The sequence below is a fragment of the Enterococcus sp. M190262 genome (genome assembly GCF_005843965.1).
GTDB classification, from domain to species: domain Bacteria; phylum Bacillota; class Bacilli; order Lactobacillales; family Enterococcaceae; genus Enterococcus_D; species Enterococcus_D gallinarum.
Genome location: NZ_CP040462.1, coordinates 115,343 through 173,013 on the forward strand (window position 1 = coordinate 115,343; position 57,671 = coordinate 173,013).

58 protein-coding genes and 2 pseudogenes (1 of these 60 cut by a window edge) are annotated in these 57,671 nt (G+C 35.4%); 9 read left to right on the forward strand and 51 right to left on the reverse strand.

Features of this window, described 5'->3' with window-relative positions; genetic code table 11:
- Positions 1 to 178 precede the first annotated feature (178 nt).
- Genes FE005_RS16295 through FE005_RS16310 form a run of 4 tightly spaced genes read left to right on the forward strand, consistent with a single transcriptional unit; the run spans position 179 to position 3,499 of the window.
- Positions 179 to 925, forward strand: a complete 747-nt coding sequence (locus FE005_RS16295; protein WP_103301382.1) for an ABC transporter ATP-binding protein — start codon at positions 179 to 181, stop codon at positions 923 to 925.
- Positions 922 to 1,731 (forward strand): ABC transporter permease, encoded by an 810-nt coding sequence (locus tag FE005_RS16300; RefSeq protein ID WP_254697013.1) that lies wholly within the window; start codon positions 922 to 924, stop codon positions 1,729 to 1,731. The genes FE005_RS16295 and FE005_RS16300 overlap by 4 nt, the downstream gene beginning before the upstream one ends.
- Entirely contained in the window at positions 1,728 to 2,753 is a 1,026-nt protein-coding gene (locus FE005_RS16305) for an ABC transporter substrate-binding protein (RefSeq protein WP_103301381.1), read from the forward strand. Before FE005_RS16300 ends, FE005_RS16305 begins: the two co-directional genes overlap by 4 nt.
- The gene (locus tag FE005_RS16310) at positions 2,753 to 3,499 is read left to right on the forward strand and encodes an ABC transporter permease (protein ID WP_103301380.1); all 747 of its coding nucleotides are present in this window, start codon (positions 2,753 to 2,755) and stop codon (positions 3,497 to 3,499) included. The genes FE005_RS16305 and FE005_RS16310 overlap by 1 nt, the downstream gene beginning before the upstream one ends.
- Before the next feature lie 697 nt (positions 3,500 to 4,196).
- On the opposite strand, the gene FE005_RS16315 is transcribed toward FE005_RS16310, so the two are convergent.
- The 8 genes from FE005_RS16315 to FE005_RS16355 form a co-directional block, all read right to left on the reverse strand.
- Complete coding sequence (locus tag FE005_RS16315) at positions 4,197 to 5,672, reverse strand: Rib/alpha-like domain-containing protein (protein WP_138372294.1); 1,476 nt, start codon at positions 5,670 to 5,672, stop codon at positions 4,197 to 4,199.
- 1,107 nt (positions 5,673 to 6,779) lie between these two features.
- Complete coding sequence (locus FE005_RS16325) at positions 6,780 to 7,091, reverse strand: hypothetical protein (RefSeq protein WP_103301378.1); 312 nt, start codon at positions 7,089 to 7,091, stop codon at positions 6,780 to 6,782.
- A 15-nt stretch (positions 7,092 to 7,106) separates the two neighbouring features.
- Positions 7,107 to 7,310, reverse strand: coding sequence for a ComC/BlpC family peptide pheromone/bacteriocin (locus FE005_RS16330; protein ID WP_242386957.1), 204 nt, complete (start codon positions 7,308 to 7,310; stop codon positions 7,107 to 7,109).
- A 215-nt stretch (positions 7,311 to 7,525) separates the two neighbouring features.
- Entirely contained in the window at positions 7,526 to 7,795 is a 270-nt protein-coding gene (locus FE005_RS17130) for a hypothetical protein (RefSeq protein WP_228081233.1), read from the reverse strand.
- A 518-nt stretch (positions 7,796 to 8,313) separates the two neighbouring features.
- Entirely contained in the window at positions 8,314 to 8,607 is a 294-nt protein-coding gene (locus FE005_RS16340) for a hypothetical protein (RefSeq protein ID WP_103301377.1), read from the reverse strand.
- A 392-nt stretch (positions 8,608 to 8,999) separates the two neighbouring features.
- Positions 9,000 to 9,458 carry a hypothetical protein gene (locus tag FE005_RS16345; protein ID WP_138372295.1) on the reverse strand — a complete coding sequence of 153 codons (459 nt, stop codon included), beginning with the start codon at positions 9,456 to 9,458 and terminating at the stop codon, positions 9,000 to 9,002.
- A 2-nt stretch (positions 9,459 to 9,460) separates the two neighbouring features.
- Positions 9,461 to 10,021: a peptidase gene (locus FE005_RS16350; protein ID WP_138372296.1), complete on the reverse strand. Its 561-nt coding sequence runs from the start codon at positions 10,019 to 10,021 to the stop codon at positions 9,461 to 9,463.
- A 645-nt stretch (positions 10,022 to 10,666) separates the two neighbouring features.
- A complete protein-coding gene (locus FE005_RS16355; protein ID WP_138372297.1) occupies positions 10,667 to 11,467 on the reverse strand; it encodes a helix-turn-helix domain-containing protein in 801 nt (266 codons plus the stop codon).
- Positions 11,468 to 11,668: 201 nt separating this feature from the next.
- Between FE005_RS16355 and FE005_RS16360 the strand changes: the two are divergent.
- From FE005_RS16360 to tnpA, 3 genes and pseudogenes are all read left to right on the forward strand, one after another.
- A pseudogene (locus FE005_RS16360) lies at positions 11,669 to 11,854 on the forward strand (transposase family protein); the annotation flags it as partial.
- A 34-nt stretch (positions 11,855 to 11,888) separates the two neighbouring features.
- Complete coding sequence (locus FE005_RS16365) at positions 11,889 to 12,056, forward strand: transposase (RefSeq protein ID WP_340139797.1); 168 nt, start codon at positions 11,889 to 11,891, stop codon at positions 12,054 to 12,056.
- 189 nt (positions 12,057 to 12,245) lie between these two features.
- Positions 12,246 to 12,643: pseudogene (gene tnpA / locus FE005_RS16370) on the forward strand (IS200/IS605 family transposase).
- Between the two features lie 190 nt (positions 12,644 to 12,833).
- Here tnpA and FE005_RS16375 read toward each other — a convergent pair.
- The 3 genes from FE005_RS16375 to FE005_RS16385 all read right to left on the reverse strand — a co-directional run bounded on the left by FE005_RS16375 (position 12,834) and on the right by FE005_RS16385 (position 14,449).
- Positions 12,834 to 13,241 carry a helix-turn-helix domain-containing protein gene (locus FE005_RS16375; RefSeq protein ID WP_175413590.1) on the reverse strand — a complete coding sequence of 136 codons (408 nt, stop codon included), beginning with the start codon at positions 13,239 to 13,241 and terminating at the stop codon, positions 12,834 to 12,836.
- Between the two features lie 295 nt (positions 13,242 to 13,536).
- Positions 13,537 to 13,782 carry a hypothetical protein gene (locus FE005_RS16380; protein WP_138372299.1) on the reverse strand — a complete coding sequence of 82 codons (246 nt, stop codon included), beginning with the start codon at positions 13,780 to 13,782 and terminating at the stop codon, positions 13,537 to 13,539.
- 445 nt (positions 13,783 to 14,227) lie between these two features.
- Positions 14,228 to 14,449, reverse strand: coding sequence for a hypothetical protein (locus FE005_RS16385; protein WP_242386977.1), 222 nt, complete (start codon positions 14,447 to 14,449; stop codon positions 14,228 to 14,230).
- Between the two features lie 255 nt (positions 14,450 to 14,704).
- Between FE005_RS16385 and FE005_RS16390 the strand changes: the two genes are divergently transcribed.
- Positions 14,705 to 15,052, forward strand: coding sequence for a hypothetical protein (locus FE005_RS16390; RefSeq protein WP_138372300.1), 348 nt, complete (start codon positions 14,705 to 14,707; stop codon positions 15,050 to 15,052).
- 408 nt (positions 15,053 to 15,460) lie between these two features.
- On the opposite strand, the gene FE005_RS16395 is transcribed toward FE005_RS16390, so the two are convergent.
- From FE005_RS16395 to FE005_RS16515, 25 genes are all read right to left on the reverse strand, one after another.
- Positions 15,461 to 15,865 (reverse strand): Spx/MgsR family RNA polymerase-binding regulatory protein, encoded by a 405-nt coding sequence (locus FE005_RS16395; protein ID WP_135172271.1) that lies wholly within the window; start codon positions 15,863 to 15,865, stop codon positions 15,461 to 15,463.
- 629 nt (positions 15,866 to 16,494) lie between these two features.
- Complete coding sequence (locus tag FE005_RS16400; RefSeq protein WP_138372301.1) at positions 16,495 to 17,703, reverse strand: MFS transporter; 1,209 nt, start codon at positions 17,701 to 17,703, stop codon at positions 16,495 to 16,497.
- Positions 17,704 to 17,804: 101 nt separating this feature from the next.
- Complete coding sequence (locus FE005_RS16405) at positions 17,805 to 20,690, reverse strand: AMP-binding protein (RefSeq protein ID WP_138372302.1); 2,886 nt, start codon at positions 20,688 to 20,690, stop codon at positions 17,805 to 17,807.
- 38 nt (positions 20,691 to 20,728) lie between these two features.
- Entirely contained in the window at positions 20,729 to 21,061 is a 333-nt protein-coding gene (locus FE005_RS16410) for an inorganic diphosphatase (RefSeq protein ID WP_138372303.1), read from the reverse strand.
- A gap of 22 nt (positions 21,062 to 21,083) precedes the next feature.
- On the reverse strand, positions 21,084 to 22,259 hold the full coding sequence (locus FE005_RS16415; RefSeq protein WP_138372304.1) for a radical SAM protein: 1,176 nt from the start codon (positions 22,257 to 22,259) through the stop codon (positions 21,084 to 21,086).
- A 52-nt stretch (positions 22,260 to 22,311) separates the two neighbouring features.
- Positions 22,312 to 23,862, reverse strand: coding sequence for a radical SAM protein (locus FE005_RS16420; RefSeq protein ID WP_175413591.1), 1,551 nt, complete (start codon positions 23,860 to 23,862; stop codon positions 22,312 to 22,314).
- Between the two features lie 395 nt (positions 23,863 to 24,257).
- Positions 24,258 to 24,377 (reverse strand): hypothetical protein, encoded by a 120-nt coding sequence (locus FE005_RS17220; protein ID WP_368074416.1) that lies wholly within the window; start codon positions 24,375 to 24,377, stop codon positions 24,258 to 24,260.
- A 478-nt stretch (positions 24,378 to 24,855) separates the two neighbouring features.
- Complete coding sequence (locus tag FE005_RS16430; protein WP_175413592.1) at positions 24,856 to 25,059, reverse strand: hypothetical protein; 204 nt, start codon at positions 25,057 to 25,059, stop codon at positions 24,856 to 24,858.
- Between the two features lie 88 nt (positions 25,060 to 25,147).
- The gene (locus FE005_RS16435) at positions 25,148 to 25,471 is read right to left on the reverse strand and encodes a hypothetical protein (protein ID WP_138372307.1); all 324 of its coding nucleotides are present in this window, start codon (positions 25,469 to 25,471) and stop codon (positions 25,148 to 25,150) included.
- 232 nt (positions 25,472 to 25,703) lie between these two features.
- The gene (locus FE005_RS16440; protein WP_138372308.1) at positions 25,704 to 26,033 is read right to left on the reverse strand and encodes a hypothetical protein; all 330 of its coding nucleotides are present in this window, start codon (positions 26,031 to 26,033) and stop codon (positions 25,704 to 25,706) included.
- Positions 26,030 to 26,335 carry a hypothetical protein gene (locus tag FE005_RS16445; protein ID WP_138372309.1) on the reverse strand — a complete coding sequence of 102 codons (306 nt, stop codon included), beginning with the start codon at positions 26,333 to 26,335 and terminating at the stop codon, positions 26,030 to 26,032. The genes FE005_RS16440 and FE005_RS16445 overlap by 4 nt, the downstream gene beginning before the upstream one ends.
- A gap of 40 nt (positions 26,336 to 26,375) precedes the next feature.
- Positions 26,376 to 26,576, reverse strand: coding sequence for a hypothetical protein (locus tag FE005_RS16450; protein WP_103301157.1), 201 nt, complete (start codon positions 26,574 to 26,576; stop codon positions 26,376 to 26,378).
- Positions 26,577 to 26,848: 272 nt separating this feature from the next.
- Entirely contained in the window at positions 26,849 to 27,604 is a 756-nt protein-coding gene (locus tag FE005_RS16455) for a site-specific DNA-methyltransferase (protein WP_138372310.1), read from the reverse strand.
- Between the two features lie 114 nt (positions 27,605 to 27,718).
- Positions 27,719 to 29,071 carry a DNA cytosine methyltransferase gene (locus tag FE005_RS16460; protein ID WP_138372311.1) on the reverse strand — a complete coding sequence of 451 codons (1,353 nt, stop codon included), beginning with the start codon at positions 29,069 to 29,071 and terminating at the stop codon, positions 27,719 to 27,721.
- Positions 29,072 to 29,196: 125 nt separating this feature from the next.
- The gene (locus FE005_RS16465) at positions 29,197 to 29,649 is read right to left on the reverse strand and encodes a transcriptional regulator (RefSeq protein ID WP_138372312.1); all 453 of its coding nucleotides are present in this window, start codon (positions 29,647 to 29,649) and stop codon (positions 29,197 to 29,199) included.
- A gap of 94 nt (positions 29,650 to 29,743) precedes the next feature.
- Positions 29,744 to 30,526, reverse strand: a complete 783-nt coding sequence (locus tag FE005_RS16470) for a Fic family protein (protein ID WP_138372313.1) — start codon at positions 30,524 to 30,526, stop codon at positions 29,744 to 29,746.
- 182 nt (positions 30,527 to 30,708) lie between these two features.
- Entirely contained in the window at positions 30,709 to 32,211 is a 1,503-nt protein-coding gene (locus FE005_RS16475) for a relaxase/mobilization nuclease domain-containing protein (protein ID WP_138372314.1), read from the reverse strand.
- A gap of 1 nt (position 32,212) precedes the next feature.
- On the reverse strand, positions 32,213 to 32,716 hold the full coding sequence (mobC, locus tag FE005_RS16480) for a plasmid mobilization relaxosome protein MobC (RefSeq protein ID WP_242386986.1): 504 nt from the start codon (positions 32,714 to 32,716) through the stop codon (positions 32,213 to 32,215).
- A gap of 124 nt (positions 32,717 to 32,840) precedes the next feature.
- The gene (locus FE005_RS16485) at positions 32,841 to 33,122 is read right to left on the reverse strand and encodes a hypothetical protein (RefSeq protein ID WP_138372315.1); all 282 of its coding nucleotides are present in this window, start codon (positions 33,120 to 33,122) and stop codon (positions 32,841 to 32,843) included.
- Positions 33,106 to 34,779, reverse strand: coding sequence for a hypothetical protein (locus tag FE005_RS16490; RefSeq protein ID WP_138372316.1), 1,674 nt, complete (start codon positions 34,777 to 34,779; stop codon positions 33,106 to 33,108). The genes FE005_RS16485 and FE005_RS16490 overlap by 17 nt, the downstream gene beginning before the upstream one ends.
- Before the next feature lie 16 nt (positions 34,780 to 34,795).
- Positions 34,796 to 39,361 (reverse strand): LPD1 domain-containing protein, encoded by a 4,566-nt coding sequence (locus FE005_RS16940; RefSeq protein WP_175413593.1) that lies wholly within the window; start codon positions 39,359 to 39,361, stop codon positions 34,796 to 34,798.
- Positions 39,362 to 39,377: 16 nt separating this feature from the next.
- On the reverse strand, positions 39,378 to 39,605 hold the full coding sequence (locus FE005_RS16500) for a hypothetical protein (protein WP_103301166.1): 228 nt from the start codon (positions 39,603 to 39,605) through the stop codon (positions 39,378 to 39,380).
- 58 nt (positions 39,606 to 39,663) lie between these two features.
- Positions 39,664 to 39,993: a hypothetical protein gene (locus tag FE005_RS16505; protein ID WP_138372317.1), complete on the reverse strand. Its 330-nt coding sequence runs from the start codon at positions 39,991 to 39,993 to the stop codon at positions 39,664 to 39,666.
- A gap of 210 nt (positions 39,994 to 40,203) precedes the next feature.
- The gene (locus tag FE005_RS16510; RefSeq protein WP_230322395.1) at positions 40,204 to 40,347 is read right to left on the reverse strand and encodes a putative holin-like toxin; all 144 of its coding nucleotides are present in this window, start codon (positions 40,345 to 40,347) and stop codon (positions 40,204 to 40,206) included.
- Positions 40,348 to 40,460: 113 nt separating this feature from the next.
- Positions 40,461 to 41,666, reverse strand: a complete 1,206-nt coding sequence (locus tag FE005_RS16515; protein WP_138372319.1) for a toprim domain-containing protein — start codon at positions 41,664 to 41,666, stop codon at positions 40,461 to 40,463.
- A 58-nt stretch (positions 41,667 to 41,724) separates the two neighbouring features.
- Here FE005_RS16515 and FE005_RS16520 point away from each other — a divergent pair, with 58 nt between their 5' ends.
- On the forward strand, positions 41,725 to 42,654 hold the full coding sequence (locus FE005_RS16520; protein ID WP_138372320.1) for a hypothetical protein: 930 nt from the start codon (positions 41,725 to 41,727) through the stop codon (positions 42,652 to 42,654).
- Here FE005_RS16520 and FE005_RS16525 read toward each other — a convergent pair.
- The 15 genes from FE005_RS16525 to FE005_RS16595 form a co-directional block, all read right to left on the reverse strand.
- Positions 42,608 to 42,922, reverse strand: a complete 315-nt coding sequence (locus FE005_RS16525; RefSeq protein ID WP_138372321.1) for a hypothetical protein — start codon at positions 42,920 to 42,922, stop codon at positions 42,608 to 42,610. The two genes, FE005_RS16520 and FE005_RS16525, sit on opposite strands and share 47 nt — an antisense overlap.
- A 43-nt stretch (positions 42,923 to 42,965) precedes the next feature.
- The gene (locus FE005_RS16530; protein ID WP_138372322.1) at positions 42,966 to 43,280 is read right to left on the reverse strand and encodes a hypothetical protein; all 315 of its coding nucleotides are present in this window, start codon (positions 43,278 to 43,280) and stop codon (positions 42,966 to 42,968) included.
- Between the two features lie 64 nt (positions 43,281 to 43,344).
- Positions 43,345 to 44,622, reverse strand: a complete 1,278-nt coding sequence (locus FE005_RS16535; protein ID WP_138372323.1) for a hypothetical protein — start codon at positions 44,620 to 44,622, stop codon at positions 43,345 to 43,347.
- A complete protein-coding gene (locus FE005_RS16540; protein WP_103301172.1) occupies positions 44,609 to 44,890 on the reverse strand; it encodes a hypothetical protein in 282 nt (93 codons plus the stop codon). The genes FE005_RS16535 and FE005_RS16540 overlap by 14 nt, the downstream gene beginning before the upstream one ends.
- A complete protein-coding gene (locus tag FE005_RS16545; RefSeq protein ID WP_138372324.1) occupies positions 44,877 to 45,569 on the reverse strand; it encodes a hypothetical protein in 693 nt (230 codons plus the stop codon). The genes FE005_RS16540 and FE005_RS16545 overlap by 14 nt, the downstream gene beginning before the upstream one ends.
- Positions 45,570 to 45,582: 13 nt before the next feature.
- Entirely contained in the window at positions 45,583 to 47,538 is a 1,956-nt protein-coding gene (locus FE005_RS16550; protein ID WP_138372325.1) for a CHAP domain-containing protein, read from the reverse strand.
- A complete protein-coding gene (locus FE005_RS16555) occupies positions 47,535 to 49,769 on the reverse strand; it encodes a VirB4-like conjugal transfer ATPase, CD1110 family (protein WP_242386952.1) in 2,235 nt (744 codons plus the stop codon). Before FE005_RS16555 ends, FE005_RS16550 begins: the two co-directional genes overlap by 4 nt.
- Before the next feature lie 46 nt (positions 49,770 to 49,815).
- Positions 49,816 to 50,193, reverse strand: a complete 378-nt coding sequence (locus tag FE005_RS16560; protein ID WP_138372327.1) for a PrgI family protein — start codon at positions 50,191 to 50,193, stop codon at positions 49,816 to 49,818.
- A 13-nt stretch (positions 50,194 to 50,206) separates the two neighbouring features.
- Positions 50,207 to 51,034, reverse strand: a complete 828-nt coding sequence (locus FE005_RS16565; protein WP_138372328.1) for a hypothetical protein — start codon at positions 51,032 to 51,034, stop codon at positions 50,207 to 50,209.
- Between the two features lie 24 nt (positions 51,035 to 51,058).
- Positions 51,059 to 51,349: a hypothetical protein gene (locus FE005_RS16570; RefSeq protein ID WP_138372329.1), complete on the reverse strand. Its 291-nt coding sequence runs from the start codon at positions 51,347 to 51,349 to the stop codon at positions 51,059 to 51,061.
- A 32-nt stretch (positions 51,350 to 51,381) separates the two neighbouring features.
- Positions 51,382 to 53,154 carry a VirD4-like conjugal transfer protein, CD1115 family gene (locus FE005_RS16575; RefSeq protein WP_138372330.1) on the reverse strand — a complete coding sequence of 591 codons (1,773 nt, stop codon included), beginning with the start codon at positions 53,152 to 53,154 and terminating at the stop codon, positions 51,382 to 51,384.
- Positions 53,151 to 53,879 (reverse strand): hypothetical protein, encoded by a 729-nt coding sequence (locus FE005_RS16580; protein ID WP_138372331.1) that lies wholly within the window; start codon positions 53,877 to 53,879, stop codon positions 53,151 to 53,153. The genes FE005_RS16575 and FE005_RS16580 overlap by 4 nt, the downstream gene beginning before the upstream one ends.
- Positions 53,880 to 53,895: 16 nt before the next feature.
- Positions 53,896 to 54,231: a YdbC family protein gene (locus FE005_RS16585; protein ID WP_103301181.1), complete on the reverse strand. Its 336-nt coding sequence runs from the start codon at positions 54,229 to 54,231 to the stop codon at positions 53,896 to 53,898.
- 3 nt (positions 54,232 to 54,234) lie between these two features.
- Positions 54,235 to 54,747, reverse strand: a complete 513-nt coding sequence (locus tag FE005_RS16590; RefSeq protein WP_138372332.1) for a hypothetical protein — start codon at positions 54,745 to 54,747, stop codon at positions 54,235 to 54,237.
- A gap of 58 nt (positions 54,748 to 54,805) precedes the next feature.
- Positions 54,806 to 57,671, reverse strand: partial view of a collagen binding domain-containing protein gene (locus FE005_RS16595; RefSeq protein WP_175413594.1) — the 3' portion only. 1,859 nt of this gene lie beyond the right edge of the window; the window shows 2,866 of its 4,725 coding nt (coding positions 1,860-4,725); its start codon lies off the right edge, out of view — the gene reads right to left on this strand; its stop codon occupies positions 54,806 to 54,808.

The following is a 57,671-nucleotide window of genomic DNA, read 5'->3' on the forward strand; positions in this document are numbered from 1 at the left end:
GAAAAACACTATTTCAAATACAATATAAACTTCAACAAGAAATAGTAAAGTTTACCGCTCTACTAAAAATGGTTATAGGAAAATGATTAATACCAAATAAAAATAACAATGATTTATAGAGTTAACTAATAAAAAACAGAAAATTATCATTTAACTCTATTAATAATAAGGAGAAAAAATGCAAAATCTATTAATAAACGTTAAAAACCTAGAAAAAACATTTATCACAAATGCTAATGAAAGGATAACAGCTTTAAAAAACATAAATTTAACAGTAAGTGAAGGGGAATTTATTTCCTTAATAGGGCCAAGTGGCTGTGGGAAATCAACACTTCTTCGTATTATTAGTGGATTAGAGACATATGATTCTGGAGAATTAACATTTACTTTGGAAAACAAAAATAATGGTTTCGTTTTTCAAGATTCTGTTTTATTTCCATGGAAAACAGTTTATCAAAACGTTATTTTCCCTTTGGAAATAAAAAAACAAAAAAATGCTAGCAGCTTAGCTCAGGTTGATGATTTAATCAAAATGGTTGGTTTAGAAAAGTTTCGTAATGCTTTACCAAAAGAACTTTCTGGGGGAATGAAACAAAGAGCTTCTATTGCGCGCGCTCTCTCATATGATCCAACAGTGCTAATGATGGATGAGCCTTTTGGTGCTTTAGATGCTATGACACGTGATACATTAAACCTCGAACTATCACGAATTTGGAGTGAATCTGGAAAAACTATACTATTTGTTACACATGATATAGATGAGGCAGTTTTTCTATCAACTAAGGTTGTTATAATGAGTGCTCGACCTGGAACAATTAAAGAAGTTATTCCAATCGACTTGGATAAGCAACGTGATTTAAAAATTCGAGGTTCAGATCAATTTATTAAATATAGCAATTATTTAAGAGGGGAGTTAGAACATTGAAGCCCAAAAAAAATACTCATATATCTGATCCATTGAAGCCCAAAAAAAATACTCATATATCTGATCCTTTGATATCCATTTTATTGCTGATGATTGTTTGGCAGTTATATATTAGTAAAGAAGATGTTCCAGCGTTTATACTCCCATCTCCCCTAGATGTTTTGAAAGAGATTATGAATCAGGTAATCAGTGGAAATATTTGGTTTCATATATTTGTAACAGGATTCGAGACAATCATTGGGTTTCTAATGGCTTCATTATTTGGGCTAATTGTAGGATACTTTATTTATAAAAACGAAACCATTAGATTAATGCTGATGCCTTTCTTAATATTTTTCCAAGCAGCTCCTAAAATTGCTCTAGTCCCCATATTTATCATTTGGTTTGGCTTAGGATTATTTTCTAAGCTATTTGTTGTCTTTTCAATGGTGTTTTTCCCGATTGTTATTGGAATGATCGATGGTATGAATGCTATCCCAAAAGACATGTATAATTTGATGAAAATATTAAATGCTGATCGTTCGCAAGTGCTCAAAAGCCTAGAAATTCCATATGCTCTTCCTTCCATTTTTGCTGCTTTGAAAGTAGGAATCGTCCAAGCAATTATTGGTGCTACAGTTGCTGAATGGATGTCTGGTCAAAACGGATTAGGATACATCCAAACGTATGCATCTTCAACTTTTAATACTCCCTTATTAATTGCGGGAATTTTCTTTACAATAATTTTAGGTCTACTTTTCTATGCTATTATCGAACACTTTGAAGCTTATTTCTTATCCTGGAATAAATCGGGGGATCAAAAATGAAAAAAAATTTATTAATAATTTTTTGGGGGCTATGTTTATTATTTAGTTTAAGTAGCTGTAAAAATAAAGAAGTATCTATTGAACATACAAGCACTGGTTTGGCTAAAGTTTCTATTCAAATTGATGGTGCTGCAACCCCATATTATGCTCCATTGTACTTAGCTAAAGAAAAAGGTTGGTTTGAAGAAGAAGGTTTAGACGTAGAATTCTATTATGCCTCTGCTTCGGAAATTGTGAAAAATGTTGCTGCTAACAACGTAGAATTTGGTTTTCCAAACTCTGATCCCGTTGTCATTGGACGATCAAATGGAGTTCCAGTTAAAATTATTCATACTACTTATCAAGAAGGTCTCGGATCCATTATTTACAAAAAGAATTCTACTATTCGTAAGCCTGAAGATTTACAAGGGAAAACAATTGGTATTACCTCCTATGGAAGTCCTAACTTTATTCAGTTGCAAGTCATATTAGAGCAGGTAGGACTATCATTAGACGATGTTTCTATCAAAATAATTGGTACAGGAGCTATCGTAAATTCTCTTGTTTCCGACCAAGTAGATGCCATTAGTTTTTCAATGTTAAGAGCTTACGATTTACAAGAACAAGGCCTAACTGTTGGAGAGTTTCGCTCTGAAAACTACATGCCTACACAAGGAAATGTCGTAATCACAAGTGATAAATTCCTGAAAAAAAATCTAGATCTATGTCAAAAATTCGTGAAGGCATTGAATCGATCACTAGCTTTTCTCGTAGATGGGCACTTAAGTACTGGTATTGAAACCGCGATCGCTGACTACGCTCCTTCTGCGAAAGGGTCTGAAAAAAAAATAAAAAAAGTTATGGAGAATGAATTTGTCCCAAAACTTTGGCAAAGTAAAAATACATTCAGTTATGGTTTCGGGTATTCTGATGTTTCTCGATATAACAACTATATCGACTTATTGTGCGAATATAATTTAATCTCAGATAAGTATGACGCAAAGCAATTAGTCGTAAATCTTGATGAGGGAGAGAAAAAGTAATGAAATCAAAAAATATTATATACCCTTCTTTACTCTTTACTCTTATTATTATTATTTGGGAATTATCTGTGAGAATTAGCAATGTTCCAAACTACATTTTGCCATCACCCACAAAATTAACTAGTTTTTTTCTAACCTATATATCTACTGGTGAATTACTAATAAATGCATGGGTTACTCTACAAGAAATTTTTATTGGAACATTTTTTGGAATTATTTTAGGTGTTTTTTTAGGATACTTAATTGTTAAAATAAAGTTAATTGAACGGCTGCTGATGCCCTTAATTTTAATTATCCAAATAGCACCTAAAATTTCTTTAGCTCCTTTATTCATATTGTGGTTCGGACTGGGTATCCAATCTAAGATTGCTTTAGTTATTTTAGTTGTTTCATTTCCAATTATGGTCAACCAATACACAGCTTTTAAACAAATTGATATTCGTTATATCGAATTATTAAAAATATTAAAAGCAAGTAAGTTTCAAAAATTTATTAGTTTGGAATTGCCATTTGCTTTTTCTGCAATTATATCGGGAATTAAAGTCTCCGTGACACAAGCCATTACTGCTGCGGTTATAGGCGAAATGATGGGGGCCAAGTCAGGCTTAGGTTACCTTTTAACATATGGAAATGAAATGTATGATATAAACATTATACTTTCATCAGTTATTACTTTATCCATTATAGGGTTGGTCCTTTACTATATGGCTACTTATATAGAGAAAAAAGTTTTATATTGGAGATAGATGATTAATACTATTATCAAAATAAAATATCAAATACACTTAATAAAAATTTTTAAGACAGCTTATCTTTATCTGAAACTCTATACTCCAAATAGTGAAAAAATAAGTGAATTATATGAACGATTTCAATTATAATAAATTCTATTTTTTATTTAAACTAATCCTTTAGACCAAAATCTTTTATTTCCATACCTATATTTCAAATCCGCACATTTTTCATGGATTAAAGTTGTGATTCAGCTTTTAAATAGTTCATAAAACTGGAAACACTTATTTTTGAATTCTCACTAAATATCGATGTAATCAAGCATAACGTGTGCTTCTATAATTTCGACATCTTTCATTTCGTACAATTTTCTTACTATCTAGCCAATACTTACTCTTGGCTTTCCATAAATCACTTTTCACAGATGCTTTAATTATGTGATACTTATAATCCTATTTAGTTAAACATAAAAAACTCCTTTCGATATACTAATTACTGATAAGTAGTTAGTATATCGAAAGGAGTTTTTTTCGCTAAAGCTACTTCATCCTCTAGTAGAAACTCGCGTTTTTTCATACACTACGCGAACAAAACTGATTAAAATCATTAAACTAAAATTAATGTTGATGAAAAATTAAATTCCATTTTCCATCAACATTAATTAATTTGACTATATAAAAATATTATATATTTGTTATCAATGTAATCTACTTATAAATACTTATTTTTAAATATTAAACCTATAAAAGATAGCAATAGAAGAAAACTACCACCTAACATTAAAACATATTGTTCAGATTCTCCTGTTTTTGGTAACTTTTTGTTCTCCTGTTTATCTTCAGATATTTTTTGAACTGCTTTAGCCACTCTAGGAGTAACATCAGTCTTTTGTTCTAGTTGTCTTTCATCTTTTTTATCCATTAGTTTTGAAGTATCCCCAATGTTTCCATTTAATGGCTCTTTATGAATTCCAGCACTATTAGAATTTTCAGGATCTTTTTGTGGTATTACGGTTAATGCTGCTGAAACAATATCAGTTGAACCATCTGGATACGTAAAAGTAATACTAATTGGTGCTTTGTCGTATTCAACATCTGTCATTGGTTTTCCATAAGTCCACTTAACGGTTGTCCCTTGTGGTAATTGATCGATTGCTTCGGCATTCTGAATAAAATCTAAGGGCTGAATCGGATCACCAATTGATACTGTCACTTCTTTCCCTTTCGGATTATATTGTTGCGCTTGAGAAGTAGACTTCATTAATGTATTTTGTGCAATAATTAATTCTTTTTTCATTGCCTCTACTTCTTTAAACATTTCTAATAGATTATTGAATAATACATTTCCTAATGACATTTTTTTTGCTTTATCTAATAATGATTGAGCCCGATCTTTTACTTCTTCATAGGTTGAAATACTTGTTGGTGCTTTATCACTTGTTTTTACAGCTGTTTTAAGTGCAGTTTCTAGTTGTGATAAAAGAGTATTATATCTGTTTACTTCTTCAGCTGTAGCTTGTCGTTCAACAAACCCCTCCTTTGCAGAAATAATTGCAGTTTTTTGTGTTTCAACGTCAGCCAGTGCCTTTTTAATCTCCTCTAATGTAGCATTAGAACTATTTACAATCGCTTTTCCTTCTTTATATGGTTCATAAGCATTTGATACAGCATTCGCATACACTGTTTTTGATTCTTCTGTATAAGGAAAAGTATTTGGATTTTCTTGGATTAATATAAGCAAGTCATTTAAAGCAACTGTCAATTTTTGTTTTTCTGTGACTAGTTCAGATTCCTGCTCTTTTCCAGTAATCGCATTATTAGGTGTTACCACAGAAACAGTGACTTCTGTAATACTACCATCCGGATACTGAACTTGAACAGGAAAATTATAGTCTCCATCATTTTTAATCATCAAAGGAAGTCTTTGTTCATATTCTTTAAGAACAGATTTAATAACAGGTACTTGACCAAATGCTGTTGTCTGAACAGCATTTAAGATCTCGAACTTATTAACTGATTCTCCCTTATTTTTTGTAATCTTTGTGGTAGTCACTTGATAAAGATCTTTTTGTTGTTGTGTCTCTTGTGCAAATACAATGTTCATGTGTGTAGTAGGCAATATAATTCCAGCAGATAAACATGTAACGCATAAAAGACATGTACTTACTCTTCTAAATACATTTTTCATAAACTATTTTCCTTTCCAAATAAAAAATAAAGATAAAAATTTTGCACTTTGTTTCTAGCTAAAGAACAGCGTTTTCATCTCGATAATAAGATACAAATTTATTTATTATTTGTAAATACTTTTATAAAAAATTTCTTACAATATTATTCTCATGAATATGCGCATAAAAAATAACTCGATTCCTGCAAAAACTGTTGAAAACATTGAACCTATCAAAATTATTTTGTCTACTTCAGACGTTAAATTGTGAATCATATCAGATATAAAATTACTTCTCTGCTGAACGAAAAAATGTCTTTATCTTTTGTTATCAGATATATTTGATCACCATTATTCGTACCTTGAAAAAGTTTAAAAGCTATTTACTAAAAAGGTCTCTATAAAGATTCTTCTAAAAATATTAATAGTTGACAAACTTCTTCCGCACACTTCCATAGTACGTGAAATGGGCTTTACTTGTGCAGATGACAAAACACGTGGATTAATTGAAAGATTTTTAAAAATAAATTACCTTGATAAACAAATTATTTCTTAGACTACACCAATCCAGAATCAGTATAATTTTTAATCGCAGACATGAATACCACCAACTTCTAGCCTACAAAGCGTGTTCTATCTAATGCGGAAATAGTAATTGATTGGTTTCATATTGTCAAATTCATAATAGAGATATTAAAAAATTGATAGAACTAAAAATTTATTTAATCACACCATTCTATAACTCGATAAACTAAAGCATACGTTACATTCAATTCAATTTTTGAATATCTAGAAAATTAGAAGAATAAATTGTCTGCGATTCCCTCATTTACGATTAATCCCTTGATACAAATATATTTTACCGTGTTTCCATTTTTTGTAGGTGTGTTAGAAGAACATTCTTCTTGATTAATTTTAAGAATATTTTCTTTCGTTTTTTTCAATATTTTACAATCAGGTCTCTTTATTAATCTTGACAAACGAATGTAAAGAATCGTTACGAATATCCAAAAAGAAAATTTATCAGTAAATATCCACCCGTTTTCACGGGTGGATATTTACTGATTGCTTAAAATGATAATAAAACAACTTCTTTCACTACTTTTTTCTCGCTATAAATGAGCAATATTATAATGAATCTTCTTCAACAATCTTATAATGTTTATAAAATCGTTTTTTTGAAACAACGCTATGATTAGTAATATCTAAAAAATCTCCAATATATCCTATTGGATACGATGCATAACCAGGATAACTCAATAAGGTTATCTTCAAATTGAATTTCACAGACGGATTTATTCCACTCATCGAAATTACTAATTTATCATCATTCCATCTTAAATAATTTTCTTTAAAAGCTTTTTGAACCCATATTGGTTGAATATTAGTTTTACTAATTTCCCATACATCTGATAAATGACCTTTATATAAAGCTTTCATACGAATCCCACATCCTCATCTAAAATTACATGCATTAGGTGTTCCACCAGTTCCTCCAGGAACACAAGAATGTACAGGGCCACGATGTGGGTATTTTCCATTTAATTGATCTATTACTTGTTGTGGATTAACAGGATGTGCGGCATTACCAATAGCACCTAGCACATCACCAATCCATTCCCATCCTCTTTCTTGAATAACAGGTTCTCCATCATACACAGTGCTATTATCTGATAAAACATTTTGTATTTGAGCCGAATTTGCTATCACTTCCTCAGCATCTGCATTTATCCCACTAAAAAACAGAATTTCAGATGTCATCAATGATGATGCAGCTAAGCAAATAACTTTATATTTTTTTGGCTTTAAAAATTTCATCATAGAGAAAAACCTTCTTTCATATTTTTAAATAAAGCTGACTAGTTATTTTAAAATTAATCAATTGTAAGTAAACCACAAAAATTTTGTTGTTTCATTTCAAAAAAATTCCGCGTAGAAAAATCATTTCCCGTTACGCTAGCTATATGATAATAATACTTTTTCTCTGCTTCAATTATTAACAAATAGCCGGACTTTATCCCTAAACTAGAATAATTTTTAATTTCAAACTTCTTAATAGTAGATTTAGGAATACGAATAAGCTTTTTACTGAATGCTGCCTCTTTTAGATTTACCAAAGAAACACCACTACCTATTTTTTTCAATCACTTCACTAGGTGTACATATAAACAACACAATATTAGTAATTAACCCTTGGATCAAAGCATCGAAAGGAATACTATTCAAAATAGGATACGCATAACTGTAACATGTAAAATAATTCTCTTGAGGTGTAATTTCTAAATACTTTAAAAATGAAACTATCTGTTGTTCTAATCGATCATCTGAAATCATTTTACCACTTCCATTAATTTCCCCAACAAGACACAGCGTTGATTGCTATTCCAGCTACAATAGTTGCTGCATTGAATTTTGCAAATTGTGCAGAAGATAAACTTTTTTTAGCCACATTCAAAAGAATTTTAACAGCATAATCATAAATTTTCCTTGTAAAGCATTGATTAGAGTTTGCATTAAGTGTTCTCGATTAAGAATATCCCAAACAACTCCACCAAATGGCAATGAGTTCATCACAACATATTCTGTGAATTCTGAAGATTAAAATTTAATCATACTTCAACAAAATTTTAGAAAAAAATAAATGAAATTACTTTTTTAAGAATCAAATACTTTTTAAGTTATGCCATATTAAAATAGTTCTCATATCATTCCTAATATTATTGGTTGCGCTAGTCATATTTCCAATAGTATCATTTATTACACCGTTCCAATTCACCCTACATTTTCCATTTTTTAGATTTGTTGGACCATAAGCATAGCCATTTTGACACTCAATATTTGGATTATACCAAATAGGATTGTACCAAACTTGCTGCGGAAGCTGATTCAGTTGTCGCAAATAGTCCAACACCAATAAATCCAATACATTTAAATCCGTAAATAAATATTTTTTCATTTTCTCTGTCTCCATAAAAAGATTAAATTTTGATATTAATGATTTTTCTCCCACAACATTCCTATAAGGGTAAAAAAGAACATCAAACTAAACGTTAAAAGAAAATCCCTAAATGCTTCTGAAAAAGATGCTCCTAATAAAGTCAAATTAACAATAAAATACCCTAAAGGAAGAATGATAGAAATTGCTACACACGAAAGTATAAAAATAAGAACTTTTTTATCGTTTTCATTCAGTTTTTCTTCCTCATTTCTCTAAGCAAAAAATTATATTAAATTCCCTTAAGCCACTACTTTTATACCAGCGTCAACGAATGTATTTATTCCACTATTAATAAATCCAACAAATAAGATGTTTAATTGCACATTTTATTTGTATACACTCAAGTGCTTTCACTTAGAAGTTAATAAACCATTGAAATCATTCTCCAATAAAAAACGAAAGTTAACACTAGAAAAGTCCATACAACTCATCGAAAGAATACTATCAACATCAATATAAAAATACATTGTCTTTTGATTGGTTTTTACTTTTAAACAGTGCTGTCCCCAAAAAGGTACTTTTTCGATTAAAAATTCAGTAATATTTTTGTAGCTAATACGCAACATGGAATAATCAAAATCACTTTTGACATTTTCCGTCTTTTCAGTAATCATAAGTAATTCATGATTCAAAAAGATCAACCAACAAATATCTGTAAAAAGGTAATGGTATAAGCCATTACCACCACCAAGCATATTTAATACGGGTGAACACGCTTTTGTAACACGAAGATAGTTATGATTTAAGAAAATATTTTCTGTAATCATCGCTCGTTTAAAGGCAATATGCTCTTCTTCTAAAGTTTTCATACTCATTCCATTGCACAACTAACTGCCGCTGTTGCAATTCCCGCAACAACATTTACCTTTGCTAATTCTTTTGCGGCCGCTTTACCTAACTGTTTTTCTGCAATCTTTATTAATATATCTGCTGCTTTTTCAAAATTAAAAGCTTTCAAAGCTTCGATGAATCCACTTTGGGCAGAAGCTGCTGTTCCTAAAGCCCACGCAACTCCACCTCCAGGCAATGAATTAATTACTACACAACCAGCATACTTTTTCCAATTCACTCGTTGTAAACTTGGCACAACAATCTGCTCATAAAATGCTTTCGCAGCTATTCCTTCTTCAGTATTCTGATTGATTCGTTCGTGAATTGCATTTAAATCATTTACATGATAAACTCCATCTTCATCAAAAGAACCAACTGTTTCAAAATAAAAAGTTAATTCATCTACTAATTCATTTTTCAATTGTTGATTCATTTCTGTTGTTTCTTCAGCCGCATAAACACTTGTGCCAGCACAAACGAATGTACTCAACCCAACTAACAATACTCCTAATAAAGAAAAATATTTTCCCCACTTTTTCATTGTTGTTCACCTTCTATTTTTTTATTATTTTATAATCAATTTATGCAAACGACTATTCACAAAGCAATTTTTTCCCGATTGATTCATTGCGCCTTTCTGCCTTGTAACATCCTTCACAATTAGGATTGTGACATACAAAATTCTGAAAAAACAGTCTATTATTTTCACAATAGTTGGTGTAAAATATTACGAATTGGTTATTTTTACAAATTAACTTCTTTTAAAACACTAAATTTGTTTTAAAATATTATTTTTAATAAGCACTTCGTACATAATACATTACTTGCGTCGATCTTTTCTCCGGACACTTTTTAAGAACGACTAAACGTGTCACATCAATCTCATGATATTCTCTAAATAATAAATACTGATCCAGATCATCTACATCTTGTTTCGCCTGATGAATTTCTTCAACTGTTCCGGTTCATACATGTGGATTGACATCTATACTATTGTCTTGGATTCATGATCCATCATATAATCTCTAATCGTTTCATTACACTGATAAACATCGATGAATTATAAAAAAATCTTGATCTTATTTACTTAAAAAAAAGTGTCAGTTTCTAATAATGCTCTACCACTTTTTTATAGTTATTTATAAAAATGACTTATCCAATTTTCCGATGAATTTTTGATAATTTTTCATATCCCTTGTTTATCCGAATACATAAATGATTTTCTTTTGAAAAATGAAAGAATCGTCAATAACATAATTTGCTCCTTAGATTCTTTAATTAAAGCAGAACTCAAATCTAAATTAATCGTTTCTCCGCTTCTTGTGATCACTGTGAGAAAAAAAGTTTCCCTAATTAAGTGACTTGCTCTTGGTGTTGACCAAAAAGAAAATAATTTGTCAGGATTAAACTTGAATGGTTCTAAAATAATTTCAATTGATTCTATTTCTTTATAATCTACATAATATAAATTTTTATTTCTAAAAATAGATTTTAAAAGAAAGGTTGATTCATCCAGAACTGTTCTGGAACTATCTTTTGCTTCTTTCACAAAAGTTAAACCTGATTTTGTGATTGTCCAATATTGATAGTATCGTTTATAGTCAAAAGGACCATTGTTAGTAATAAACAAATATAGCAGACATACTATACCTAACGATGTAAAAACTTTGAGTGGTATATGCTCTATACATAGATTAAAACAAAATACCGTAAATATTAACATAAATACCAAAATAAAAATCGGATACTTATTATTAGGCTTTCCAAAGTGGAACGGAAAATTTAAATAAGGCTCTCCTGTAATTAGTTCATCCAAAGATATATTTAATAAACCACTTAACACAATCAGGTTATCAATACTTGGTAATGTTTCTCCATTCTCCCACTTAGAAATAAATTGTCGAGAAATTCCTAATTCTTTTTCCAATTCTTCTTGAGTAAAATGATTTTCCCTTCTAAATTTTATAATATTATTTGCCCATGTCATTTTATACACGCCTTTTCTGTAAAATATATTACCCAAAAAAGGACTCTATTCACGCACTTATCACGGGCACTGTCTCAAACTAGCAATTTCTGGTAATTTGGTTAAGTAAGTTTTTAAGAGGTTAGCGAAAAGGTCTTTTTTTGTACAGTTTAAGTGTACTTTATTTTTAGATTCTATAATATTGTGTGTTGACATAAAATCAAAGGTGTTTAAGCTCAGTTTATTAAAGGAAAATTGGATGACTCACCTTCCCATTTTGAACACTGTGGATCGGTTCGTATTATCCGCAACAGTTCCTATACGACACGTACTCAGATGTTGAAAGTCAAAGAAAAGTTAACTATTTTAGAATTAAAACGTACCCGTTTTCTCTGTCATGATTGTGGTCTGAAAATCAGAAGAAGTACCATCGGCTCAAGCGATATTATCTTACTCAAAGATTCCACAACATTGGATCTACTCAAACGACGTCACGGAGGGTCTAAATAACAAGATAAAGCTGATTAAACGAATTGCGTTTGGTTATCGCAACTTTTATAGCTTTCGGGCACGGATCTATTTACAACAAGGTCTGATCTTTGAAAACTAAAAAATAGGCTCTATAATTTATGGGACTGATGAATCAGAATTGATTCTTCAGTCCTATTTTCATTTATTGACTTTAGTCAATTTCGTTCGCGTAGCGTACGAAACAAAAAAACCGCGCGTTTCTAAGCGTGGACGAAATAGCTTTAGCGATAAAAGTTTAGCACATACGAGATGGAATTGTAAGTATCACATTGTCTTCACCCAAAAGTATCGACGAAAAGTGATTTATGGAAAGTTAAGAGTAATATTGGTCAGATATTAAGAAAATTGTGTTAGATAAAAGATGTTGAAATCATTGAAGGTCATGCAATGCCTGACCATATTCAACTGTTAGTAAGAATATCGCCAAAAATTAGTATTTCCAGTTTTATGGGTTACTTAAAAGGACAAAGCGCAACCGTAATCCATGAAAAACATGCGAATTTGAAATATAAGTATGGTAATAAAAGCTTTTGATCCAAAGGATATTACATGAGTATAGTTGGATTAAATCAAAAAACAATTGAAAAATATATTCGAGAGCAAGAAGCAGATGATCGAATTAGAGATAGTATAAGTAAACAAGAGTATGTAGATCCATTTAAATAGTTAAAGAGAGATAGGGCTGTGAGCGGTTGGTGCTCATTTAAAAAGCCCCTTTTAAGGGGCTAGCGAGTGGTGATCCCTTCTAGGGCTGTTAAAAATCCACCCGTTTTCACGGATGGATTTTTACTATTGACAAAAAGCCAAAATAATTAGATGATTTTTTACTATTACAAATTAAAAGTTACAATTCTACTTAATTATTTCTTTGAATTTCTTTAATGAAATATATTATACCAAGAACAGAAACTGACAAAGCAAAATAATTTATTTCTTTAAAATTACGTTTGATAGCATTAAAGATAAAATATCCAAAGATTCCTATAAAAATAATCAAGATGATACTACTTAAAACAATAGATATTTTCTTTTCTAAATTTTTGTGGATTAATTCTTCCTTGAAATTAATATCTTCTTTAATAAGTTCATCTAAGGTTATATCAAATAGATCAGATAATTGTATAATATTTGATATATCTGGAGAGCTTTGTCCTCTTTCCCAATTTGAAATTGCTTGACTAGATACATTTAACATTTCGGCTAATTTTTTTTGAGACCATCCTTTTTCTATTCGCAATACTTTTATCTTTTCACTTATAGACAATATTATTCCTCCTTTTACTAAGTTAAAGTATACAGTTTAGCAACTTTATATGTCACTAAACTATTAATTTTTCGAGATAAAGCACTGCTTGAATAGTTTAAATAATAGTAAATATCATGAATAGAACAAAATTATTTAAAAAGCAGTTAATCTTGCGATTGACTGCTTTTTTATGGCTCTATAATTTATGGTAATGATGAACCATAATTGTTTCTTCAGCCCTATTTTCATTTATTGACAAAGAGCCCCCTTTTATCAAATATAACATTAGCTTCTATATTTCAATTTATATATATTATTTTGATTTTAAACTATCTACATATCCAATAAATCCTTTTAATAAAACAACAACAATAATAAATGTAATTAAAGTAATTATAATTTTAACAGGGTTAGAGAGGCTTCTCAAATATATCAAAATATTATTTGTTACTGTAAAACCTTTAAAAACATCTATATCTAAAATAATCCTTAAAAAGTTTAAACTAAGTGTCGTAATACCTAGAATAATGAAAATATAAAAGCATATTTTATTAAACATTACTACCTCCTAAAAAGCAATAAGTATAAGCATTTGTGCAGTGCATTCCACTTCGGTATTATTCTATCCTAAATTTTTAAGTTATTGATAGAAAAAAGAAGAGCACTAATTATGAACTAACGCTCTTCTTTTTGATTTGCTTATTCACATAGCAAAACATTGAGTTTCCGATTTGGATAAAATTATTATAACGTATGAATTGATACTAAATCAATATTTTTTATTATATAAGAAAATTCTGTCAAATTTCAAATCAAATGTGTTCTTGGGACATGAATCCTATAGTTTAATTTTTTAGCATTTCTTTTTGTTTCTATATATACCTTACGACATACAAAAACCTCAGCCGTATCGGTTGTATTCAAAACCTGAAAAACGCCTAGTTCATCAATTGAGAAATCATAAATCCAATTCTCATGTACCCATCTCTTTTGATCCTTTCGATTCATTGTTGACCACTTGTAAATTTTTCTTCTTTTGTTTGTTTCTTAATACGTTTCAAGTTAGACAATAATATATTTGTTTTCTTTTCAACTTCTCTCATACTGTTCATTTCCATTCCGACAATAGAAAGCAATTTTTCTAACTCTTTCCTGCTTTCTTTTTTCATTCCAGTATATTTTTCACTGAAGATTTTTTCTGATCCATCAGCTTCCAATTTTTGAATTTAGATTTTATAGTCTTGATTGTTGGTACTGAATTAGTGACTGGTTCTGTAGCATATGCTACTGAAAATACAACACTTGAAGCAAGTGATAAAGTAATTGTAACCAAAAATGATAAGTACATTAAGTTCGAAAAATAATTTTCACAACTACAAAACCAATGTAGTACTGAATTTAAAACTCGTGTATATAGTCAGTCGACACAAAAAGCAGCAGTTAATTTAATTGAAAAATACGATGGTGCTGAAATTACTGTAGTGAGAGTAGCAGCAAAATATTCAACTAAATTTGTTAATGATGGCGTAAATTCATTTGCTACAAGCAAGTCTGGATTACAACAATTACGCACCGACCTTGCTACTACAGCAACATTACTACTGGCCAACGGAACTGTCGGCGGTGCTGCAGTTGCAGGTCCTTTAGGGGCGTTGCTGGGATTAGTAGGTGGCGGTATTTTAGGGTCAACTGTTAGATCTGCAAGTAATACAATACAAAGTTGGATTAACGTTGGGTCATCGAAAGGTGGCGTTCGTGTTACACTAGTGGAACAATTTCCTATTTCTAGCCTTAACTCCCAGTCGCAAGCAAAAATTAAAAAATTATAAAGAATGAAGTGATTGAATGAAATTCACGTTAAATAGCCATATAACGAAAGTGATTAGTGTAATTGTCTTTCTTATAGCTATTATTTCTAGTTATTTAGTAAATACTAACCTATTGGGAGATAAAATTTATGAAAATCTTTTAACCGGTTTTGGACCACCTGGAGTCCTAGTATTCCTAGCATTATATTTTAATAGAATGAACAAAATTGTAAGATATATCATACTAATTTTTGGTATCTCTTATTTTCTATTCGTTTGTTCGTACTTTCTGATTGGATTTCATAATCCACATTGGAGCAATTGATAATGGATATATAAAGAGACTATAATACACTTCAATTAGGATTATAAAAAGAGTGTTCAGGAAATAACCATTTTCTGAACACTCTAAAAAATTTTTTCTTACAATTATTCTTCTAGATAGTAACTACCACTATCCAATAATTGTGTACGTCTATATTCCTTTGATAGAAAACATCTTATTTCTCTCTCGTTAAATCCAATCACTATCTTTTTTTCATCAATTATAATAGGCAACTTAATCACTGAAGGATTCTGGATAAGTATTCCGATTAAATATTCTGTCGAACACTCATTTTCATTAATTTCTAACGCCTGGAATTTTTTGGTCCGAGCATTGATCAAGTCATCAAATCCATTTTCAGCAAGAGCCAAAATTTTTTTAATTTCGTGTACTTTAATCGGATTTTTTTTAGTAATCTTTCGATCGACATACTCCAGATTGTGATTCTCCAACCACCTCATTGCCGTACGCCCCGAATTAGTCTTAGAAAGATAATAAACTTTAATCATATCATCGTCTCTCCTAAAAATTTGTCCCAAATTTATTGAAGTTGATTATAGCATAAAAAAAAGCCCAATCATGAATGATCGAGCTCAGAAAGTTAGAACGAAAGGTTCTAAATGTTAGGATAAACTCAGTCTACCTTCTTTAAGAAAATTATTCAAGAATCAAACAATACTTCGGATAGAAACTAATCCTATTTCTAGAATTGTCAAAAGAAATAGAGAAAATAAAAGACACAGATTAATGTGTCTTTTTTTAAGAAAGATAGTCTTTAATGCTTCTTGTCTTTATTATTTGATCTTTCATCTTTGTAATATTTGATATTATATAATTAAAAATAGATATCATATCCTCACTCCATATCAGATTTAATTGTATAATTATTGTAACATAGACATACTAATTTTTAGTATTTGTTATTTTCTATTCGTTTGTTATTCCTTTTTAATTGGATTTCATAATCCACATTGAAGTAATTAATATAATAGAAGAATAATATCCAAGAACTGTTCTACTACTTCATAAACCTGTTTTTTAATAAACAATGATTTGTTTGTGAATTTATGGATATAAAGAGACAATAATACACTTCAATTATAATTATAAAAAGGGTGTTCAGAAAATGATCATTTTCCTAATCCACTTTTTTGTGAAGAAATATTCCAAATACAATAGACAAAATAGCCATCGCTACTCCTATGAATAAGAAATTGAATGTAAAATTAGGATATAAAATAAATGTAAACGTTAAAGTACCCGCAGGCATAAAGAGAATTGCTATTGTAAATATAATACCGAATACACGTCCCAAAAATTCAGTATCCACATCTCTTTGAACAAAAGAGAAAAATTGAATGTTAAAAATTGTTAAAAATAAGTTAAAAAATACAGGAACTAAAGATAATAATAGTAAATTAGGGAATATTATATATATGATAGGTGTGCTCGCAAGAGTTAGTCCCGAAATTCCAAGATACGCTAACAATCGATTAGTCGACAAGCTCTTATTGAGCTTACCACTTAAAAAAGCTCCAGCAAGTCCTCCTATAGCCTCAGCTGCAAGAAAAGTACCATATACACTACCAGTGATTCTAGGAAACATTTGATTTCCAAAAGGCAATAACAAATTGTAAGCTGCAAGAAAAAAATTTACTAGGGCTGAAAGTATAATTAATATAAAAATTTTCCTTTGCTTAAACATATACTTGAATCCATCAGTCAAATCTCGAAAAATAATCTGAATTGAAAATGTATCTTCTTTCTTAATTTCTTCGAAAATAGGCGAAATAAGTAATACAATTAAACTAGAAGCTATAAATGAAACTCCATTTAAAATCAGGGAACCATAAATCCCTATCCAGTGATAAATCCCAATAGCTACGATAGGTACTACAATCTTAACAACTGTACTTGCTGTCTGCAAATATGAATTAGTTTGAGCGATTGTATCTTTCTCAACTATTTCTTTTGTGAAAGCCTTATAAGCCGGTCCCGAAAATGATGATAATAAAGCCAAAAAAATATTTGCAACTATAATCGAATAAATTAGCCAAGTTTCAACATTGATAAATGACAGAATAATACAAGCTAGTCCACTTAGAAAGTCTGTTAAAATAATAATTTTTTTACGTCGAAAACGATCTGCAATTACTCCACCAAATAGATTGAAAATAACTCCCATGACACTCTCAAGTGTCTGATATATTCCAACTAGAGATAAGGAGTGCAAGTTTAAGCTCGCAAGAAAGGTATTATTTGCATAATCAAATAGAACATCTCCAATTCTAGAAATAGCACTGCTTGTTACAAGAAAGGTTGAGTTTTTCTTTTCAATTTTTTTCAATATTTCTCTCCAACATTTTTTAATTGTATAAATATATAATTGAGGAATGCAAATCTATAAAAACTTTGAACTGTACTTTATCTTTAACACATTTTGTTTAGTCAAAGTCTGCTAACCTCAATGGCATATGATTCCCCGAGTATCTCTACATGATATTCTTCTTCCAATAAAACATTACAAAAAATCACTTGGTACAATTCAGATTTATGAGTAAACACAACCATATAATTACTATCAAAACCAACTTCCGATATTTTTTTTAAAGTATTTTGTATATCCGTTACTTCTCCAATATAATTAACTATAGCATTTACATTATCCCATCTATTTTTGGCGATTTTATAAGCTCCCTCAAATCTAGGGTATCCTTCAAATATTTTGTCCTTGATATTCAGACCTTTTCGATATTTTTCAGTTAAATCCACAATTCTTTTTTTGAATTGAAAAAAATTATCGGAATTCTTAATAAAGATGGGTAAAGTAAAGTGAGTATCACCTACAATATTTTCAGCATCAAAATTTTCCAAATTTCTTATATTTGCAGTCATCGCTCCAGTTACTAAAGAGACCTGCGCCTTATTGAAAAGGCATTGAGAAAACTTGTAGAATGATTCAACAGCTATGTCAATAGAATCATTAAAAATATTTTTTGATTGCATTATTTGTATATTAGACTTTTTTCTATCGATATTTTTGCTAAAAGTCACTTCTGTAACAGGTATAAACTCTAAGGCTTCTTCAATAGATAAGCTACTGTTGGTATCTTTTATGAATTTGATATAACTTTCATAAGAGCTATCTATTCCATGGAAATATTCTCCGTTATCGTTATTAAGATAATTTTTTATCAATTTAGCGATTTTAAAAAGGGAGGATTTATCCATAATATGATGTGAGAAGTAAACCCTAATATTTTTTTCTTTTACTTCAGCAATAATTAAAAATAAATATCTTTCAAGTTTTTCATGAAGTAAGTCTTTAATTAATTTATCAGGGAGCTCATTTTCCACTGCATAAATAATTGGCTGAAAATCTTCTTGTTTAATTTTTTTAAAATATAAACTATCTTTTTCAGTTAAAACAAATTTTAGTGAGTCTATATGATATGATAAACTTTGAAAAAAAACTTTTATATCATTCAATATTTTATAATTAATATCTTCAACTGGGGAATCAAAATAAAGAATAGAATTATACTTTTTTAAGTAATACGTCTTTTGATGATAAAGTGTTGGAATTAATCCTTCTTCTAAGTTATTTTTATTCAAAGAGTTTTCTACAATCATTTTCAAGTTAATTTCATCCAAATTTTTATCCTGATTTATCATTGGTTTAAAACTTTTCTTTTGTTTCAAAAAATCACTTAATTGTGCTAAGCTTGAAAAACTGAAAAATAAACTGTCATCTATTTTTATATCAAAAGCATCTTCAACTTCTAAAAAAAAACGAACTGTATCCAATGAGTCAAGCTCGTCTAGAGACTTAACGTCGTATTTCTTTAAAATTTTAATTAATTCCTCTTGTGTAACTTGGGAATCAATGGATATCTCTTTTTGTGAATAAAACTTCTCAATCATCCTTTTAACATCAAACTTTCGATTTTGATTTAATAAGAATTCATCGACTTTTATTATGATGGGATTTAAATAATTAGGTATGGACTCGAGTATTTCTTTTTTTAAATCATCAGAACTTGATACAGGATAATAAAAGATATAGATTCTCTTTTTTTCGTATACGGTTCTACAAAGTCTGATACCAGAAATTTTAAGGACAGTATTATCAATTTCTTCCAGTTCAACTCTTATTCCATTCACCTGAACTTGATTATCTTTTCTAGTTTCAAAAACTAATTCTCCTTGAGTATTATGATAAACAAAATCACCTGTTCTATAAAATATCTCCCCATCTATATCTATAAACTTTTTCTTTGATAATTCTGGTTGTAGAAGATAGCCTGCAGACACACCTTCTCCCCCAATAAATAGTTCTCCTTTTAAAGTTTCATCACCTTGTTCATCTAAAATTTTCAAAAGTGTACCTGTTAAGGGGATACCAATAGGTACCGAATCTGTTTCTTTACCTGTAAGTTTATAAAACGTGGCATAAATCGTGGTTTCACTAGGTCCATACATATTAATTACTTCAGTGCCATTCTTCAAAATTGGTAATAACTTTTTGGAAAGGGACAAACTTACAGCTTCACCTCCCAATCCAAGATATTTTAGATTTTTAAAATCATCATACTTAGATATTTCCAATAACAATTCAACATAAGAAGGAGATAGTGAAATATGTGTAATGTTAAACTTTTTAATATAAGGAATTACAGCAGTCATTTTTTCTGTATCTTTAAGGGTATTTGAAAAACAACAAAGCTCCCCACCGGTAAAAATCGGTAAAAATATTTCTGAAATTGATACATCAAACGTATACGGGGTTGAAAAAAGAAATTTACAGTTTTCATCAAAAGAACAAATTTGTCTGAATTCTGATAGCAACCACGCGATATTTTTTTGAGTCAAAAAAACTTTTTTGGGAACTCCTGTAGTACCCGAAGTACATATGATATATGCAATATCTGATATATTGTTTCTAAAATTATGCACACCTAATAAATTTTTCTTATCTGGTGCAATAAATACAGATGAAGATTTTGGCGAAAATCTATTTTCCTTACACATGATGATTAAATCATAGTCAACATCTTCAACTCTCAACAGAGATTTTTCCAATGGTAACGATGTAGTCAGAGGCATTGGAATTTTACCTGCTTTTATTATTCCTAGAACAATCGGAAGAACATATTTATCATCTTTAAGATATAGAGGAATAATTTTCTTTGATGTCAAAGAGATTATTTTTTTTGCTATACCATTCGAATAAAAATCGACCTCCAGAAAAGTAAATGTCTCTTCAGGTGAAGAAATACAGATTTTATCTGGTGTCTCAGCAATTCTCTTTTTCAATGCTTCTAAAATAAGCATATTATCATTCCTTTTCTAGCTTTTAATATAAAACTCTATCATAGAACTTCAATAACTGAATCAAAATATTTTTCCAAAAAATGCGTTCTTTCAAATATTTCTTTTTCTGACAATACTTCTTTTTCTGAAGTAACAACCCACTTATTCTCATTATCATTTTTCCGATGGATAACTGCGACAAGTACTCCTTCAAACGTGTTCATTGGAGATGTTGCTTCCTTAGAAATAACGTATACATCCTGCTCTTCTCCATCTCCGCCTATAACCCCTGAAACAAAACCATAGTTAATAGGATATACATTTCCATAGCTGTCTTCAAAGCCAATAGGTCGATCAATAGTAACTCGCAGTTTAAGTTTTTCCATAGTCATAGTATTTTTTACCCCTTTATCTTTATTTTATAGGACTACCAATCCATGTGCATAAATAATCCATGTGTACTAATTGTTTAGAAGATCCTTTATGAATTTTTACCGGTGGAAGACTTGCATTATGCTCTTTTGAACAATACGGATCTTTTGAAAATAAAGATTTTTCACCAGTTTTATGCATCCTATACAAATAAGCCATCGCAGCACATCCTCCACCACAAGTATTTACAAGTCTACAATTTCCACAATCTTCAATTAAGTTCGGATTTGCATTTCTCTTTCTAAACAGTCGAAATTGAGGACTTTCTATTAAATCTTTTAAGTCATCCTCCAAAATATTACCAACTTTGAAATCATGGAGATATACACATGGGGCGATTGGAATTTTACCATCTGGTGTGATTGAATGAATTCTGAAAGAGGTTCTCCCACATGGGCATCGTTTTCCCTTCTCATTTCCTACTGCACCTGCAACAATCGGGTCGGTCATATCTATAACATTACACAAACTATTTAAAACTCTATATCCCTTAAAATACTGTTCATATGTTGCCATATTTTCAATATGCTTCAATTCTGTTGGCTTCATCATATTTATTCTAATGTTAGCATCATATGTTTTTGCAATAGAAACTAATTCTCTCAAATGCTCCTCTGAAAAGTTCCATTTCATCGCACACATTACAATTGTATGATCTTTATTATACTTTTGACACATTTTTAACACTGTGATAGCTTGAGAATATAAGTTAGCACCTCGATTTTTATTATGTTCCTCCTCAAATGGAGAATCAAAGCTAATATCTATATCATTCAACATTTTAAACTCTTCAGGGAAATTTTTTTCCAAATAAATGGCAGTAATTCCCGATGTAGTTAAGCCTATTTTTATTCCTCTCTTAGTTATTTCTCTTATAATATAAGGTAAAAGTGTCTTCTTAGGATTTAATCCATTAGTAAATAATGGCTCATTTCCACCTACATTGATTGTTTCCACTCCAATTTGAGATACCTGGTCAACAATCCTATCAATCATTTCAGTTGTCAGATCCATTCCTTTTTCTCTGGATAACATAGAATAACAATGTGTACATCTATACGGACACTCATTCCCAAGAGTCCAACCTATATTCTTGATTTTGAATTCACATTCATCCAGCTGTTTTAATTCCTCATCTAACATAAGCTCATTTTTCATAAGATATCCTCCTTGCTATATTTAAGTTTATTGCTAATTAAATTAAAAACTATTATTCCAAAAACTTACTAACTACTCCTGTAAATATCATCTGGTTATCGCGATAAAGTTTATCAACCGCAGCATTTATAATTCCAAAATCCTTCTTTTTCTCAAGAATAAATTTATCCACAAAAATCTCTGAATCTTCTATCTCATCTATTTTTGATAGCACTTTTTCAAAAAAGTCAATATCAATTTCATGAACTACTTTATACAGATCATAAAATTGAAAATATTTTTCTTTATTGTCTAGTGCTTTGGGAGCTGAAATTGGATCTATCAGCTTATCATATAAAGCACTATTTTTCTTTTGATACATTTTAAGTATAAAATATACTTTTTGAGCCGAAGGATCTAAAATTGGGTATTGATAATTCCCATTTATTTTAAAAGTTGATTCCTTATATTTTCTTTTGATATATTTCCCAAATATAGTACCTTCAGCCGCATAGGTTTCACTAAAAATTCCTTTAATTATTATTTCTCTATGCTCTTTGAAAAATTTCAAATTTTCGTATAATTCCTGCATCGTTGTTTTATCATCAAAAAGCATAAACCCAGCTTGAACAAAAATATTATATCGTTCAAAAATTGCTAAAGCTCTGTTGTTATCTAAAAAGGAGGCTTTTTTCCCAATTCTCTTTAAAAAGCTCTGAGATCCATTTTCTATTCCACATGAGACGGCAAATAAACCAGATTCAGCTAAAAATTTAATTCTTTTATCTGTAACTTGATCTGCTCTAATAGATATTCTAAATAGTATGCTGTCGATAATTTGGGAACGGCATATAGCTTCAAAAAATTGTTTGCACCACTCATCATCTCTGCTTCCCTCTAAAAAACTATCATCAACAAATTTAAATACCCGTGCCCCTTTCAAATACAGATATTCTAAAATATTAACGATATTTTTTATACTCATCTCTCTCCATTTATAAGAACAATAGAATTGGGAAATTGAACAAAAACTACATGATCCATAACAGCCCTTTGAAGAGATCACATTAACAGTTGCCTTAGATTCAATAATCTGGGACAGGTATTTTCGCTCATGAATATTATTAAGGTTATTAAGATCTACTACAGGATATGAATCATTTTTCACTACATTTCCATTTTTCAAATAGGCAATATTATGAACATCAGAAATATCTATCTTTCCAAAATAGTAATTGCATAAATCTATAATTGCCTTATCGCCTTCACCTATCATCACAACCTCACAGCCAATTCTCAGTAACGCTTCATATTCAAATGTTCCTCCATATCCACCCACTACTACGGGAATTCCTTTAGGTAATAGATCAATAAATTCCTTAACTTCACTTACATTGCTTAAACACCCCGAAATTCCAACAAATAGTGTTTTTGAAAAATCATAACTTGTTGAAAATTCTTTTGAGTCTATATTTTCCAACCAGAGATCTCTATATTCACTATCAATTCCCTCATCCTTCAAAGCCGCTTGAAGATAGTAGATCCCCAAGTTTTCTTCGGGCGTTCTGTGGGACTCGATATTCAGAACTAAAAATAATGGTCTTTTTAAATTTTCAGAATTCATACAAATTCCTCCATAAAATAATTTAGTTAAAATATATGACATAACAACAATAATTGACTCTACCAATATTTACAGATATTTTAAGCTAATGTTGATTTTCTGTATGCTTTATATTTACCAGTACACGCAAAAAAACAGCACAAATTAGTCCCGTACTGAAGCTCACAAAATAACAGTTGATTTAATAAAGAAAAAGTTATATATTGTGAAACTAATTTTACTGATTTTTTAATGAAACAATATCTAGTTATTCTATTCCTATGTTTTATCACTTAACGATAATTAGCAATTATCAACATCGTAATCAAAGTTAATTAACTAAAAATCAAATAAATTCTATTATTGCGTGTGTTTTACCAATTTATCCAAAGAATGTAAAGGTAATTTATTTTTTACTAAATCCTGTCTGCCAATAATGATAGAATTTTCTGAATATTTTTCGATAATAAATTCGTAAGTAAGATATTTAATAGTGTGGGCTTTCCAAACTCATTTCTTCCAGTAATGATTAATATTTGTCCTCTATTGAGCTCTAGAGCAACATTATCAAGAACTTTTTATTCTTTATACTCAAATGTAAAGTCTCTTATTTTCTTAAAATATTGACCGTCCATACCTAATATACGTGCCTAAAAGATGAAGTATGTAATTACCTTATAGCTATGAAATTAGTGTTTTTGTTTTTATTGGAAATAATATACTACTTTTTTTCATAAATAAACATATTGGACTATTAAATCGTCCACTTTACTTTTGTATATCTTTATTACCACAAAAATAACTATTATTAATTCTATTTAGTTTACTCAAATTAGTGTATTTTTTACTTTAGAAACAACTTCTTTAATAGTTCTATAAGAAAAAAGATCAAAAACTATAAGTTTTTGACCACGACCTATTATTAATAATCAAATTCGTTATTCACAGTAATTTAGTTTTTATTTGGCTACTTTCTCGAATCATTTTCCAACAAAATAAAGTTCGTTGTATATTTCATAATTTGGTATTCTCGATGGCAAGTGTCACAATGCCAACGTTTTGTTGGATAGGGGTTCCCATTTTTTCGATAAAAAATATGTTCCGCATGTTCTCCACAATCACATTCAATCCATTTTGGTGGCCACCATGTTTGACGATTGAATTGAGTAATTGGTACCTTATAGGGACCTCCAAAACATTTTCGATTAGAAACTTCATACATATCATTCAACTCCTTATCGTTGTTCGTTCTTTTAATCTTTGTTAGGCATGCTATGTTCTCTCTACCTAGTGGAAACTGGTCTGATTACTCGAATTGGATTCTTGCTTTCTCAAAGTCAAAATATTTTTTTGAAACCCAGTCTTCACTGCCGGTTTCCTCGTTTGTCTTATGAATCGCATTTTCATTGTCTTTCAACTTGTGAATCGAATCAATAATTTCATTTGCTTCAGTCTCTGTAAAAATACCTAACTCTTCTTTTCTTTGCGTAAATTGTAAATTATCAGCTGACGCATCCTCACATAAAAATCCTACTAGTTCTTTTGAAAAATGATTCAATACAATAACTGTCCATTCCCTCTTTCTTTTACTATCTATAGAAATAAGATTCCCATTATATCTATTTTCCATTTACCGACACCTTCTTTCTATCAACTAGCAGAGATTACAATCTCGGTCGTCTGAGTAGATAGTAGTACCTCCTTATCTTATCCCTAACTAAGATAAGCTTTTTTACATTTCAAAAACTTATGAACCACTTTGATCATAGTGCTACTTGTTTGATTTTATGTGCTTCTTCCTACCCATGAAAGGCTACAGTAAAGGTTTATCCGCAACCTTCCACTTTCTCATTTTTGACTGTTCATTTGTCCGTATATCCCAATTTATCAACACACTCATTACAGAGATAGCCCAAGTTTAAGCCTCTTTTTGGTTGATAAACAATATCACAATGACAATTATCACAGTTTCCAAAACTACTTGTTTCACTTGAAAAATCCAGAATAGGTGCTAAGCGCTGTATGTTGATTTCCATTGTTACTTCTTTTTGTCCTTCATCAGCGATACAGTAGGCAATCGGAAAAACGATTTCTACTACTCTTATCCAGATTCCTTCAGATAATTTATGTCCGGAGAAACTAAAATTATTTGTTAATCGGTACTTTTTCCCTTCAATGGTACCTGTCTTCATAACAAAAAGTCCTCTCGCTGCTTATTGACGAATTTCTTTGTCATTTTGACGGTTGGAGTCGGTACTTCTCCTTGCTGCATCGGAACCAAGACAGGCAACAGTTCATAGGCTAAAAAGTCTTTATCAACCGCTCTATCAATGAAGAACCCAACTAACGTTAGAAACAATCGGCCATCTCGAAAAATGTAAAAATCATTTTCAAAAGGACTCCGAGTAGCTATAAAGGCGGCTAAGTTTTTAGTCGTTCCTTCGATTTCGTATAAAGTATATGGATCAGATTTTCTGTATGCAGTATATTTCATATGTCCTCCTAGATTTTAAGGAGTCACAACTACAGTAGAATCATTTCTCTTCTTTCGTGATTTCATCAACAAAAGCCGTCAAATTTGCGGCATTATCAAATCTCATAAGGTCAATCGAAGAGCGTTTCTTTCTTAAATCTGTAATTGTTGTTAATTTAACTCCCGATTTTTCGTTGATTTGCTTTCTTGATATTCCACTTTCAAATAATAACCATTCGATTTTCTTTTTATCAGCGTACATGGTTTTCCCTCCGTAAGGAGTGTAGCGAAAGCTTTGCTACTACTCTCTTTTATGATATATTTTGAGTAGTAGCATACCAGGCTGGTTTTGTTACTGTGCGCTTATTCTGTGGGACCAGGATAAGTGCTTTTTTATTGCTGACGATCATTGAACTTATAAAACCACATCCATTCTCAAAGAGTAGTAAAAACACTAAATCGGTATACCGATTTTATAAGCATATTATACATCGGTATACCGACTTAAGCAAGTCTTATTTAACTATTTTTTCTTTAAACTTCGAATAGATCCAGCTGTGTGACATTCGTCTTAATTCGTTCAACCGCCCTCACATAATAAGCCGCATCTGTTTCAAAACCAATAAAATACCGGTCCGTATTTAAGCAAGCGACCGCGGTTGTCCCACTTCCCATACAATTATCTAGAATGATATCTCCTTTCTTAGAATATGTTTTTATCAGGTACTCCAAAAGCGCTACTGGCTTTTGAGTCGGGTGAAATATATTTGTCGTATCTTTGTTGAATCGTAAAACATTGTTTGGAAAACCGGTATACTCCTGCACAAATTCTTTTCCTTCCAGGGAATCAGTCTTATAGACTGTATCCTCTCCGACCTTTCTTACCTGTATTTGAGGTTTTTTTACACGCTGCAAGCCTTGCGGATAATAAGCCGCGGTTCCTTTTGAGAACACGGAGATTGTCTCTACTGAGCGCATCGGCTGAGTTTTAGCAAAGGTAAAGCCTGTCGCGTTGTTCTTAATCCAGTACCAGTCATACTTGTAGTGCTTTAAATTACTCATTCGTAATTGTGTCGCAAAGGGTTCCGCGCCAAAAAGTACGATCGCACTATTCTCTTTTATCACACGTAAATACTCTCGCCACAGATCTTCCCAAGGGAGTATATTATCCCAGGAACAAGCAGTCGTTCCATAAGGCAGATCGCAAATAATCGCATCGACTGAAGCATCAGGAATTCTTTTCATTCCCTCTAAACAATCTTCTAAGTAAATCGTATTCTTTTGAATCATAGACTTCTCCTCTACGATTCAGGCCTGAATCCATTTTTTTATCAAGTCTTGATACGTTTACTTTACTGTTGGCAAGGCTCTTTCGGAGCTTAGAAATCCACTCAAAAAAGCGGGTCAAAGGGTGATAGAAAGGTGTTTTGCTATGAAATAGATCACTGAGACTGTAACTGAATTCCCTGCTTGTTTGTACAGCTGAGAATTCGAAACTTTTACCTCATGATCACAGCTGTAGTGATCTTTCTGATTCTCCAAGATATCTTTCGCAATTTCTCGACTGCCAAACTTTGCGGCTAGAAAAGCCCAATCCGGAAAAGCTTGGAGCCTCCAGCATTCTAAAGGTGTCAGTTTCCTAATTTCAAAATTAAACCTTTCTCTAGGTACAGCTGGTGTGTATCCTTGTTTAGTTGCCTCATTAACAATTATTTTCGGCTGTTGGCCACCACCTTGCATCGTGTTTAGTGTAGGACTGATACCTTTAGTAGAATACACGCTGGTTGCGGATCGGTACCGTCCATCGATCTTTCCTTCTACGATAATTCCATGTCGATCTTGTACGGTCAGAGTGAACATTTCTTCACCATCATTTTTAATTCTGCGGCCATTTTGTCGAACAGTATCTTTATCCGGAGATAATATAGGAATGGCTATTTTATTTCCTTCTCCATTATTGGTCGTCAGCGTAGGGGCTACGCCTTCAGAACTACAAACTTGGCCGTTCATTCCATTGCCGCTGGGATTCACATTCCCTACGACAATCTGCTTTGGCATTTTGTAATCTGTCACGGTTAAGGTTCCCATTAGTCCATTTGTAAAATAGGTTCGCTCTCTCAAATTTGTACTCAGATCATTCTTCTTGCTCGTTGTTCCAGCTAAATTGATTTTTGCTGATTCCTGATCAGCTGATTCTTCTTCTCCTGTGAGAGGTAAAAACTTTCTGGCACCTGATCCTCTAAAATGTCCGATAATAAAGACACGTTCTCGGTTTTGTGGGACAAAATCTTTGCTGTTAAACACTTGCCATGCCACGTCATACCCCAACTCATCCAAGGTTCGGAGGATCGTCTCAAACGTAGACCCTCCCTCGTGATTGAGAAGTCCCTTGACGTTTTCAAGGAATAGATAGCTAGGTCGCAAAATTTTTGCGAAGCGTGCAATTTCAAAAAAGAGAGTTCCTCTAGTATCGCTGAAACCTTTTCTTTTTCCTGCAAGGCTAAAAGCCTGGCAAGGAAATCCTCCTGTGATAACGTCCACACGTCCGATTCGTTGAATAAAGTCGTCTGATAGCTTTGTAATGTCATGCATTTCCACCTCTCCTCGTGTATCGAAAATCGCTTTGTAGCTTTGCCTAGCATATTTGTCAATTTCGCAAAAGCCGACACATTTATGTCCAGCTTTCTCCATACCCATTCGAAAACCGCCTACTCCCGCAAACAAATCAATAAAAGTTAATGGTTTTGTTCCTTTCATTCATAGTTCTTTCCCACAGCTGTGTTTCAGTTATTCAAGCTTGTAAGGTAACTATAAATGGTGATCAGTTGGATTAATGACTGGAAAAATGCGTAAGTTTGTCCTTTTTCGGTAATAAGTTAGGCTTAATTCTCCCTTTCCTCCAGTAATTGAAGCGCGTGTGTAAACTGTACCAGGGCTTTTTTTGAATCGGTCAGAATGATATTTTTCTGATAATGGATCCTTTCGCTGACGGCAGAAATCGAAAGGCCATATAAGTACCGTAATAGGAAAATCTTCCTTCTTCTTTCAGTTATCTCCGGTTTGTAAGGGTGGTTGATCGACAGATAACCCGATATAAAAATTCTGTGTAGATACTTGAACTCTTGATAAATTGGATCATTCGTCAGTTCACTTGGAATCTCGTCACGGTGTAAAAAAGAATACGTTTCATAAACTTTAGGACTTGCGGAGATTCCTATTTTCTCTCGCACACTTTTATACTGTGAGAGAAAAATTCCCAATCTCTCTTTAGTTATCTCCCACTCAACAGCCGTTTCCGCTGGTAACTGATACTTTGTCACATCAAATAATTCCATTGTCCCCCTCCAATTAAAAAAAGCATTACCTTACCAACCGGATAAGGCAATGCTCCTCTTACTAGCTTATTAAGCGCTATACATATTCTTAGTTTTATAAATATGGTTCTTGATCATATTCTTTTGAACGCAATTCAGATTTAACACGATACGTAGATATATCTTTACTTTGATTGAGATCTTCAATTGGCTTGTGCAAGTAAATTTCTCGTTCATTCTTCGAAGGCAAGGTTTGATACAAACGCTCAAACGCTTCTTGTTCTTCCAAAGGATCTTTCGCTCGATAGAAAGCCATTAAACTGACAGTAAATTCTAAACGCTTGATATCATGAAACGGTATCAGTAAATAGTCTTCCGTTTCCAAAGTACCATAGGCCGCATTCGCTGAAATCAACGCTGTACGTTTGTTGCCATCTTGAAAAGCCTGTAATTTGGCAAGTCGGGCAAAAACTAACCACGCATCTTTTTCAGTTCTTTCTGACTCGTTGAATTGATCCACAATTTCTTGCAGGTCCTCTCTTGTAATGACATCTTTAGGAATATAATACTCCTGGCTCGCTTGATCAATTACGATTGCAATACGATCATCTTCGTTGTAATACGAATTTCTCAAATGACCAGGAAGATTCGGCTGTTCATCTGAAGGAGAATCAAACTGCTTGTTTACTTCGATAATACCATCGACAGAAAATCCTTTTTCCTTGATTGCTTCAATTCCTTTTAGGCTATCTACAAAAATGGCGATATCATCAACATTTTGACGTAACGGTTTTGTTGACTTTAAATCCAGTGCTTTCTTTGTTTGATAAACAGAGCTGCCGTAGTTGTTCAAACTACCCAGCGACTGTATAAATTTTGCGAGTGCTGTGTTGTCCATATAAACCCTCCTATAGAGTTTTCTATTTTTCGTATAAGACATATAGTTCGTTTTAATAAAGTTTCCAATCACAAAAATCGTATTTTCTTTATAGCGATTAAAGAGATCCAAACCTTGTAGTTCTCCATTATCAGTATCTATATCATAGCACGTCTAAGGTTCACAATTAAGCATTTCGAGTCCTATTTTTCTAAGTCGGCTGACTCTGATAATCCTCTTTCAGTCAAAATACTTAAGGCCGAATCATAAGTTTTCAGCTGTTTCTCAAAAATCTTAACTTGCTTTTCCAGATCATTTTTCTCCGCATGCAATGCTTTTACTTTTTCTTTCAACTCTTGATTGGTAGGATCAAACTTTAATTTCTCATTGGCCCGATATAACTTATCGTTCAAAGTTGATCTAGCTTCTTGAACAATTTCGTAGTTGTCATAAAAATCCTGTCCTAAAATTTTAGGTACTTGTTCACTGCTGACCTGTCGTGCCGATAAAATATTCAGCGCTGCGACCATTTCACGCACATTTTGAATCGCTGAATTTTTACGTTTAGGAAAAAGGCCGTTTTCTCCAGAAAGATAACTGGCCAAAGAAGATCCTTTGACAAATTTATTTTTTTTAATGGAATCGTCACTCAGAAAAAAGAAAGTATCCTTGTAATTAAAATGCGCTTCATATCGGCCATCTTCTTTTTTTTCCAGCATAAAATCTGGAATTTTTACAATTCCGGTTTCGTATCGCCCATAAGCGATTTCTACATAAATTCCTGTCATTGTGTCTTTTTCTATTTGCCACGGTTCAATGATAAACGTTAGATCAGGCAACTCTTCTTTTTCTTTTTTTTGCTCCTCAAATTTTTGGGCGATCTCAAGAACACCATAGACTGCTTTTGGATCATTTTTGCTTGTACGCTCACGAATCTTTTCTTCGTTATAGCTTCGGCGTTTCTTATTCAATGTGTAATCTCTTGCAGGCCGCTCTTGAGGAAAATCCAGCAATTTGTAATTAATCACTCTCCCATATTCTTTAGATTTATGATTTGGATCTACCTCAAGATTTAATAGTTTTGCCTTCACTAAGAAATCTTCCCAACCGAGACTGTGATTCAGCAAAAAGTTCAAACGTTCCTTTATCTCGACTCGATACGCGTTCTTTCTGCGGTATTCCTGGTATTTCGCATACGAGTTCCTTTTGGCTGATTGTAAAATAGACGCGCCATGATAGTCCGCTACTTTATCAGAAATGTATCGTAGATCGGCTGTCGTTCGTTTTTGCCACCGGAACTTTTTTAAGTCTACGGTAGACGTCGTATTAAAAATAATGTGATTATGCAAATGGTCTTTGTCAACGTGAGTCGCAATGACAAATTCATAATCTTCGCCTAAAAATTCAAGGGCAGTTTGTCTTCCAATTTCGTGGACCTCTTCTGGAGTCAAATTATCCGCTGGATCAAATGACTGGATAATGTGTCTAGCTAAAACCTCTTCTGGTGTTTTTTTGTTCGACTGTCCTTTGATATTGGTCGCCAAACGTCTCGTTAAACTCATTTCAAAAAATGCATTATTTACAGAATTTAATTTATGTCCACTTGTCAAAGTCTGATTTTTGGTTTTTTCCGGATCAAGAATGTATTCGATCGCACGTTGCAAATTTCTTTCCTGTTTGATCGTGAGTGTTTTCGTTGTCGGCATATCATTCAGTCCTCGTCAACTTGTTAATTTCTTTTAATAAGATTTGTTGCGCCTTCAGATAGTTTGCTTTCATCTTTTCAAATTCTGAAACGAGGTATTCTATGTCTTCTTTTTCTACGATATCGGTTTGATTCAATTTATGAGAGATCTGATTAATGTTGTTTCCGATTTTATTTAGTTCATAGACATATTTTCCTGTCTCAGACAAAGAATCCTTCAAAGTTTCAAAATCAATTTTGATAACACGCCCATTGAGCGCCATCAAACGCACGTAGTTTGTTAAAGTCCTCAAGCTTGACGCATTCATATTTTTTCGAATCAAATTTTTCTCGTCTTCAGTTACATAGACTTTTATATGCTCATTGCGAAATAAATTTTTAGGCATTGGATCTTCCTCCCATATTTTCTGTGAAAAATTGACAGCAAGGCTGCGCCTTGCCCAGAGCCGAACCCGAAAACCCTCCGCCCTGGCGGGGCGGGGTTTCGTCTCTGGCAAGCGTAGCAAGGTGGGTACACCTTGCGAAAAAATAAAAAAAAGGGCAAATTCGAAAATCTACGATTTTCGAATTCCCTCTTTTTTGATTTTACATTTGGGGCATGCCCCAAACCCCAATTTTTGACCACATCACTCACTGAAATTTTTGTTCTTCCCACAGATCTGTGATCAGTTTCCTGAAAGATTGTTCCGAGACAGTTTTCAACATTTCTTCTAAAAATGCAATACTTGAAATGTGCTTTGCGAGAATCTCACTGTTCACCTTTTCAAGATTGCGCCTTTCGGCGTTCAACTGCCCGATCACTGTTTTTAGCGGTGGTATGATTAATTCTCTTGTTGGATCTTTTTCTACTCGTTGGCAAACTTTCCACAAATAATAGTGACTCAATGGTCGGCTTTTAATTTTCTCGATCATCGTCATTACCCTCTGAGCCTTCATTTGTTTTTTCCAAAAGGTCGGCCATCGTTATTGTCGTTCCCGACTTTTCTTCTTTCTTGTTCGCTTTGTCGGTTGCCACATTGGCTACGGCCAGACGCTGCAATTCCTTCGCTCGATTGATCTCCTCTTCAAAAGTTGGTCGAATAACCTCTGGTTCCTTTGTGTACATTTGTTCCGCAAACCGTTGTAGAAATGTCTCACTTCTGACAATGACATCCGTAAGTAATTGTTGCAATTTCACTTTCCCATTTTTTAATGATCTCAAATTTGTAAGAATCGTCAGATTGACCGGCAAAGGATTTAAACCAAAAACGGTCATCACAACTGAAGCGATACTGTCGTTTTCAAATCGGATAAATTCGTTATCCGATCGTTTTTCCTTTTCCAAAAGACATGCGACCAAATCAGCAATCGTTTGTTCTTCACTTTGTTTTGCTTTTAAACGAATTGCTTGATCATCATAAATCGAAAGTTGTCTCTCCTCAAAATAGACCGGCTCAGAAACCGTACTTTCAAGAATCTCAAAAATTCTTTTTGGAGTAAATTCGGTTTTCTCTTTAAGCTCCCTTCCTTCCGTCTCGCTTTTTTCAAAATACGGAATGATTGGTACGTTCTCAAAATCAACAAGCGAGGTTTTCTTTTCTTTAAGAATTTCACCAGTTTCCGGATCAACTTTCACTTGTGTTCCTCCAAGCAAAAATACCGGTTCTGCTTCTTCTCTCAGTGTTCGATTCTCTCGAATCCAATCATTGATTTCTTTCGTTTCAGAAGCCTCTGGTCGTTGGTAAAGGAGTAACAGCTGGTTCATCAAAGAAAGATTTCTGGTCTTTGTCACACTACGCAAAAAACGTTGATAGTTGTATTCTCTCGTCCAATCAAATACACGAGCCTGAATAAACGAGCAAACCGCTTTTGTGTTTCCTGCTTCTAACAAAGATTGCAGTTCTTGATCAACTGAAAATGCTTCGGTTGCGTGTTCTTCCAAAGTCTTTTCCAACAAATCTAACAACATGTCCTGTGTTTCTTTTCGATAATACTTTTGATCGTTTCGATAAAAATAAGCCAAAAACATCTGACGTGCTTTTTCAACTTCTGATTCACTCGGGACTTCTAAATTATTCTTTGTACTCAACCAAACTTCCTGCACGAATCCTTGTAACAGCGATTCAAGATCATACGCAGCTACTTTCGTTTTAGGAAGTGAAGTATCTTCAATCAAGTAATTCTGCCAAAAAGTAAAAGGCACTTTTTCAAACAAAGAGACGCAAGTGGAATAGAAGTCGATTGTGATAGGTACGTTTGGTAAATCCTTTTCCTCTGGCAGTTTCGCATTAGGATTAAACAAATGCGACACCTCAAAAAGTTCTTCTTCAGACAGAGGCGTTTGTGTGAAAAACGCCTCATCGATCACCTCGTATGGAACACCTAACGCACTTGCCGCATATTGAAATGTTTTGACAAATACTCGATTCGGTTTATCTACTTCTTGTTGCTTTAAAAAATCTAAAATACGATGGGCATTGAGGGAAATTTCTAATGCTGACAACTCATTTTTCAATTTCAACTCTCTTACCAATTTCTTCTTTTTGGTCGTACTGGCTTTTTCATAATCCTCAGGAAACAATGCTGGCACTTTTTTAGCCCTCCCCTTATCCCACTTCGATTTCTACTTCTTCGGCAGGAACAGATTTATTTTTTTCTTCTATAGCAGCTTCCATTGATCGAATCAATTCTGATTTTTGCGATTGCGTTAAATCTTTAATTGTATCCTTTTCTTTGTCACTTGCCTTTAATCCCAACTGATTACTCAACTCTTCGATTCGTTTCAATTGTTGCATTTCACTATCATTCAGCTTCTCATTCGTTGGATATTGCTCGGTTGTTTCAATTGGATTCTCGTTTTTTACTTGGTCAAGATCTTTCGTACTATGAGACGTCGCCTCCGCCAAGTGATTTTCACCAGGCTCATGAACAGGTTGTGGAGAAATGTGAGCTTCAGGGTTTGATACTTCCGTTTGGTCCGCAGGTGTTCGTTTTTCTTCTAAAACGAATTTTTGATCGATTTTGTTAGATAGCTGCTTCAAGAGACCGTTGATCGTCAACATTTTTCGATTGAACGAATTCTTGAATCCTAATCGAACGTCCTCTCTCGTATTTTTCAATTTCGTTACAGTGTTTTCCTTTTTCGTAGCGAGATATTGTTTAATCTTATCCTTTAAATCGACTAGGATCGAGCCAATACTTCTTTTTAGTTTTACGGTTTCTAACTGCAACTGAGTATCCGTTAGATTCGGCATTGATTCGATCGCACTGATTGAATTTCTAATCATGACTTCAACTTGTCTTAAGTGATTCGCCAAGATCGTTTCCAACTCAGCTTTGTTGATTGCTTGCTGATCAAGATCACTATTTTCCTTAAAGAGAGCATCGATTTCTTCCACTGTCTCACTAAAGCTATAGTTGATTTCTTGTATAAAATGACTGTTGATAGATCGATCTTTTTCTTCCACGACAGGTTCTGTACGATCAACATTCAAATCTGCTTCATTCAGCGTATAAGATTCAATACATTTATTTCTTAAAGTAATCAGATCACTGATTTTTTCTTTGAGGGAATCAATTTCTTGCTGGGATCCTTCCGTACTATCTGCATAATAACTATCTGCTTCTAATTCGGCAATAGCGATCTCAAATTCAGCAGTTCTCCTCAAAATTGGCTCGATTGTGTTTTGCTCAAGCACTTCTACTTCTAACTTTAATTTGTGCAGATCCCAATCAATTGCGCCTAAGCTGTGCCAATCGTTCTTGTTAAAAGCGGCTGATCGTTCTTCAGTCAGTGTTTCAATTTCTTTTTCTAACTCCAGTAATCTCTTACCTTTTCTCTCTTCTAGTTCCTGGACTTGTGGCACATTGATCACTCCTTTTGGTTGTTCGACTGGTTGATTCTCTATCTTATTGACTTCACTCTTCTTTACTTCATTGCTTTGTAGTAAAGACGCTACCACTTCTTTTTCCTTCTGTGTTTGCGGTTGATATCTCTCAGATATCGTAAATTCTCCTGTTTCTTTTAACTCTAGGGCAACTTTTTTCAATCCCTTCACAAAATAGATTGTTGGATTTTTGGCCCACTGCATAACGAGTTTCGCATCGATCAACTCTTGGGCGTGCTTGCTTAACTGATTATGCGCCTTTTCCGATCGCTCTTTTGCTTCCAACAATTGCTCAAGCTGCTTTTCGTATTTTCGAATCGTATCTTTAGAAAAAAGAGAGTTACCGGTCTTTGATTTTTCGATTTCTTCTTGGATTCTCGGAATATTTTCAACACTCATGATCAAGCCGCCTTGTTTACTGAAGCCCATTTCAGCATCTTCCTTTTGGTCCTCTAACTTGGCGACACGCTCTTCTTGTTCTTGAATCTGTTCAGATAGATTCCTGAGACTGTTCTCAAGTTGTTCACGCCGGATAAACCAAGCACATCCGTTTCGTTTGTCATTCATTGGCTGACCATTTGTTAGTTCCTGGTGCGCATAAACTTGATCAAGTTTTTCCTTGTACTCAGACCTCAAGCGAGACAGCTTTCTTTTTGCTTGCCCTAACCGGCTATTATCCTCAAGATTCATTTCGTCAGCAGGAAGCTCTTCAGTCACAGTTACAGGTTCAGTTTGCACATCAACCGTTTCAGGAATTCCTAAATTTTTGGGATAATTTTCCATCAGTCCCTCCCTCTCAGCAACTTCCCATAGACTTTCAGGAATGTACATGATTCTCTCATCCTCAATTGACTCAAGCCAAGCGTTCCGCTGATCATCAAATGCTTTGATTTCTTCTGAAAGTTCTTTATACCGGTGCCGCCATTCAGCTTGTAAGGGATTGTTTAAGCCGTTAAAAAGACTGTCTACATTTTCCAGCCCATATTTCATCAAAACTAAATTCGCGTTTACAGGATTCCGGAAATGAATGATCAAAATTTCATTTTTCGCTTCTTTTGGAAGTAAGAGCCACTTTCTAAATTGTGTCTCTGCTTCAGAGACAAATCGCTCCTCGTTCCCTTTCCTGAAATCATTCGAAAGATCTAATGCAGATAGACCCTCACTCAACGCGTACCCATAAATATCATAGAATACTTCTCTACCCTCAATAGCCTCCACCAGCTGAGCAGCGTCTGTCGAATACATAGCCAATTCCGTTCCATCAAATAAGAATAGCGTTTCTTCCGATTGTTCTTTCATTTCTTCCAGTGTTTCTTCATGGATCGCAGCAATATGTGTCATAGTGTCCGTTTGAGGAATGGCATTCCTGTACAGCTGTATTAACTCCGTCTGTTTCTGGATAGCTGTCGCTTTATCTACTAAGGACAGATCACAGTTCTCCATAGCTTCGCCTAAAGTGATCTCTTTGTTTTCGTGACGAAATCTCGTCGATTGAAGTTTTTCTATTTCCGAATTGGCCACTCCAAACAGATCCACTTGTTCATTTACTAGGCTAGTGTTGAGATCTAACGCTCCTTTATTCGATTCCTTGATTGCTGCACGCAGATCCGGAAACGCACGATCAAAATAGTCCCTTACTTTTTCACGCATCTGTTCATCAAATAAGGAATACTCAATGTTTGTCTCATAGGTCTCTTTCGATTTGAGAAAAATACTACTCAGTCCAGCTTCACTCACGTATAACTCGAAAGCTCTTGCGAATACTTCTGTAGGCGCTGTGTAATATTCCACTTTATTCGCCACATACGAGCCTTTTCCATTAAGTGTAAGGTTTTCTCTATATCTTGCGACAATCGGCTTGAAATCGTCGCTCATGCTCAATAAACCACTACCTGTGGCGTAGTCCAATGCGTGTCCGTACTCATGAACAAATGACTGTAACCCCACACCGCCAATGTCATCGTTTGTATCTCTAAAGTCGATAGCGATCGTATTTTTTTGAGGAACATATAGTCCAAGGGCATGATGATTTCCAAGCTTCCTTAAACGCAGCTCTGGAGGTGTATCGCCAGTTTTAGGGAGAATGCCATGCATCCGCTCCATTTCTTTCTCAAACTGTGAAAATAAGCCTAAGTCTACATCGTTATCTATTTCGATAAACTGGAAATACTTATTCAGCGTTGTCGTTTCCATTATTTTCCGAGTTTCTTTATTAATGTTCTTTTTTGTTTGCCAGGCGGAAGCTCTGGTCTGCTTGTCAATATCCTTTTCGTATTCTCTTTGGAGAAAAATGTCGTAAGTGTTTTGTATATAGTTTTCTACAAAATCGATCACATGATTGTGGATTCGGGCTTTCTCAAGGTTTTTAGGATACAAATACGTTGTTCTGTATCCTTCTTTGAGAAGATAAGGTGATTTGTCCAAATTTACTTTTACTGGACTTGTTGGGTCCTCCGTCAAGTCTCCCCATGTTGCGTTGAGTTCTTTCTTAAATAGCGCCAGATCTTCTTTTGGAACTTCCTGATTCCTTATCATGGCGGTCATTTGTGAAGGATTTCCGCGATACCTTTCTCCTTCGTCTCTAGGTAAGGTGGCCAAGAATTCGTCCGTCAATTCGCCATGAGGATTTTTTTGAAATAACCGAGCATTCTTTTTTCCGGTGTAACTCGCAATGGAAAGATGCTCCAGTAATCGCTCTAAGTCTCTTCTTTCAAACTTAGATTCCTGGGCAAGATCATCAAACTCTTTTAAGATATCCCTTTGCAGTTTGTCGTAACCAATGGCCCGATTCATATTCCCTAATGCGTAATAATAAGTAAGACCTTTGGAACCATTTGGCGAAACATAGTAGAATTCGCCGTGTTTCGTGCCAGTCTTATTCGCTGGATCTAAAAGCACATTAATCGTTTGGGTATGATCCTTAGATCCATCGACTTCTTTCCTGATAGACGTAGCCGAGTATACCTTCATCCCTTTGGCTTTACCAACGAGATAGGGACTTTCTACTGCTTCAACTGCCTTTACTTTAACTTCCGTTGACCAAGCTCGGTCGATTCCGTCAACAAGGATAGAATCCTCTTTTCCTACCGGATAGCCATATCTATTTCGGACAAATGTGTCTACTGCCCTCAATTCATCTTCCTGTGCCCAAGAGCCATTTCTATAAATATTGTCGGCCAGCTTTCGAAATGCCGTGTACAAGGTATCTTTTTCTGTAAATACTACCGGTGAAGAAGTAGTTGTTCCGTATTTCTTTTTAAGCAATGAGGTCAACTGATTATCCATACACGCAGCTCCTTTCTTATTCTCTTTCCGATAGTTGTTCTACTTCCACGTGAATCATATCTGGGATCTCAGTTTCTCCGCTGCCTTCAGTTTCTCCTGTCATTTGTTGGAGTTGTTCCGATACCTGTAATAGTGCTGAAACTGCACCTTGTTTATATTCCGTTATTTCTCCTTGCTGGTAGTCATTGATCAAACGGATGATAAAGTTGTGAAGTTGAGCTTCGTTAATTATTTGTTCTTCCATAAGTCCCTCCTATTTCATTCCTAGCAGTCAACATGTGTTGCACGACTCGATTCAGCATTTACCTTGGCATAGAAGCATTCTCAGAGAGAGATGCCTTCATGACGACTGACACTTCAGTTGAGAACCACCCCTCACTTTTCTCTACAAGAGAGTACATTTCGGAAACTAGTCCGCTTTTCGATAATAATTCCTGAACCCCCTTGTTTTCTTCTTCCTTTAGCCAAATAATAAAGTCCCTATCTCCCGAAAATGCAGATCCTGATACTGCCCATCCGTTTGATTTCATATAATGACTCAAAAACAACCATTCAAAATCGACAGGCAATTCCCTACTAATTTTTCCATCCTTAACAATTAGGACCTCTAATTTCTCTTCTATTTCCACCATTCTCACCTCCTTAAACAAAAAAAGACGTTCCATCAACAAATCGTCAATGAAACGCCTTTAAATCAACTTTATTTGAAAAACTAGCTCAATTATGGTAGGATAACTATGTAAAGAGGAGTTGCGCTAACAACTCCCCTACAGCACCGTTTAAGACGGTGACCAGATTTGATTAATTGTTAAAAATAATCGTCGCCTGGCTAAAGAGGACGGTTATTTTTTTTTGTCATTTTTCACTGCTGTTAGGACGCCAAAAATGATCGTTGCGATTAAAGAACCGAAACTTATCATTAGCCCTAATGCTTCAGCTACAGACAAAAGGCTTCTCCTTTCTAAAGAGTTAGCACCTACTTTCATAAGCACCACCACCTTCCAAAAGATAGCCACCGTCACAAACTTTACTGCCCTGTTATTATACCACAATTTCTTTTCTGATTTTTTCTACTTTTGTCCGACAAATTCTCCTGTCCTTAAAAATCTATAGCAGGTGTATCCTTTGAACTGAGGTTGTGCTGAACCATATCGATCGTATGTTGCAGTGAAACGGATGGCACTTTTTCCTTCAGCAATCCTTTTTGATACTTCAATTCATCGTTCCAGTCGTTTTTCGTCATTCCCTCATGACATTTTGGCATGTGGGGAATGACTTCAATATTGTTGATCCCGAAAGAATGATAAAAATCTTTCGCCGGAATTTCCACTCGTCCTGACTGAGGATTAAACTTCGGAGCATCGTTATCCAGCGCCAAAATGATTTTAAGCTTTTCAATCTTTGCATTTGACTTCCCAGCAAGATCATCTATTTTTTGCAGCCAGCGATTGATACTGACTTGTTCTTCAATTTTCTTCACATATGTTTTATCTGCACAAAGCGCTTCAACGATCGCACGTGAAATAATCCCCTTGTTTAAGCCATTCATTGCTACTAATCGACAATTTGATAAGTGATCCTTATGCAGTTCATAATAACTCATCATATCGATCGGAGCCTCGAATGCATAAATCCTAAAGGGATTCTCTGGTGTTGCTTTACTAAATTCCGCCTTCTCACCAATATCGACGATCACACCACTGGTTCCTTCACTGTTATAAAGTGTCTTTTTAAGACGTCCTTTTTCCGGATAGAGTTGCTTATTGTACCAAATGCCCTGTCTCGCGCCACCAACGATCTTTCCCTCGATATCCAAGTGCTTAAAAACAATCATTGGCTCTGTTTTTCCGGTTTCAAAGTCTTTATGAATCGCTTGGACCATGATTCCTTTATTTAGAAAAAAATCAATTGTCTTGTCAGATAGTCCTCGTTCTTCTCTCAAATACTTTCGCGCGTAATCAAACGTCTTTGCTTCTCTCACTCGGTACACAAAGGGCTTTTTTTTAGGTACTTTTGTTCCATCAAAAACACCAGCTTCTGTTCCTAAGAGAAAGTGTAAAGCTTCCTTGAATGACACATTATTGATTACCTCTACCATTTTGATCACATCTTGGTTGCGAAGATCATCCCCTTTCGAGTACCACGAAAAGGTGTTTTTATCCGGATCGATTTTGAAACTAGGGTGTTCTATCCAACAATATTTTCTTCCCACACGCTTTAATTCTAGTCCCAAAGAACTGGCTACATCTAATATGCTCTTACCTTTAGCTGATTCTTTGAGACGATTAGGGTTATAGTTGCTCATGTTAACCACCTCCAAAAGTTGTGCTATAATGTAAAAAAATGTTGAGAGGGTTTTATTTATGCCAGAAACATATATTGACGCTTACTCTTTAGAAAAACATGAAGTAATGGAACCAGAAACAGCACATCAGTTATCTTTGAAGAATGAGCTCAAAGAACACAACGCTTTTCAATGTTCTGAGACTTGCTCATTCAAACTCGCTCTAGTGAATTTTGGTAAAACAGAATTTATAAAAGAGCCGCATTTTCGTTCTGCTAAATTCGATCAAAAGCACTCACCTTCTTGTTCTCTGATGCAAAAAGAAGCAAAAGCAAGAATTGGAGAAAAAGAGAGCAGCTACTTTTTTACAAGAAACAGTAGTAAGATCACTGTTGAACTTGACTTGATTAATGGTCTACTGGTAGAAATAGCTGACTCAAAGAAAACTAATTTTAATGCCTCAAAGAGTGGAAAAACTACTTATTCAAAATCTGAGTCAATTCAGGGGAGCCACAAAGCGCACAAACAGTTGAAAAAAAGGATCAAATCGTTGAGAGCCTTGATAGATCTATATGAAAAATCAAGACAAGGCGAGCTATACGACATTGAAGATAAATATGGTAAGCCACTTGATTTAAAACAACATTTTCAAGATTTAAGACGCAATCCAATAATCTCTGAAGGCGTGATCAAGATCTATGTTGCTGATGCCTGGGTATCATTAAGAGGGCAAGAAAACAATAGATATTATCATTTAAAACTTACCAATGATTGTAAAATCGACAAAATTGTTACTAAACCTACCCTAAATTTGAATAAGAAAGGTGCGATTCATCGAGGCGTCATAAGCAAAGAAAAATTTTTACAAATACAAGCGTTCAGTGGAAAAAAATATAAACTATACTTTTTTGGCTCTTTCACGCTCAAAGAATCGAATAATCATTTCTACATAAATCTGGATCTTAGTACGGATGAAGCTCTGGATTTTCTAGTATTTTACCCTTACTAATTTTTAGAAAATCAATTGCTTTTCTATCTAATTCCACAACATCACAAAAATGAGGGTGCAGATTCTCCGAATGAATAGACGCAATTCGACGTGCTTCTTCCTCTGTTTCAAAATAGATGGTGTGGCGAATATCTCCTGTCCAGTCAAACCACAACGCTGTTACACCATTTATCGTTTTCATATCGGCTGTCATCCAAAAACTATCTGAAGGCGTGCCTTCCTCTATAACAGGAATTACTAAAATTAGATAGCCTTTTTGAACTTTCACTTTTGTTCCTCCAGTCCTATTGGAATCTTAATTCTTTTTTTGATTAATCATCTAAAATTGTAAATTTTCCAGGGATTTGAGCTTTGTTAATTCCTAAAAAATTTATATCTTCTTCATTCATTTTTATCACGCTACAAAAATGTGGCTGAAGGTGATCACGGTGCTTGTTTGCAATAAATTCAGCCTGTTCTCTTGTATCAAAATAGATTGTCTGTCGAATATCCTCAGTCCAATCAAACGTGAGATAAGACTGACCCCCTTTATTGATCACTTTACTTGTCAGCCAGGTTCCTATTCCAGGAACGCCTTCTTCTATTACTGGAATAACGAAAATGAGGTATTTTTGCTGCTTGTTCATACTTCCCCTCCCTCACAAAAATGAAGGAGTGCACTGAAAAAGTATCAATGCACCCCTATATTCTTTATGCCTGCTTCACTCTTCTTCTTTCCCCAAGATCAATTGGGGAACATTGCTTTTTTTGTTCCACTACTTGGATCACCTGTGTGTGGCCACGATTGAAATTTGCTAATGCTTCTTTGAAATTGGCTTCAAGTCCTGTATTCATAGCTCGTTGACGAATCTTCAGTTCATCCATTTTTCCTTGTAAAATACGAGAGAGCTCTTCCGTTTGTCGATCATATTCTTCCCTGATTGTCTGTTCAATTTTCTTCCTATACGTATCTTTAATAGTAGCCGTTTTCTCTTGAAGCTGACTGAGGAACAGTTGCTCAATGGCCTGCAGTGCTTGTTGGTGGCGCATTTTTTCTTCTTTGATTTGTTGGTCTTTTTCACTGGCCATCTGGTGGTTCATTGTGGCCATCTGGTCTCTTTCTTCACCCTCTAAACGCTTCGTAACATCGTCTTCGATCCTATCGCGTTTGTCTAATCGTTTAATTTCTTCTTTGATTTTTTCGGTCTCTGTTTCCACAAATTTCGCCAGTGTTTGATTGATCTCTGCTTTTGTGGACTGAAGAACACTTTGAACGATTTCATCAGAACTGGCTTCAATCTCCAGCTGATTGACATCGATCTCAAATTCTTTATCTAACGTCTCGCTCGAATGTTTGCCTATTGGTAGCGGGAGCTCTTCCTGTAACACCTCTTCTGTAACTTGTAGTCGCTCTTCTTTTAGTTTGGCGATCTCACGAGTTTGCGCTTCGACTGCTTTTTTCAAAGAAAGAAATTCATCTTCCGGTACTTGTATGAACTTTGTCTCAGCTGGAGCTGCTACTTGATTCGCCACAATAGCTGCTTCCGATTCTTTTGCAGAAGAAGCCTTGATAGAAAGAAGATCTAAAGTCGCTGCTTCTTTCAGCTCTTCCTGTGGATCCTGTTCAAATTCTTCCAATGTGATTGCTTCTCGCACCTGACTGTCCTCTTTTTCTGAGTGATCAGGAACGGTCTCTTCAACAGAAAACACCAGCGGTTTCTTAGTGAAGAATTCAGAAAGCTCTTCTAACCAGTTTGTATCCTCTCCTTGCGGCAAATGAATCTGTTTCGAGAAGTATACCGTCCTTTTCGCATTGTTTCGCATTTTCGTGATCCTTACAGTACCTTCCAGGTAATCACGCTGGAAACGATAATCCTCCTTTGCGATATACTCAACGAGTTCGTATGCATCAAATAGTTTGTCCTGCAACAGATCCTCACAGCCGGAAAGAGCATAGATGAATTTAGGCTTTCTTTTAAATAGATTCATAACTGTTCTCCTCTCCCTCAATATTTTCCTCTTCTTGGATTACTAAAACCTCATTTTCCTTTTCCGGAACCTGTGGCGGATGGTTTTTTAGTAACAAAATTGCATCCTCATAAGAAAGCTCAAGCTCTTCAATCACGGAACGAAATCCCCTGCTTTCTTCTTCTGCTATCTGAACCTGCAGTTTCTTAATAACTACGTTCAATTTCTCTTTCTTGTTCTGACTTTCTTCTAGTTTTGAACGAAGTTTGTCTAATTTACTTTGAGGCATTGCTATCACTCCTTGCTTGACCGTTTTCTTCAGTCAGTGTAGTTACTTGATCCCCTAAATAGCGAACGTTATAGGTGGCTTCATTTATGAAAGCCTCGTCTTGATAAGGCGCCTTTTGTTCGAATCTGACAGTGACACGATACAGATTCGCGTCCGTTGTATCTTGATAGATCTGAGAAGAAAGATAGCGACTGGAAAGCAGCTGTGTGGAATTAGACGTATTGATCTCTTTTGTTTTTTGATAGGTAGTGATCAACTCTTTCAAAATTTCGCTATCTGCTTCTATACTTCTTTGTTCATAGAGATCTTCACTCATAAGTCCTTTTAACAGCTCTTGTCGTTTTGTCACAGATTCTGCGTCCAGGTCCCACGTATAAAACACGCTGAAGAAATTTCTCAATAGTTCAACAGACGCTTCTGTCCCTTTTTCTGACTCACTAGCAGATTGTGTGCCACTCGTCTGACTTTCGCTTGAATCCGTTGTAAGATTGCTCTCTTCTGTACTGTCTTGCGAATGGTATTCGCTTATTGTTTGAGTTTGCGATTGATCGACAGATCCTGTAAACTGACCTTCTCCTGTCATGAAGCGACTTCCGACAAAAATCAACAAGCCGGCAATCACGAAAAAGAGAAAGAAACACGCGCCGATCAACAGCTTCATTTTTCTTTTATCTTGCATGAGATTTATCTCCTTATTTAGTTGGTGGTCGGACAACAGAAGCGACACTTCCTGGATAAAACGTGACTGTCCACGTTTTTAAAGGACCAGGATTTTGATCATACAAAAGGTATTGATTATTCCCTAAGACCTTACCGACAACGCCAGTATGTCCGTATAAAGAAGATGCTGACCATGGTCCTAAATTGCCGCCTGTTTGATAATTGATAATGTCGCCGGCTCGGATTTGTTGATAACCAGGATTCTTAATGACTGTCCAGCCCCAACTGGTCCAAGGATAGTCAATCCCGATATCGCTTGCCTTCACTCCGCCTCTCAAAATGATGGACGGATTGATCGAATGTGCATAATAAGCAGAAACTGCGTAACATTCACCAGTCAGCCCTCCATAATCTCCGCTTATGACTGTTCCAATTTTTTGATCTAGCACCGCAAGTCCAGCACCACCGCCTCCACCGCCATTTACAGGCCCATAGCCTCCTGGTGGCTCTGGCGTTCCGCCATGATCATCAATCCATTTATCTAGCTTTTCCGCTGTTTCTGCTCTTGGCTTTCCTGCATCAAGTGCTGTCCAATAAACAAATTCGCCAGGTTTTAGCGTATTATTATGAAAGGCGCTGGCACGAGCATCCATAATAGCCAATGTACGATTGTTGTATGAATCGATTTGGGTACTGCGAAAGTCCGTTACCGCTCTTGAATTGTCCCAGGAAGCGCCTTGATTAGGATCATTATCAAATGCCCCGTAGCCAAAAATATTGGCTTTAGGGAACTGCAGGGCAACTCCAGCTGTTCCATACGAGCTTTCCCATTGTGCGAAAGCAACCAGCATTCGAACATCGATTCCTGATAATGCCTGCAACCGTAAGAATTCTTCACCAGTGGCGCGTGAATCGACACTATAGCCTTCATTTGCAATGAAGCCATCAATTTGTTCCGCTGTGATTCCGTATCGTTGAGCTAACAAAGACGAATGATACGCGTCGTTGCCATCCCAGTGCTTTACATAAAAGACCCCATCATTTGTTGAAGCACTGCTCTGACTATTAAAGAAGAAAAGCAAACCAAAGAAAACAAGTAAGACCAAAGCACCTCCAGCAATGATCCAGCCTATCGGATTACTTGCTGTAAAGCTGGCCACCACCTTGCTTGTTGCTTGCGTGATCGCTTGGTGGATCTTTACCCCAACAGAAGCTGAGGCTTGTTGATTGGCCGTTCTTCTCGTATTTCTAACAGCTGCAGCCGCTGCCTTTCCTGCTTGCTTATCTCCTCCAAAGCGTAGCGACTCTAGTTTTCCGACCGTTACCGACTCCGAAAACTTTTGATTTTTTGTCACAAATCCAGTCGCTTTTTTGGTTCCTTTAAAGACCTGTTTTGAATGACTCACATTCTCTTTGAAGTGTTGTACGCCTTCAGCGTCCTCCTCTTGATCTAGTACATTAAAACTTTGCTCGAACAGTTGCTTTGTTCCGGCCGCTTTTAAAGCAGAAGAAATAACACTATTTGATGAGAAGGCTCCACTTTTAGCAGTTCCTTCTCGTTGCTTTTTCTTCCTTTTAAACGATTCACGAAGCCTGTTCTCTTCAGCGCTTCTGCTGGAGGTTTGTTTCTTGCTGGAGGACTGCCAGTGCGCGTTTTCGATATCCTTTGGTTTTGCTTGACTGGAAGGATCAGTTGAAAACCTATCGTTTCCGCGAACCGTTGTTTCATTGAGGGACGTTCCATCCTCCGATTCGAATAAAAGCGCTGAATTGACTCCATTTTTACGAGAAGCAGAACCTTTATTTCCTTTCCAAATCTTTTCATTGGATCCATTCGATGGTTTCTTGCGAGTGGTATAACCAAAACCAACGCGCTCATTAAATTTTGCGATCGTACCAGCGCGAATTTTCAGCAATCGCTGCTCTCCCTTAAAGCGTGCGGCCGCAGGCAGTTTAAATCTTTCTTTGGAACGAGAACGAATTTTCATGATTTATTGCTCGTATCCATTAAGCGATACAGATTCGTGTTTTTAGGAATCAAATTAGAGAAGGGAATAATTTGACCACCGGCGATTATCAACCCTGTTCCAACTTTATTGTTTTGAAGATACATGGCTTCTTTTTCTGTCAGTTTGAATCGTTCGATCAACGCGTCTAAGACCTCTCCTTTTTGTTCAAGTAAAATCAAGAAATCTGAATTGAACAAAATAGACCGTCCTTCGCGTGTAGACAACATCGTTTCCGCAGACTGTGTCATGAATGTTGGACAGCCTTTATATTTCCGGATCCGTGAGTAGATTTCTGACGCTTGTACACGTAAAACTTCTGGTTGTGACGGACTGATGATCACTTGGAACTCGTCAATATAGACCATCGTCTCAATGCCGCGTGCGCGATTTTCTACCACTTTATTCCAAATTCGATCCAAAATTGACAAGTAGCCAAACGTTGTCATTTCATTTTTTAATAAGTACATGTCGTAAATAGTCAAATTCTTAGATACATTCACGTTTGTTTTCTTCGCAAACATGTTTAAAGAGCCAGTGATATACAGGCCTAATGCATCGATCAACTCGGTGGCGTCCTGACTGGTATCTCGTTTCAAGACTTCGTACCATTCTTGCAAGGTAGGTGCTTCAAATTCTTTGAACGTCTGTTGGGTGACTGAATCGATCTTTGTTCGTTGACCAGCAGAAATGTGACCCACCAAGTTAGAGATCAAACTGATCAAGAAATTTGATTTGATCGCCACAGGATTGTCTCCTACGTCCATATATCTTGCGTCAGCCAATTCTAGAATATTGATTGACGTATCGCTTCCTGGTGCCACTGTCACGATTTCACCATCCAAAGCCTCAGCCAACTGAATATATTCTCGCTCCATATCCAGAATAATGATTTCTGCTTTTGGTTTTCGCAGACGTGTGGAAATGATCTCATTCTTAGCCGCAAAGGACTTTCCGCCTCCGGTTACAGCCATAATCCCGCCATTGGCATTTTTCATTTCCTCACCCATTCGATTAATCATAATATTATTCTTCGATAACAAGTTAATACCATAATACGTTCCGCCCTCGTGCTGAACATCTTGACTGGTAAAAGGTGAATTAATCGAAATATTCGGAGTGATCAAGTCTCGCAAAAACGTCCGCTCGAAATCTAAATAGTTTTTACCGATCGGCAGACTCGAATTCAACCCCAGTTCTTGCGTAAGATATAAAGGCTCAAACACTGCACCAAACTTTTCGCCAACAGCTTTCACTTTATCTACTTTGTGATACAATGCTTCTCTCGTATCGTCCCAAACATACACCAAAAAAATCGAAGAAAGCTGTTTATCACCTGTTTCTTCGACAAATTCAATTTGTTCATTCACATCCTCTTGAAGTTCCCGAATGGTTCGCGCAATATGTCTGGTGGAGTATCCACGCTCACTGGCCTTCATTTCTCGCTTGATTACATCTGTTTCAAGATCTGTCGCTTCAGAACGAAGCTTTTTGGTTGTTTTTTCGATCGAATAAGGAGTGGCATGAATTGTAATAACCATTTCGGCTTCTGCTTCTGTTAGTTTCTTACACATACTGTCAGATAAATTTCGTGGAAAGTCGCGTAAATACAAGACTTGTCCGTAGTGGTCGTCCATTTGAAAGTCGATCTTTCCAGATCGCTTAAAGTCTAAATAGTTGGGCGCAATCAAATCTTTTGTCGTTCGCTTGCTTCGTTCAATATCCTTAAAATCTCCATAAAGCGGCTTTCCTGGACGCAAAATTTTATTCATGATTTTAAGCCGTTGGAGTCCGTCTAGTTCATCCATCGCTGCTTTTACAGTCATCATTTCATCCGCAAAAGCCTCACTGATATTTAGCAACCGTTTTTCAGCGTTATGGGTATTTTCCGCGTGTGTACCTAACGTGATAAATCGATCTACGTTCCAATTGTTTCGTCCAGCATCATAATTTGCCTCAACGATTTCATTCAGTTCTTCTCTTAGAACGTCGCCTTGATCATTTTTTAATGAATAAGCGGTTTCCTTCATATATTTTCCTTTAGGATTCTTGGTCACCAGCAGGGTGAGTTGATAATGTTCTTTTTCCGATAGCTGATTGATCGCCTTGTTATACTGAGAAAGAATCTGCTTTTGCTTTTCCGTGTGTGCGGTAGTGTAATTAATCGCTCCTAGCGAGTACGTTTTCGAATAGATATCGTCAACAACATGCATCAATCCATCTTCAAACAATGCGGTGTAATACAACGAATTTTGTGTACTAGCTACCTTTATTTGGGGCTTTTGGGCCTGCTTCTTTGATCTTTTTGTTCTTGATAAAGTTTTTAGCACTGTATTGTTCAATCCCTTCTTTTTGATAGGTTCTGACTTGAACCGTTGTTTGATAGGTCCAATTCAGTTTGATCCATGTTGAAAACTTGTGGCCATACGGTCTAAATAATGCGTTAAAAGCGACAAGTCCTAGTAATGGGAAAAATATCACTCGAAAAAGGAATACTGGTAAAAAGCCAAAGATCAAATTGACTACATCTAATCCGATCGTAGTGATTAACGCGATAATGAATAGCCACTGTGATCCAGTCAGTCCACCATGTGTCTTGTCCCTCTTTGAGATATCTTTGAATACTTTTATTTCCATTCTATTTTCCCTCCTATACGCCAAACAATTCCGAAGACTTTTTGTGTGTCTGCCATAGCACAATAATGAACACGATTGCTAAAATGAGATTTTGGAAAAACTGCACTTCCATATCGACATTTAGCGGATTTCCTAGACCGGTCAGATCAAGGGTAAGTTCTGACAAGAAATGATAGACACCAAACACGACCATGATCACGGCTGGCTGAAAGGAGTAAGCTAGTACACGTTTGATATAGTTTTTCCCTATATGATCATGTTCTTCAGACGCAAATGAGGCCATTGGAATCGGCATCAATGCTAACATGACGTACAGCTGGAAGAAACGAAGTAAAACGATCACCCAAACCATGACATAAGCGGCCAATGTGACCAAAGCCCCAACAACGATCAGTAACAAAACCAAGATTCCTCTTCGAACGGCTTCTGTAGGATTCAACAGTGCCGACAACATCTCTCCAATAATAGACAACGTGTCCGTTGGCACTTCTACACTAGGTAACGCAAATACATCAAATGCGGCCCCAGCGAACCTTGAAATCAAATTGGCCAATCCGATACCGATAGTCAGTATAAAATGGAGGACAAAGCTAGACATTGCAACAGCAAGTCCACCAAGAGAGATCCGAAAAGCAAGACCTTGAAACATTTTCAAGGTCACGATTCCGGCGTTTGACGCGTTGGCTTTTTCAAACATTTTCGCAAGTTCCAATACTAAGAGTATGCCTACCAGATAGAGACCCACTGCACGTGTCGCATTTGAAACGATTCCATTTATCCAAATCAATGTTTCTGAAGAAAAGCCGCTCAGGTTTTGGGTGAGCGTTTCGACTAAATCCATAGTAATCCTCCTCCAAAAAGTTTTTTACATGCCTGGAGGGTTGGAAAAGACGCCAGAGATTAAGGTACCTCCACTCACAGACAGCAGTAAAATTCCCCCTGCAATCAACCATGACCCTTCCATCTTGCCTTGCGAGTCTCCTTGACGACCAGCCTGTGTGATTTGAACAATGCCCCAAACAGCTAAAAGCAAGCCACCACCAGCGATTAGCCATTGAAGTCCCTCAACAATCTTTTGCCCCGTTGTATTAGAATCTGCTGCTAGAACGGCGTATTGACTCACTTTGCTTGCTACATTTGTTACGATTTCTTTCATGTTTTTCTCTCCATTTCCTGTATTGTTTTTCGTTATGCAGCCCAGTCAATATCCAAAACCAGTGGATCAGAACCTTTATTCTTCAACACGTTGGCTTCAAATTTTTCCAAGCTATTTCTGTATCGTTTCACCTCGTACCAGTTTGGATCCCCTTCTTTATGACCAAACTCTTTGGCGTTCGGGTGTTTCATATAATTAAATTTTGGTACCTTGAACATAGGAACAGAAGCAATTTTTACCAGGGCGTGAAGTCGATCTAGTTCCCCGACCTCACTGACTGAAATAACATCCTTTCCGACCGGTTCACTACGAACAGACCCCTTATCACGTTTACGAATATAAATCGTCTTTTTTCCAGCTGCTTCGGAAAAGAACTTCGTGGTATCTGGCTCAGTCGATCCAGATAGATACACCCAAGCGTCACAGTTTCCAAAGAAAGCTTTCCAATCGTCTTTGTACATGGCAACGAGTTGATTGACATTTTGTAATAGGATCGTGATACTCATCCTCCGGCTTCTAAATACCGACAAAGCCTGTTTGATATTTGGTATTCTGCCGAGATTAGCAAATTCGTCCATCAAAAACTCGATAGGTACTTTTGCTTCACCGCCCATTTCATTATCAACTTTGTGTTCAAGCGTTCGAAACGAAAGGATAAAAATCAAAAGGGGCAAGAAGTTGAACGTATCGTCCATATCCGGTATCTTCAGGAAAACAGCCGTCTTCTCATCAACCCATTTTTCAATATCTAAATTATCCTCTTTGATAAAGGCTTTGACTTGTTCCAGGTCAAACAGTGAGAAGCGAGTGATCGAAATCGCCAAGACACTATCTCTCGTCTTTCCTTCAAAGTTTCGAAGGAAGTTTTGCCATTGAAGATATGCATAATTCTTTTCACCAAACTCTTCTGCAAAGCTTTTAAACATAAATTCAAGCGGACTTTCCACGTCTTTATTCTCACGAGTCAAAAGACGGATCAGTGTACCAATTTGATCTAGGCTAGGCATAATGCCGTCACCCTTGACTGTATCCGTGCCTCGATAGCGATAGTAAAGATAAGCAAACAGCGAGGTAATAAGCAATTCCTCGGCTTTGTCCCAAAAAGGTTCTCCTTTCTTCTCATGATCCGCATTCGTCGCATCGATCAATGCTCTTATTACTTTTTTAAGTGTGATCTCATCTTTGACATAAGCAAACGGATTAAAATGATCGGTATTTGTCAATGAATCAAAATCAACGACTTTGATCTTATACCCACGACGTTCCAACATTTTCCCCACTCGATTGACTGTTCTTCCTTTTGGATCTGTGAGGACAAAACTCGATCTCATTTGAGCAATATTCGACATGATATAAGAAGTCGTCTTCCAAGATCCAGACCCCCCAATGACCATGACATTGTTGTTCCGATTTACTCGAGGATTTCTTCCTTCATAAAAATTCTTATAGCAGCCGTCTCCTAGAATGATATTGTCTGAAAACTTCTTTTTATTCCGAAACTTCTTCATTTCCTTTTTGGTTCCCCAGCGACCACTTCCGTATTCCTTTCCTGGTTCGTACTCTCGTGTATCTCTTACGAGATAGGCCAGAGAAGAGACAACTAAGGCTGTGCCACAGACAAGAAGCGGGGTTCCTTCAGTAGAGAAGTGAAGCGGATGATAGAAAATTTCCTTGCTTACCTGCAAAGCAGCGATCATTTCTTGTCCTTCAGGCGCATGAATCGCAAGTTCTGCTGCTCGATTCGCTACATAAGCACCAGTTCCACCAAAAAATACGTAAGGAAGAAATGACTGCTTTTTAGTCATAGTTCGATTCCTCCACTGCTTTCAAAAAGAGATAACGCGTCTAAGGCCTCTTTTGCTTCTTTCGCTGAATCTCCAACTTCTCCGCCAATTTGGCTTAGTTGAACAGTAGATTCTTTCGCTTGTTCTACTTGCGCGGCTTTTTCTTTTACGCGGTCCCTGGCGTCTTTGATCAGCGATTCTAAGGTTGGCTTCGTTACTGTGCTCGGATCATTCACTATCGTGTCGATCGTACGTCTTATTGCATGTGAAGCAATATTCGCGTCTTTGGCAAAGAAATGGAGTTCCATAGACTGGTCTGGAAGCTCTTTTAGGTGAAATTGCATACCGTACTCAGTCATCATAGCCTTCAGTTGTTCAAGATTGACCTCCTTGTTTAATAGCTGCGGTTCAGCCAACATTTTGTTTGAAGCCATAAAAAACTCATAGTCTTTTTCTCCAGCTTTGATCAGCACCTTTTTTTCGCAATCACGAATCAATTCAATTCGTTGTTCTCTCGAAAGGGTCTTGAATTTCCTTTCTAATTCGGGATTGTCTGGCAACTCCAATTCTTCTCGCAATTTCTGAAATTTATTCCAGTCACTGCTTGTGACTTCTGTTTCTTTTTTCTTCATTTCTCTTGTTTTAGCCGCTCTTTTTAGCATGGATAATAAGCGAAACAATTGATAAAGTTTTTGCGGTGTTCCTTTACAGATCACTTGATAGGCTTCTTGTTGTGATTGGCTCATGTTCTAACCTCCTCGTTCAAAAATTATCCGGAAGGTGTGCCGAGATTTCCGACTCCTTTTCTTGCTCTGTTTGTCCGGATTCCCCATCAGGAGTGATCCCCTCCAAATGGGCCTTCAATACAATCAGCAAGTTCTCAAGTGTTTGGTCCGTCAGAGTCATTCCCTTACCCATTTTCCCTTCAGGTGACCATGTACGTAAGTCATAAACTGGATCGCGGCCATTGTAAGAGATTCGATTCAATTCAGTCGTCCAACCTGTGTTGCTTTTCGCGATTATTCCGATTCGCTCAACTTTTTCAAATGACATCTCTTTCTTTTCTTGCGGCTGATTTTTTGTTAAGTCGAGTACCATAAATCATTTCCTCCTAGAACTTTTTTGGTGTGCAATCGCACTTCTGCGGATATTTCTTTTCCGTCTTTTTGCTTTGATAGCGGAAATTTGTTCTTCTAAATAAGCGGTGTACTTTTGATTGAGCTTGTAGAGCATTTCGATTTGTTCAGAGGACAGTTCCTGTTCGTTTGAAGCAATAAATTCAAAATAACTCATTTGGAATATATCCTTATCTGCGTATTTTGCTTGTGTCTTTTCATTATCAACATTCAGTACAATAGGACCCTTTTCATCCAAACCAACAATCTCTTCGATATTAATCACAAGTTTATTGTTCACACCTATAATCAATCCAATCTTTTTTACTCGAGTAATACTGGTCCGTGTCACGATATTATTTCGAAATAGTTCTCCCAATCGACTTTTTGATAGCTGGATCGTTTTGATTTTCTTACCAGTATCGTCATAGGTTAAAAATACGTCCAATCCCAGCGTCAAATGTAAAATGCCTGGACCATTATTAGTTATTTCAGCCATCTGTGTTCCTCCCCAAAATGAAAAGAGAAGATCGAAAACGATCTTCTCTCAATTTGTATTATTTATTTTTTCTATTCCGTAGATAAAAGTACCCGCCAAAAACGACTAACACTAAAACAGCGCCAGCCACAGTCAAGTAAATTGACGCTTTAGATCCTGTTTTTGGCAGTGTACCTTTCTTGACTGGTGTCAAGCTTTGTTCCGTGTCTTTACCGTCAAAATTGTGTTCAGAGTCTTTTTCACCTGCTTCATTGTACCCAACTTCCTTGAAGAAGAACGTCGTTCCTTCAGGGTATTTGGACGTATCTACTTTTGTTTTGACTTGTTTTACGATCGTTGAGTCATTTACAACGTAGTCGATCTTTCCGGAAGACCAAATATCAGTCGTTTTACCGTCTGGCGTTTGAGCAACCAGAATCGCTTCTAAGGCTCTTTGTGTCCCATCTAAGACGTTTTCGTGACTCAATTCCACATTGTCATAGGCAGTGATAATATCGCCGTGCGTAAACGTTTGTGTCTTATTATCACCGGTATGAGCTTTGGTATGAATGGAAATCTTCGGTGTTTTGAACGTTACCGTTTGATCATCGTTTTCTAAGTCATCATGACGACCAATCTCTTTCGTTTTTTCCTTGTCTTCATAAATGATATGCGTCGCTGTCAGACGTGTACCGTCTTTCAGTGTGCCTTTTGGAACAAGCAAGTTGGTTGTAAATTCGAACGTTCCTTCTTTATCAGTGGTGATCTCAGACGGTGAAGTAGAAACGACTTCTTTCGTATCACGGTTAGAATAAGTCGTATCGACATAGTATGTGTGACCTGGTTTCATGCCATCGACTGACACATAGTCTGTCAAATCGTTGTCAATATCCGGATTCACTTGTTTCAGACCATCTTTTGTCGTCGCGAATTTGGTCGTGATCTCAAACGGTTTACGATAGTTGACTGCACTCAATTCGATCACAGTGTCGTCTTCTTTAGGTGTTACAGTAAAGCTCAGATCGTCGGTATTATCTTCATACCACTCCAGTGGACGAGATTCAACGAACTTGTAATGTCCTGTAGGAAGGTTCTCAACGACAATCTCACCTGCTGCGTTTGTCGCATGTTTTGAGATTACTGTTTCAGTCGTTGATTCTTCGCCATTTTCGTCTGTGGTTGAATCGATACGAACCAAATCAAATGCTACATTTTCCAGTGCTTGACCGTCTAAATCGTCGGTTTTCACTAATTTAACTGTTGCACGTGCCAACTTATTAATGATCGGGTTGCGTGTAATTCGAGTTAGCGTCTGTTTGTTTTCGGCAAAGCTGTCTGACCAGACATAGATCTCATGTTTGCGATTGTTATTCGCTGGCGTGTAAGTGAAGAAGTGCTGTTCTTCAGATAACACATGATCGCTGCCGGCATTGACTTCTTGCAGGTAATAGTCCGCTTGAACATTTGGCAACAACATGTTTCCAAAAGAAATGACTCCGTCTTTCACTACTGCGTAACCAAGCGTTGTTCCTCCTGGTAATGTGGTTTCACCAATTTGCAAGTCTTGTCCCGTTTTTAATGCAAAGACTTGGCCATTGTTGGCGTCTTCCAATTCTACAACAGCTTTTCCATCTTCCCAACCAGTGATCACTTCCTGTTTTTTGTGACCGTAGATATTGATTGACTGAAGGTAGTTTTCAGCAGTTGCTGTGGTGGACGAAATTTCGACACTTTGACCTGCATAAGTGATTTCAAAGGTAATTGGTTTATTATCTTCCAAATTGACACCTGCTGGAGCTTTGACTTCTACAAGTTCATAGTTGCCGATATACAGGTTTGCTTGTGTCTGGAAATTCCCTTCAGAATCAGTGGTCCAGACTTGATCTTGACCGTCTTTTTGTAAGAATTCGCCAGCTTTCATACGCGTAGTACCGTCAGCTGTGACAATATCTTCGGTTGCGCGGATCTTGAAGCTGAAACCCTCACCATGACCTTGTTCAAATTTGATCTCAGAATAGCTGCCATGCTCATTTTCTTTTTCTGCTACAGACATAGCTGTTTGAACCGTTTTGTGAAGAGTCAATTGACCTTTCTGATTATCATTTTTGATCGTAACAACAACAAGACCGTCTTTTTCTTCACCAGTTACTTTAAAATCAATAGTATCTTTTGCCAATACATACCCTTCTGGAGCTTTAACTTCTTTGGCAAAGTAATTACCAAAAGCAAACTGTGTAGGCAGTTGTAAAATACCTTTATCATCTGTATAGAACACAGATTGATCTTTTCCTTGTAGATCCTTCATGATCAATTGTTCACCAGTCGTTTTTGAATAAATCTCAAATCCAGCGTTTGAACGAACGATTGGTTTTCTTGTTTCAGAATCAATTTTGACAAATTTAACTTGTGCTTCTTTGACTTTATTCTCTACAACATAGTGAAAACGTTGTCCATCCTTGTTGATCGTTACTTTAAAGTCTGCAATGCCTTTATAACCGGTTGGTGTTTTAGTTTCAGAAACAACATAGGTACCGTAAGGAAGATTCTCAAACGATACATAACCTTGTTCGTCAGTTAAGGCTTTGTCAACAACTGCTTTGTTTCCAAAATCTTGTGTGACAGTGAATTCAACACCTTCAAGAACTGTTGGTTGGTCAGAGGTATCTTTTCCTGTAATCCAGTTCCAAGCATTTGTATACCAGTTATAGTTACCAGTCTTGATCAAATCAAATCCGCCAGTGATCACTTTGTTTTTCTTAATTGCAGTCGCTTGTTTGGCGACACTAGCCGTTTGTCCTGCATATTCAATCGAAAATTCAACCGGAGTCTTATCTAATACATATCCGACTGGTGCTTTTGTTTCTACAAAATAATAGTTATCGATCAATAGATTATCAACTGTCAGCTGTCCTTTAGCATTTGTTTTGTAGTGACCGAGTTTTTTA

Bases quoted from the DNA above. Each gene is read 5' to 3' on its own strand.
- FE005_RS16535 (WP_138372323.1), bottom strand. From the start codon at position 44,622: ATGAATCTATTTAAAAGAAAGCCTAAATTCATCTATGCTCTTTCCGGC.
- FE005_RS16445 (WP_138372309.1), bottom strand. From the start codon at position 26,335: ATGAAATATACTGCATACAGAAAATCTGATCCATATACTTTATACGAA.
- FE005_RS16560 (WP_138372327.1), bottom strand. From the start codon at position 50,193: ATGGAAATAAAAGTATTCAAAGATATCTCAAAGAGGGACAAGACACAT.
- FE005_RS16405 (WP_138372302.1), bottom strand. From the start codon at position 20,690: ATGCTTATTTTAGAAGCATTGAAAAAGAGAATTGCTGAGACACCAGAT.
- FE005_RS16585 (WP_103301181.1), bottom strand. From the start codon at position 54,231: ATGGTACTCGACTTAACAAAAAATCAGCCGCAAGAAAAGAAAGAGATG.
- FE005_RS16420 (WP_175413591.1), bottom strand. From the start codon at position 23,862: ATGAATTCTGAAAATTTAAAAAGACCATTATTTTTAGTTCTGAATATC.
- FE005_RS16570 (WP_138372329.1), bottom strand. From the start codon at position 51,349: ATGAAAGAAATCGTAACAAATGTAGCAAGCAAAGTGAGTCAATACGCC.
- FE005_RS16380 (WP_138372299.1), bottom strand. From the start codon at position 13,782: ATGTTTAATAAAATATGCTTTTATATTTTCATTATTCTAGGTATTACG.
- FE005_RS16465 (WP_138372312.1), bottom strand. From the start codon at position 29,649: ATGGAATTATTTGATGTGACAAAGTATCAGTTACCAGCGGAAACGGCT.
- FE005_RS16455 (WP_138372310.1), bottom strand. From the start codon at position 27,604: ATGATTCAAAAGAATACGATTTACTTAGAAGATTGTTTAGAGGGAATG.
- FE005_RS16440 (WP_138372308.1), bottom strand. From the start codon at position 26,033: ATGAAGACAGGTACCATTGAAGGGAAAAAGTACCGATTAACAAATAAT.
- FE005_RS16475 (WP_138372314.1), bottom strand. From the start codon at position 32,211: ATGCCGACAACGAAAACACTCACGATCAAACAGGAAAGAAATTTGCAA.
- FE005_RS16470 (WP_138372313.1), bottom strand. From the start codon at position 30,526: ATGGACAACACAGCACTCGCAAAATTTATACAGTCGCTGGGTAGTTTG.
- FE005_RS16315 (WP_138372294.1), bottom strand. From the start codon at position 5,672: ATGAAAAATGTATTTAGAAGAGTAAGTACATGTCTTTTATGCGTTACA.
- FE005_RS16340 (WP_103301377.1), bottom strand. From the start codon at position 8,607: ATGAAAAAATATTTATTTACGGATTTAAATGTATTGGATTTATTGGTG.
- FE005_RS16540 (WP_103301172.1), bottom strand. From the start codon at position 44,890: ATGCCTCAAAGTAAATTAGACAAACTTCGTTCAAAACTAGAAGAAAGT.
- FE005_RS16415 (WP_138372304.1), bottom strand. From the start codon at position 22,259: ATGAAAAATGAGCTTATGTTAGATGAGGAATTAAAACAGCTGGATGAA.
- FE005_RS16485 (WP_138372315.1), bottom strand. From the start codon at position 33,122: ATGATCGAGAAAATTAAAAGCCGACCATTGAGTCACTATTATTTGTGG.
- FE005_RS16580 (WP_138372331.1), bottom strand. From the start codon at position 53,879: ATGAGCCAATCACAACAAGAAGCCTATCAAGTGATCTGTAAAGGAACA.
- FE005_RS16530 (WP_138372322.1), bottom strand. From the start codon at position 43,280: ATGAACAAGCAGCAAAAATACCTCATTTTCGTTATTCCAGTAATAGAA.
- FE005_RS16345 (WP_138372295.1), bottom strand. From the start codon at position 9,458: ATGAAAACTTTAGAAGAAGAGCATATTGCCTTTAAACGAGCGATGATT.
- FE005_RS16460 (WP_138372311.1), bottom strand. From the start codon at position 29,071: ATGAAAGGAACAAAACCATTAACTTTTATTGATTTGTTTGCGGGAGTA.
- FE005_RS16325 (WP_103301378.1), bottom strand. From the start codon at position 7,091: ATGAAAGCTTTATATAAAGGTCATTTATCAGATGTATGGGAAATTAGT.
- FE005_RS16355 (WP_138372297.1), bottom strand. From the start codon at position 11,467: ATGACATGGGCAAATAATATTATAAAATTTAGAAGGGAAAATCATTTT.
- FE005_RS16940 (WP_175413593.1), bottom strand. From the start codon at position 39,361: ATGGATAATCAGTTGACCTCATTGCTTAAAAAGAAATACGGAACAACT.
- FE005_RS16395 (WP_135172271.1), bottom strand. From the start codon at position 15,865: ATGATTAAAGTTTATTATCTTTCTAAGACTAATTCGGGGCGTACGGCA.
- FE005_RS16550 (WP_138372325.1), bottom strand. From the start codon at position 47,538: ATGAAAATTCGTTCTCGTTCCAAAGAAAGATTTAAACTGCCTGCGGCC.
- FE005_RS16350 (WP_138372296.1), bottom strand. From the start codon at position 10,021: ATGAAAAAGTGGGGAAAATATTTTTCTTTATTAGGAGTATTGTTAGTT.
- FE005_RS16435 (WP_138372307.1), bottom strand. From the start codon at position 25,471: ATGGAAAATAGATATAATGGGAATCTTATTTCTATAGATAGTAAAAGA.
- FE005_RS16500 (WP_103301166.1), bottom strand. From the start codon at position 39,605: ATGGAAGAACAAATAATTAACGAAGCTCAACTTCACAACTTTATCATC.
- FE005_RS16310 (WP_103301380.1), top strand. From the start codon at position 2,753: ATGAAATCAAAAAATATTATATACCCTTCTTTACTCTTTACTCTTATT.
- FE005_RS16545 (WP_138372324.1), bottom strand. From the start codon at position 45,569: ATGCAAGATAAAAGAAAAATGAAGCTGTTGATCGGCGCGTGTTTCTTT.
- FE005_RS16295 (WP_103301382.1), top strand. From the start codon at position 179: ATGCAAAATCTATTAATAAACGTTAAAAACCTAGAAAAAACATTTATC.
- FE005_RS16410 (WP_138372303.1), bottom strand. From the start codon at position 21,061: ATGACTATGGAAAAACTTAAACTGCGAGTTACTATTGATCGACCTATT.
- FE005_RS16565 (WP_138372328.1), bottom strand. From the start codon at position 51,034: ATGGATTTAGTCGAAACGCTCACCCAAAACCTGAGCGGCTTTTCTTCA.
- FE005_RS16305 (WP_103301381.1), top strand. From the start codon at position 1,728: ATGAAAAAAAATTTATTAATAATTTTTTGGGGGCTATGTTTATTATTT.
- FE005_RS16590 (WP_138372332.1), bottom strand. From the start codon at position 54,747: ATGGCTGAAATAACTAATAATGGTCCAGGCATTTTACATTTGACGCTG.
- FE005_RS16520 (WP_138372320.1), top strand. From the start codon at position 41,725: ATGCCAGAAACATATATTGACGCTTACTCTTTAGAAAAACATGAAGTA.
- FE005_RS16430 (WP_175413592.1), bottom strand. From the start codon at position 25,059: ATGAAGTTTCTAATCGAAAATGTTTTGGAGGTCCCTATAAGGTACCAA.
- FE005_RS16505 (WP_138372317.1), bottom strand. From the start codon at position 39,993: ATGGTGGAAATAGAAGAGAAATTAGAGGTCCTAATTGTTAAGGATGGA.
- FE005_RS16510 (WP_230322395.1), bottom strand. From the start codon at position 40,347: ATGAAAGTAGGTGCTAACTCTTTAGAAAGGAGAAGCCTTTTGTCTGTA.
- FE005_RS16555 (WP_242386952.1), bottom strand. From the start codon at position 49,769: ATGCATGTTGTTGACGATATCTATTCGAAAACGTACTCGCTAGGAGCG.
- FE005_RS16515 (WP_138372319.1), bottom strand. From the start codon at position 41,666: ATGAGCAACTATAACCCTAATCGTCTCAAAGAATCAGCTAAAGGTAAG.
- FE005_RS16575 (WP_138372330.1), bottom strand. From the start codon at position 53,154: ATGACTAAAAAGCAGTCATTTCTTCCTTACGTATTTTTTGGTGGAACT.
- FE005_RS16450 (WP_103301157.1), bottom strand. From the start codon at position 26,576: ATGTACGCTGATAAAAAGAAAATCGAATGGTTATTATTTGAAAGTGGA.